54 protein-coding genes and 2 pseudogenes (2 of these 56 only partly in view) are annotated in these 55183 nt (G+C 67.6%); 33 read left to right on the top strand and 23 right to left on the bottom strand.

The features are described from left to right. The 5 genes from phnC to Q7J39_RS20765 all read left to right on the top strand — a co-directional run. A protein-coding gene (gene phnC, locus Q7J39_RS20785; protein WP_304830091.1) for a phosphonate ABC transporter ATP-binding protein crosses the window boundary here: on the top strand, positions 1 to 88 show its final stretch. 707 nt of this gene lie to the left of the window's left edge; 88 of the gene's 795 nt are visible here — the last part of the coding sequence; its start codon lies off the left edge, out of view; the stop codon is at positions 86 to 88. Further along, on the top strand, positions 85 to 1086 hold the full coding sequence (gene phnD / locus Q7J39_RS20780; RefSeq protein ID WP_304830088.1) for a phosphate/phosphite/phosphonate ABC transporter substrate-binding protein: 1002 nt from the start codon (positions 85 to 87) through the stop codon (positions 1084 to 1086). The genes phnC and phnD overlap by 4 nt, the downstream gene beginning before the upstream one ends. After that, on the top strand, positions 1086 to 1898 hold the full coding sequence (gene phnE / locus Q7J39_RS20775; RefSeq protein WP_304830085.1) for a phosphonate ABC transporter, permease protein PhnE: 813 nt from the start codon (positions 1086 to 1088) through the stop codon (positions 1896 to 1898). Before phnD ends, phnE begins: the two co-directional genes overlap by 1 nt. Before the next feature lie 161 nt (positions 1899 to 2059). Beyond that, complete coding sequence (locus tag Q7J39_RS20770) at positions 2060 to 3274, top strand: OprO/OprP family phosphate-selective porin (protein ID WP_304830083.1); 1215 nt, start codon at positions 2060 to 2062, stop codon at positions 3272 to 3274. Positions 3275 to 3346: 72 nt separating this feature from the next. Further along, the gene (locus Q7J39_RS20765; protein ID WP_304830079.1) at positions 3347 to 4390 is read left to right on the top strand and encodes a substrate-binding domain-containing protein; all 1044 of its coding nucleotides are present in this window, start codon (positions 3347 to 3349) and stop codon (positions 4388 to 4390) included. Positions 4391 to 4457: 67 nt separating this feature from the next. Here the strand turns inward: Q7J39_RS20765 and Q7J39_RS20760 are convergent, their stop codons facing one another. From Q7J39_RS20760 to Q7J39_RS20750, 3 genes and pseudogenes are all read right to left on the bottom strand, one after another. Further along, positions 4458 to 5555: a glycosyltransferase family 1 protein gene (locus Q7J39_RS20760; protein WP_304830131.1), complete on the bottom strand. Its 1098-nt coding sequence runs from the start codon at positions 5553 to 5555 to the stop codon at positions 4458 to 4460. A gap of 111 nt (positions 5556 to 5666) precedes the next feature. Continuing rightward, positions 5667 to 5855 (bottom strand): annotated as a pseudogene (locus tag Q7J39_RS20755) (TetR/AcrR family transcriptional regulator); the annotation flags it as partial. Positions 5856 to 5908: 53 nt separating this feature from the next. Continuing rightward, a complete protein-coding gene (locus Q7J39_RS20750) occupies positions 5909 to 6730 on the bottom strand; it encodes a UDP-2,3-diacylglucosamine diphosphatase (RefSeq protein ID WP_370690130.1) in 822 nt (273 codons plus the stop codon). A 149-nt stretch (positions 6731 to 6879) separates the two neighbouring features. Here Q7J39_RS20750 and Q7J39_RS20745 point away from each other — a divergent pair, with 149 nt between their 5' ends. Further along, complete coding sequence (locus Q7J39_RS20745; RefSeq protein ID WP_304830072.1) at positions 6880 to 7515, top strand: TetR/AcrR family transcriptional regulator; 636 nt, start codon at positions 6880 to 6882, stop codon at positions 7513 to 7515. Between the two features lie 142 nt (positions 7516 to 7657). Here Q7J39_RS20745 and Q7J39_RS20740 read toward each other — a convergent pair whose 3' ends face one another. Then, complete coding sequence (locus Q7J39_RS20740) at positions 7658 to 7804, bottom strand: hypothetical protein (RefSeq protein ID WP_304830069.1); 147 nt, start codon at positions 7802 to 7804, stop codon at positions 7658 to 7660. Between the two features lie 127 nt (positions 7805 to 7931). After that, a complete protein-coding gene (locus tag Q7J39_RS20735; protein ID WP_304830066.1) occupies positions 7932 to 9677 on the bottom strand; it encodes a DUF885 family protein in 1746 nt (581 codons plus the stop codon). Between the two features lie 118 nt (positions 9678 to 9795). Between Q7J39_RS20735 and Q7J39_RS20730 the strand changes: the two genes are divergently transcribed. Then, a complete protein-coding gene (locus Q7J39_RS20730) occupies positions 9796 to 11205 on the top strand; it encodes an amino acid permease (RefSeq protein ID WP_304830063.1) in 1410 nt (469 codons plus the stop codon). A gap of 53 nt (positions 11206 to 11258) precedes the next feature. On the opposite strand, the gene rfbA is transcribed toward Q7J39_RS20730, so the two are convergent. From rfbA to rfbB, 3 genes are read right to left on the bottom strand one after another with little or no spacing between them, the layout of a single operon-like run. Next, positions 11259 to 12155: a glucose-1-phosphate thymidylyltransferase RfbA gene (rfbA, locus tag Q7J39_RS20725; protein ID WP_304830059.1), complete on the bottom strand. Its 897-nt coding sequence runs from the start codon at positions 12153 to 12155 to the stop codon at positions 11259 to 11261. Beyond that, positions 12152 to 13051: a dTDP-4-dehydrorhamnose reductase gene (rfbD, locus tag Q7J39_RS20720; protein ID WP_304830055.1), complete on the bottom strand. Its 900-nt coding sequence runs from the start codon at positions 13049 to 13051 to the stop codon at positions 12152 to 12154. Before rfbD ends, rfbA begins: the two co-directional genes overlap by 4 nt. Then, on the bottom strand, positions 13048 to 14097 hold the full coding sequence (rfbB, locus tag Q7J39_RS20715) for a dTDP-glucose 4,6-dehydratase (protein ID WP_304830051.1): 1050 nt from the start codon (positions 14095 to 14097) through the stop codon (positions 13048 to 13050). Before rfbB ends, rfbD begins: the two co-directional genes overlap by 4 nt. A gap of 256 nt (positions 14098 to 14353) precedes the next feature. Here rfbB and Q7J39_RS20710 point away from each other — a divergent pair, with 256 nt between their 5' ends. After that, positions 14354 to 15928: an MATE family efflux transporter gene (locus tag Q7J39_RS20710; RefSeq protein ID WP_304830048.1), complete on the top strand. Its 1575-nt coding sequence runs from the start codon at positions 14354 to 14356 to the stop codon at positions 15926 to 15928. Here Q7J39_RS20710 and Q7J39_RS20705 read toward each other — a convergent pair. Further along, positions 15925 to 17142 carry a serine hydrolase gene (locus Q7J39_RS20705; protein ID WP_304830045.1) on the bottom strand — a complete coding sequence of 406 codons (1218 nt, stop codon included), beginning with the start codon at positions 17140 to 17142 and terminating at the stop codon, positions 15925 to 15927. The two genes, Q7J39_RS20710 and Q7J39_RS20705, sit on opposite strands and share 4 nt — an antisense overlap. Positions 17143 to 17429: 287 nt before the next feature. Here Q7J39_RS20705 and Q7J39_RS20700 point away from each other — a divergent pair, with 287 nt between their 5' ends. From Q7J39_RS20700 to Q7J39_RS20680, 5 genes are all read left to right on the top strand, one after another. Then, the gene (locus Q7J39_RS20700; RefSeq protein ID WP_304830043.1) at positions 17430 to 18758 is read left to right on the top strand and encodes an acyl-CoA dehydrogenase family protein; all 1329 of its coding nucleotides are present in this window, start codon (positions 17430 to 17432) and stop codon (positions 18756 to 18758) included. A 130-nt stretch (positions 18759 to 18888) separates the two neighbouring features. After that, positions 18889 to 20628 carry a class I adenylate-forming enzyme family protein gene (locus tag Q7J39_RS20695; protein WP_304830040.1) on the top strand — a complete coding sequence of 580 codons (1740 nt, stop codon included), beginning with the start codon at positions 18889 to 18891 and terminating at the stop codon, positions 20626 to 20628. Positions 20629 to 20630: 2 nt separating this feature from the next. After that, entirely contained in the window at positions 20631 to 21212 is a 582-nt protein-coding gene (locus tag Q7J39_RS20690; protein ID WP_304830037.1) for an NADPH-dependent FMN reductase, read from the top strand. Then, positions 21209 to 22384 (top strand): 3,4-dihydroxy-2-butanone-4-phosphate synthase, encoded by a 1176-nt coding sequence (gene ribB, locus Q7J39_RS20685; protein WP_304830033.1) that lies wholly within the window; start codon positions 21209 to 21211, stop codon positions 22382 to 22384. Before Q7J39_RS20690 ends, ribB begins: the two co-directional genes overlap by 4 nt. A gap of 186 nt (positions 22385 to 22570) precedes the next feature. Beyond that, entirely contained in the window at positions 22571 to 23332 is a 762-nt protein-coding gene (locus tag Q7J39_RS20680) for a GNAT family N-acetyltransferase (RefSeq protein WP_304830028.1), read from the top strand. 195 nt (positions 23333 to 23527) lie between these two features. On the opposite strand, the gene Q7J39_RS20675 is transcribed toward Q7J39_RS20680, so the two are convergent. Further along, positions 23528 to 24637, bottom strand: coding sequence for an alpha/beta fold hydrolase (locus Q7J39_RS20675; RefSeq protein ID WP_304830025.1), 1110 nt, complete (start codon positions 24635 to 24637; stop codon positions 23528 to 23530). A 214-nt stretch (positions 24638 to 24851) separates the two neighbouring features. Continuing rightward, positions 24852 to 25328, bottom strand: coding sequence for a hypothetical protein (locus Q7J39_RS20670; protein WP_304830021.1), 477 nt, complete (start codon positions 25326 to 25328; stop codon positions 24852 to 24854). Between the two features lie 637 nt (positions 25329 to 25965). Here Q7J39_RS20670 and Q7J39_RS20665 point away from each other — a divergent pair. Next, entirely contained in the window at positions 25966 to 26646 is a 681-nt protein-coding gene (locus Q7J39_RS20665) for a DUF1013 domain-containing protein (RefSeq protein ID WP_304830018.1), read from the top strand. Between the two features lie 74 nt (positions 26647 to 26720). Here the strand turns inward: Q7J39_RS20665 and Q7J39_RS20660 are convergent, their stop codons facing one another. Further along, positions 26721 to 26894, bottom strand: coding sequence for a DUF465 domain-containing protein (locus Q7J39_RS20660; protein WP_304830015.1), 174 nt, complete (start codon positions 26892 to 26894; stop codon positions 26721 to 26723). A gap of 131 nt (positions 26895 to 27025) precedes the next feature. Between Q7J39_RS20660 and Q7J39_RS20655 the strand changes: the two genes are divergently transcribed. Genes Q7J39_RS20655 through Q7J39_RS20645 form a run of 3 tightly spaced genes read left to right on the top strand, consistent with a single transcriptional unit; the run spans position 27026 to position 28344 of the window. Continuing rightward, positions 27026 to 27625, top strand: coding sequence for a UbiX family flavin prenyltransferase (locus tag Q7J39_RS20655; protein ID WP_304830012.1), 600 nt, complete (start codon positions 27026 to 27028; stop codon positions 27623 to 27625). Continuing rightward, entirely contained in the window at positions 27625 to 28071 is a 447-nt protein-coding gene (locus tag Q7J39_RS20650; RefSeq protein ID WP_304830009.1) for a TIGR02444 family protein, read from the top strand. Before Q7J39_RS20655 ends, Q7J39_RS20650 begins: the two co-directional genes overlap by 1 nt. A gap of 15 nt (positions 28072 to 28086) precedes the next feature. Further along, on the top strand, positions 28087 to 28344 hold the full coding sequence (locus Q7J39_RS20645) for a YdcH family protein (protein ID WP_370690126.1): 258 nt from the start codon (positions 28087 to 28089) through the stop codon (positions 28342 to 28344). Between the two features lie 70 nt (positions 28345 to 28414). Here the strand turns inward: Q7J39_RS20645 and Q7J39_RS20640 are convergent, their stop codons facing one another. After that, positions 28415 to 29164, bottom strand: coding sequence for a GGDEF domain-containing protein (locus Q7J39_RS20640; protein ID WP_304830006.1), 750 nt, complete (start codon positions 29162 to 29164; stop codon positions 28415 to 28417). A 135-nt stretch (positions 29165 to 29299) separates the two neighbouring features. Between Q7J39_RS20640 and purE the strand changes: the two genes are divergently transcribed. Next, entirely contained in the window at positions 29300 to 29791 is a 492-nt protein-coding gene (gene purE, locus Q7J39_RS20635) for a 5-(carboxyamino)imidazole ribonucleotide mutase (protein WP_304830003.1), read from the top strand. Positions 29792 to 29797: 6 nt separating this feature from the next. Beyond that, positions 29798 to 30892, top strand: coding sequence for a 5-(carboxyamino)imidazole ribonucleotide synthase (locus tag Q7J39_RS20630; protein ID WP_304830000.1), 1095 nt, complete (start codon positions 29798 to 29800; stop codon positions 30890 to 30892). 9 nt (positions 30893 to 30901) lie between these two features. On the opposite strand, the gene motA is transcribed toward Q7J39_RS20630, so the two are convergent. After that, on the bottom strand, positions 30902 to 31771 hold the full coding sequence (gene motA / locus Q7J39_RS20625) for a flagellar motor stator protein MotA (RefSeq protein ID WP_304829997.1): 870 nt from the start codon (positions 31769 to 31771) through the stop codon (positions 30902 to 30904). Positions 31772 to 31879: 108 nt separating this feature from the next. Here motA and Q7J39_RS20620 point away from each other — a divergent pair, with 108 nt between their 5' ends. Beyond that, complete coding sequence (locus Q7J39_RS20620) at positions 31880 to 33205, top strand: MFS transporter (protein ID WP_304829995.1); 1326 nt, start codon at positions 31880 to 31882, stop codon at positions 33203 to 33205. A 21-nt stretch (positions 33206 to 33226) separates the two neighbouring features. Here Q7J39_RS20620 and Q7J39_RS20615 read toward each other — a convergent pair whose 3' ends face one another. Both Q7J39_RS20615 and Q7J39_RS20610 read right to left on the bottom strand, forming a co-directional pair. Continuing rightward, positions 33227 to 34504, bottom strand: coding sequence for a lytic murein transglycosylase (locus Q7J39_RS20615; RefSeq protein ID WP_304829992.1), 1278 nt, complete (start codon positions 34502 to 34504; stop codon positions 33227 to 33229). Positions 34505 to 34578: 74 nt separating this feature from the next. Further along, positions 34579 to 35205: a TetR/AcrR family transcriptional regulator gene (locus tag Q7J39_RS20610; RefSeq protein ID WP_304829989.1), complete on the bottom strand. Its 627-nt coding sequence runs from the start codon at positions 35203 to 35205 to the stop codon at positions 34579 to 34581. Between the two features lie 87 nt (positions 35206 to 35292). On the opposite strand from Q7J39_RS20610, the gene Q7J39_RS20605 reads away from it, so the two are divergent. The 4 genes from Q7J39_RS20605 (at position 35293) to Q7J39_RS20590 (ending at position 37776) form a co-directional block, all read left to right on the top strand. Beyond that, a complete protein-coding gene (locus Q7J39_RS20605) occupies positions 35293 to 36567 on the top strand; it encodes a cytochrome P450 (protein ID WP_304829986.1) in 1275 nt (424 codons plus the stop codon). Positions 36568 to 36576: 9 nt separating this feature from the next. Then, positions 36577 to 36753 (top strand): rubredoxin, encoded by a 177-nt coding sequence (locus Q7J39_RS20600; protein WP_304829983.1) that lies wholly within the window; start codon positions 36577 to 36579, stop codon positions 36751 to 36753. 278 nt (positions 36754 to 37031) lie between these two features. Then, positions 37032 to 37157 (top strand): type B 50S ribosomal protein L36, encoded by a 126-nt coding sequence (gene ykgO, locus Q7J39_RS20595; protein WP_111456358.1) that lies wholly within the window; start codon positions 37032 to 37034, stop codon positions 37155 to 37157. 16 nt (positions 37158 to 37173) lie between these two features. Continuing rightward, the gene (locus Q7J39_RS20590) at positions 37174 to 37776 is read left to right on the top strand and encodes an HAD family phosphatase (RefSeq protein ID WP_304829980.1); all 603 of its coding nucleotides are present in this window, start codon (positions 37174 to 37176) and stop codon (positions 37774 to 37776) included. Positions 37777 to 37832: 56 nt separating this feature from the next. On the opposite strand, the pseudogene Q7J39_RS20940 reads toward Q7J39_RS20590, so the two are convergent. Continuing rightward, positions 37833 to 37921 (bottom strand): annotated as a pseudogene (locus Q7J39_RS20940) (hypothetical protein); the annotation flags it as partial. A 216-nt stretch (positions 37922 to 38137) separates the two neighbouring features. Between Q7J39_RS20940 and Q7J39_RS20585 the strand changes: the two are divergent. Genes Q7J39_RS20585 through Q7J39_RS20575 form a run of 3 tightly spaced genes read left to right on the top strand, consistent with a single transcriptional unit; the run spans position 38138 to position 39104 of the window. Next, positions 38138 to 38404, top strand: a complete 267-nt coding sequence (locus Q7J39_RS20585; RefSeq protein WP_215338304.1) for a DUF2312 domain-containing protein — start codon at positions 38138 to 38140, stop codon at positions 38402 to 38404. Continuing rightward, positions 38401 to 38727 carry a hypothetical protein gene (locus Q7J39_RS20580; RefSeq protein WP_304829977.1) on the top strand — a complete coding sequence of 109 codons (327 nt, stop codon included), beginning with the start codon at positions 38401 to 38403 and terminating at the stop codon, positions 38725 to 38727. The genes Q7J39_RS20585 and Q7J39_RS20580 overlap by 4 nt, the downstream gene beginning before the upstream one ends. Continuing rightward, positions 38724 to 39104 carry a hypothetical protein gene (locus Q7J39_RS20575; protein ID WP_304829974.1) on the top strand — a complete coding sequence of 127 codons (381 nt, stop codon included), beginning with the start codon at positions 38724 to 38726 and terminating at the stop codon, positions 39102 to 39104. The genes Q7J39_RS20580 and Q7J39_RS20575 overlap by 4 nt, the downstream gene beginning before the upstream one ends. A gap of 242 nt (positions 39105 to 39346) precedes the next feature. On the opposite strand, the gene Q7J39_RS20570 is transcribed toward Q7J39_RS20575, so the two are convergent. Beyond that, positions 39347 to 40843 (bottom strand): sigma-54 dependent transcriptional regulator, encoded by a 1497-nt coding sequence (locus Q7J39_RS20570; protein WP_304829972.1) that lies wholly within the window; start codon positions 40841 to 40843, stop codon positions 39347 to 39349. Positions 40844 to 41072: 229 nt separating this feature from the next. Here Q7J39_RS20570 and Q7J39_RS20565 point away from each other — a divergent pair, with 229 nt between their 5' ends. From Q7J39_RS20565 to Q7J39_RS20545, 5 genes are all read left to right on the top strand, one after another. After that, complete coding sequence (locus Q7J39_RS20565; RefSeq protein ID WP_304829969.1) at positions 41073 to 43187, top strand: PQQ-dependent dehydrogenase, methanol/ethanol family; 2115 nt, start codon at positions 41073 to 41075, stop codon at positions 43185 to 43187. 133 nt (positions 43188 to 43320) lie between these two features. Continuing rightward, the gene (locus Q7J39_RS20560; RefSeq protein ID WP_304829966.1) at positions 43321 to 43896 is read left to right on the top strand and encodes a hypothetical protein; all 576 of its coding nucleotides are present in this window, start codon (positions 43321 to 43323) and stop codon (positions 43894 to 43896) included. A 293-nt stretch (positions 43897 to 44189) separates the two neighbouring features. Beyond that, on the top strand, positions 44190 to 44591 hold the full coding sequence (locus Q7J39_RS20555) for a GFA family protein (RefSeq protein WP_304829963.1): 402 nt from the start codon (positions 44190 to 44192) through the stop codon (positions 44589 to 44591). A 33-nt stretch (positions 44592 to 44624) separates the two neighbouring features. Then, positions 44625 to 46415, top strand: a complete 1791-nt coding sequence (locus Q7J39_RS20550) for a M3 family oligoendopeptidase (RefSeq protein ID WP_304829959.1) — start codon at positions 44625 to 44627, stop codon at positions 46413 to 46415. 31 nt (positions 46416 to 46446) lie between these two features. Continuing rightward, the gene (locus Q7J39_RS20545; RefSeq protein ID WP_304829956.1) at positions 46447 to 47157 is read left to right on the top strand and encodes a phosphatase PAP2 family protein; all 711 of its coding nucleotides are present in this window, start codon (positions 46447 to 46449) and stop codon (positions 47155 to 47157) included. Here the strand turns inward: Q7J39_RS20545 and Q7J39_RS20540 are convergent. The 3 genes from Q7J39_RS20540 to Q7J39_RS20530 form a co-directional block, all read right to left on the bottom strand. Then, the gene (locus Q7J39_RS20540) at positions 47138 to 48079 is read right to left on the bottom strand and encodes a hypothetical protein (protein ID WP_304829953.1); all 942 of its coding nucleotides are present in this window, start codon (positions 48077 to 48079) and stop codon (positions 47138 to 47140) included. The genes Q7J39_RS20545 and Q7J39_RS20540 overlap by 20 nt on opposite strands. 91 nt (positions 48080 to 48170) lie before the next feature. Next, the gene (locus Q7J39_RS20535) at positions 48171 to 49388 is read right to left on the bottom strand and encodes an acyl-CoA dehydrogenase family protein (RefSeq protein ID WP_304829950.1); all 1218 of its coding nucleotides are present in this window, start codon (positions 49386 to 49388) and stop codon (positions 48171 to 48173) included. Between the two features lie 56 nt (positions 49389 to 49444). Further along, the gene (locus tag Q7J39_RS20530; RefSeq protein ID WP_304829947.1) at positions 49445 to 50089 is read right to left on the bottom strand and encodes a TetR/AcrR family transcriptional regulator; all 645 of its coding nucleotides are present in this window, start codon (positions 50087 to 50089) and stop codon (positions 49445 to 49447) included. A 68-nt stretch (positions 50090 to 50157) separates the two neighbouring features. On the opposite strand from Q7J39_RS20530, the gene Q7J39_RS20525 reads away from it, so the two are divergent. Then, the gene (locus Q7J39_RS20525) at positions 50158 to 52326 is read left to right on the top strand and encodes a beta-glucosidase (protein WP_304829944.1); all 2169 of its coding nucleotides are present in this window, start codon (positions 50158 to 50160) and stop codon (positions 52324 to 52326) included. Here Q7J39_RS20525 and Q7J39_RS20520 read toward each other — a convergent pair. Both Q7J39_RS20520 and Q7J39_RS20515 read right to left on the bottom strand, forming a co-directional pair. Then, the gene (locus Q7J39_RS20520) at positions 52301 to 53716 is read right to left on the bottom strand and encodes a PepSY domain-containing protein (protein ID WP_304829941.1); all 1416 of its coding nucleotides are present in this window, start codon (positions 53714 to 53716) and stop codon (positions 52301 to 52303) included. The genes Q7J39_RS20525 and Q7J39_RS20520 overlap by 26 nt on opposite strands. 10 nt (positions 53717 to 53726) lie before the next feature. Then, positions 53727 to 55183, bottom strand: the 3' portion of a protein-coding gene (locus Q7J39_RS20515) for a TonB-dependent receptor (RefSeq protein ID WP_304829938.1). The gene runs 820 nt beyond the window's last position; 1457 of the gene's 2277 nt are visible here — the last part of the coding sequence; its start codon lies beyond the right edge, outside the window; its stop codon occupies positions 53727 to 53729.

Below are 55183 nucleotides of genomic sequence, written 5' to 3'. Positions count from 1 at the left end.
CCCCATCGACGGTCTGGGCCGTGAGCGGCTGATCGACATCTACGGTCCCGAATTCGAAGACGCCTTCTGGGAAGGAGCGCCGAAATGATCCGTCGCCAAGTTCTAACCGCCCTGGCCGCCGCCCTGGCTCTGGCCGCCTGTGGCCAGAAGCCTGTCGAAAAGGCCGCCCCCCCCACCGAACTGACCTTCTCGATCCTGTCGGCCGAGAACCAGGCCTCGATGCAGCCCCTGTGGCAGCCGCTCCTGGACGACATGTCGGCCCAGATCGGCGTCAAGGTGAAGCCCTATTTCGCCACCAACTACACGTCCCTGATCGAGGCCATGCGCTTCAACCAGGTGCAGGTGGGCTGGTTCTCCGCCCTGCCGGCCCTGGAGGCTGTGCGCCGCGCCGATGGCGAGGTGCTGGGCCGGGTGATCGACGCCGGAGGCGCCGATTCCTACACCTCGGTGCTGATCGTGAAGAAGGGCAGCGGCATCACGCTGGAGGACGTGCTGAAGTGCGACAAGCGCTACTCCTTCGGGATCGGCGACGCCAAGTCCACCTCGGGCACGCTGGCCCCCATGACCTACCTGTTCACCCCGCGTGGGATCGAACCCGGCGCCTGTTTCAAGGGGGTGCGCTCGGCCAGCCACCAAACCAACGTCTTCTCCGTCGCCAACGGCGTGCTGGACGTGGCCACGAACAATTCCGTGGGCCTGGTGTTCGCGGCCCGCGAGAACCCCGAGGTCGCCGCCAAGATCGAGGTGATCTGGAATTCGCCGCCGCTGCCGGAATCCTCCATCGTCGCCCGCAAGGATCTCGATCCGGCGATCCGTGAGAAAATACGCCAGTTCTTCCTCACCTATGGGACCGGCACGGGACCGCGCGCCGACAAACAGCGCGAAGTGCTCAAGGGCCTGGCCTATGGCGGCTTCCGCGCGGCCGACGACAGCTATCTCGACCCGATCCGCGAGATGGAGGCTTCCGAGGCTCTGGCCACCGCCAAGCGCGGCGGCGACGCCGCCAAGATCGCCAAGGCCCAGACCGCTTTCGACGAAATCCGCGCCAAGGCCGCACAGCGCCGCGCGGTCAATCCGGACGTCTGATGACCCTTATCGATCCCAAGATGGCGCGCGGTCCCCGGCCTCCGAGCCGCACCCTGGCGGAGCGGGCTCCCGACGTCCTGGTCTGGGGCGGAGTGATCCTGTTCCTGGCCATCAGCTTCGGCCCGGTGGAGATCAACCGCCTGCCCATGCTGTTCTCCAACTCCGAGAACATGCAGCAGTTCGGCCGCGAACTGCTGCGCCCCGACTTCACCAACTGGAAGCTCTACGTCGCTCAGATGTGGCTGACGGTGCAGATCGCGCTGTGGGGCACCTGCCTGGCGGTGTTCCTGGCCATCCCCTTCGGCCTGGTCTGCGCGCGCAACATCTCGCCGGTGTGGCTGCAGCAGCCGATGCGCCTGGCCATGAACCTGCTGCGCTCGGTCCCCGATCTGGTTCTGGGCCTGCTGTTCATCGTGGCCGTCGGCCTGGGGCCTTTCGCCGGCGTCATGGCCCTGGCGCTGAACACCGGCGGCGTCCTGGCCAAGCTGTTCTCCGAGGCCGTGGAATCCATCGATCGCGGTCCCGTCGAGGGCGTGCGTGCCACAGGCGCCACACCCCTGCAGGAAGTGGTCTGGGGGGTCATCCCCCAGGTCGCGCCCCTGTGGAGCTCCTATGCGCTCTACCGGTTTGAATCCAATTCCCGGTCTGCCACGGTGCTGGGCCTGATCGGCGCCGGCGGGATCGGCCAGACACTTTTCGAATCCTTGAATGGATTCAACTATTCCCAGGTCGCGGCCATCGCCATCGTCATCGTCGTGGCGGTCACCCTGATCGACATGCTCAGCCAGACGATCCGCGCTCGCCTCCTGTAGAACGATCCGTCTACAGATCGAGTGTCGCATATCGTCAATCTGAATGTCATCGTTCCGAAGTCTGAGCGTCACATAAGCTTGGCCGGAGCGTCATAGGACCTCGGTAAGCCGCCCCTAGCCTGAAAAGGGCACGGGGATAAGCTCCACAAGGATCCGAAGATATGACGTTCAAGACCTCGCTATGCGCAGGTGTGGCGCTCAGCGTCGCCATGCTGGCGGCCGGCGCCGCCAGCGCTCAGGACACCACGACCGCCTGGAAGGGCGCGCCGCAGTGGACCAACGACACCCTGACCTTCAAGGTCCGCGGCCGCGTCTATGAAGACTTCGTGTCGCAGTCGGTCGACCGCCAGACCGGCGCCGACTTCGACGCCAACGTGACCCGCCTGCGCACCGCCCGCCTGGGCGTCGAGGGCACCTGGAACGCCAACTGGGCCTACAAGGCCGAGGCCACGCTTTCCTCCACCGGCGGCACGACCCAGTGGGAGGACCTGATCCTCGAATACAAGCCCACCGACACGCTCTCGATCATGGCCGGTAACTTCAAGACCGTCGCCCTCGAGAACATCTCCTCCTCGCGCTACATCACCTTCATGGAACGCGGCCCCTATAACGACGTGCTCGACGTCGGGCGGGTCATGAACGTCCAGGTCAAGGCCAATGGCGAAAACTGGACCGCCGCCGTCGCCGTCTCCGGCGACTCGGTGAACAGCGCCGATCCCACCGCCACCGCCACCGGTGGCTCGGAAGTCCTGGGCGTCAACGGCCGGGTGACCTTCACCCCGATCAACGACGACACCCAGAAGCTGCACCTCGGCGCCTGGGCGCGCTATCGCGACCGCCAGGACCAGGCCAACTTCAACTACCAGGCCCGCAACAACACCAACTACGGCGCGCGCTACGTCTCCACCGGCGCGGTGGGCGTCTCCGACCGCATGATCGGGGTCGAGGGCCTCTACATCCACGGGCCGTTCTCGATCCAAGCCGAGTACGCCAAGGCCGATGTCGACCGCCTTGCCGGCGTCTCCAGCGACTTCAGCACCTACTATGTCGCGGGTTCGTTCTTCGTCACCGGCGACATGCGCAACCTGGACGTCAAGAAGGGTGAATTGGGCCGCACCAAGATCCTGAACCCCGTCACCAGCGGCGGCTTCGGCGCTCTGGAACTGGCCGTGCGTTACGACAACGTCGACCTGACCAACTTCAAGATCCCAGCCACGGCTGGCGAGTACACCGCCTGGACCGTGGGCGCCAACTGGTACCCCCACCCCTACGTCCGCTTCATGGCCAACTACAGCAAGTCCAAGAACGACAACGTCGCCCTCGGCGCCGATGTCGACGTGGACACCCTGCAGTTCCGGGCTCAGTTCGACTTCTAAGGCATCCCCTCGCGGGGCGGCCCCAGGGTCGCCCCGCATCCCCATTCGGAGATATCTCCCGTGAAGATCACCATGGCTAAGAAAGCCCTCCTGGCCTGCGCCGCCGCCTCCGCGACGCTGGCCTTCGGCGCCCCGGCCTTTGCCGCGCGCGACTATGTCTGGGCGGCCGGTTCCTCCACCGTCTTCCCCTTCTCCACCCGCGTGGCGGAGAACTACGCCAAGAAGACCGGCAAGAAGTCCCCCAAGATCGAGAGCCTCGGCACCGGCGGCGGCATCAAGCTGTTCTGCGGCGGCGTGGGCGACGCCTTCCCTGACATCGCCAACGCCTCGCGTCCGATGAAGAAGTCTGAGTTCGACGCCTGCGCCGCCAAGGGCGTCAAGGACATCGTCCAGATCAAGATCGGCTTCGACGGAATCGTTGTGGCCACCGACAAGGACGGCGCCGACTACAACTTCAAGACCGAGCACCTCTATCTTGGCCTCGCGGCCAACGTGCTGCGCCAGGGCAAGTTCGTGAAGAACCCCTACACGACCTGGGACGAGATCGGCGCCGGCCTGCCCGGCAACCGCATCCAGGTCTACGGCCCGCCGCCCACCTCCGGCACCCGGGACGCCTGGGTCGAGCTGGCCATCGAAGCCGGCGCGCGCAAGTATCCCACCGCCGACGAACTGCGCTCGAACAACGAGAAGAAGTTCAAGGAACTCGTCGATCCGATGCGCAAGGACGGCTGGATCGACGCCGGTGAAAACGACAACGCCATCGTCGGCACCCTGACCAAGACGCCGGGTTCCCTGGGCGTGTTCGGCTGGTCCTATCTCGAAGAGAACATGGACAAGATCAAGGGCGCCAGCGTCAACGGCGTGAAACCCTCGGCCGGCTCGATCTCCGACGGCTCCTATCCCCTGGCCCGCTCGCTCTACATCTATGTGAAGAAGTCGCACATCGGGGTGACGCAGGGTCTCCAGGATTACCTCAACGAGTTCGTCTCCGACGCCGCCACCGGGCGCGGCGGCTACCTGCAGAGCCGCGGCCTGATCCCGCTGCCCGCCGGCCAGCACGACGGCCAGAAGGCTGCCGCCCAGAAGCTGACTCCCATGGCGCGCCCGGCCTCCTGAGCCCCCTCAAGCCGGCACGCCTAAGAGCGCCGCGGTCCTCTCCGGACCGCGGCGTTTTCTATTGGGATCAGGCCGCCTCGGGCCTGCGCCGCCGCACCCGCGCCAACCTCCGCAGCCGGCGCCAGAACCTCGTCTTCTCAGGCTCGGGATAGGGCTGCAGATTGCGGACGAAATCCTCTGCGCAGGCGCGCCACGAAAAGCCTTCAGCAAAGGCGCGGACCTGCTTGCGGTCCAGCTTCAGGGCCTCCAGGCAGGCTTCACGCAGGCCCTCGGTGGCGCTGCCCGCCAGGACGCCGGCATTGCTGCCCGGGATGATGTCGATGGGGCCGGGCGCCGGATAGGCCGCCACCGGCGTGCCTGTTGCCATGGCCTCCAGGATCACCAGGCCGAAGGTGTCGGTGAGCGAGGGGAAGACGAAGACGTCGGCGCAGGCGAAGTGGGCGGCCAATTCGTCGCCCATCCTGAAGCCGCGGAACACCACCTCCGGGTACTTGGCCTTCAGCTCCTCGGTCTGGGGGCCGTCGCCCACCACCACCTTGGTGCCGGGCAGATCAAGGCCCAGGAAGGCCTCGATGTTCTTCTCCACCGCCACCCGGCCCACCGACAGGAAGACCGGTCGCGCCAGGCCCTCATAGACGTCGCACTCCTCTGGCGTCCGGGGGCGGAAGGCCTCGGTGTCGACGCCGCGGGACCAGGCGGTGATGTTGCGGAAGCCGTGATGCTCCAGTTCGTCGCGCATGGTCGGCGTGGCCACCATCAGACGGCCTGACGGCTTGTGGAACCACTTCATGTAGGCGTAGCCGGCGGCGAGCGGCAGCGGCAGGCGGGCCGAGACATATTCGGGGAAGCGGGTGTGATAGCTGGTGGTGAAGGGCAGCTTCCACTCCACGCAGATGCGCCGCGCCGCCAGGCCGAGCGGGCCTTCTGTGGCGATATGGATGGCCTCGGGCTCGAAGGCCTTGAACCGCTCCTGAACCGGCTCGTAGGTGCCGACCGCCACCTTGATCTCGGCATAGGTCGGCAGGGGGAAGGTCTTGAACTGGTCGGGGCTGATAACCTCGACCGAGTGGCCCATCTCCCGCATCTCCTTGATGACGCGGGTGAGGGTGCGGACCACGCCGTTGACCTGGGGCTCCCAGGCGTCGGTCACCACCATGATGCGCATGGGTTTGAGGCTGTCGCGCGGGGCGATGATGGCGTCGCGGACTCGGGTTCGGGAGGGCCGGGCCGGTGTCAACGCCTGAGTCTGCAGCCAGGCCCAGAAGGCGCCCATCAGGGCTTCGCGGGTGGGGAAGTGGCGATAGACCGTGCGTTCGCCCACCTTCGCCTCAGCGGCGATCTCGGCGAAGCTCAGCTCCTCCAAGCCGCCGGACTCCAGGCGCGTGGCCACGGCGCGCAGGATCTGGTCGTGGGTCTCGGCCTTCTGGCGATCGCGCAGGTTGGAGACGTATCGCGTGGGGGGCATGGTCATGACAGCGGCACTGTCGTCAGTTCGGTGAGGCTGTCAAGAAAACGCGGTTACGCGGCGACCGCGGGCGCGGGCGCGGGCACGAGCACGGGCATTTTCCGATCAATGGCCGACCAGGAGCGGATCTTGGCCCACTCCAGAATTTCCAGGCGCCCGTCGCTATGTTCCACGAGGGCGGTGCAGCTCTCCACCCAGTCGCCGTCGTTGATATAGGCGATCCCATCGATGTCGCGCATCTCGGCCTTGTGGATGTGGCCGCAGATCACGCCGTCCACCCCGCGCCGCCGGGCCTCATCGGCGACGGCGGCCTCGAAGTTCTCCACGAACTGCAGGGCGTTCTTCACGCGGGTCTTCACGTAGGCCGAGAGGCTCCAATAGCCGAAGCCCATACGACGGCGGGCGCGGTTGAACAGGGTGTTGAGGGCGATCAGCGCCCGATAGGCATAGTCGCCGACGAAGGCCAGCCAGCGGGCATGCTGCACCACGCCGTCGAACTCATCGCCGTGCGTCACGAGGAAGCGCGGGCCGTCGGCGGTCTCATGGATCACGTCCCGCGCCACCACCACACCGCCGAAGTGGACGCCGATGAATTCCCGGGCGCCCTCGTCATGATTGCCGGGGACATAGGTGACGTTCACGCCCTTGCGGGCCATGCGCAAAACCTTCTGAACCACGTCGTTGTGGCTCTGGGGCCAGTGCCAGCCCGAGCGTAGCTTCCAGCCGTCGATGATGTCGCCCACCAGGAAGAGGTTGTCGCATTCCACGTGGCGGATGAAATCGAGCAGCAGCTCCGCCTGACACCCCTTGGTCCCGAGGTGGACATCGGAAATGAACACTGTGCGATAACGTCGGATTCCGAATTCGGACATCAGGGGCCTCTTGGCGAGCAACCAACGCCTGCCGGTTAGGCTGATTGCATGTCATTCTCATGAAACCGATCGTGCCCCTTTCGAAGCGGGGCCTTTCGGGGTAAGGGATTCCCAGGCCGACCCTCCCCAGGTCACCCCAAAATCAGGTCCCGATGGACGCCCGTACCTATCCTGCGAAGGAGACGCCGAAGTCTCGGCGCACCCGAGCACGCATCCTCGACGCCGCCATGCGGCTGTTCGCCGACGTCGGCTATCACGCCGCCACGAACGCCATGATCGCGGACGCCGCGAACCTGACGCGTGGCGCGATGCTCTACCATTTTGCCAGCCGGGAAGAGTTGGTGGAGGCCGCCGTCACCTACATCGAGGTGGAGCGCGCCAGGCTTTTCGAACAGGCCGCCTCGGCGCCCGCCGCCCCCGGAATCGACGCCTCAGAACACGCCATCGACGCCTACTGGGCGTTGCTGCACGAAATACCGTTCGTGGCCTTCGCCGAGTTGGAGACCGCCGCCCGTACCGAGTCCATGCTGCGGATTCGGCTGGCCGCCGCCCAAAGCGCCTTCGACCGCGCCCAGGTGGGCGATCGGTTCCTGGCCCTGGCCCAGGCCGGAGAAGATCCCCGGTTCCAGACCAGCCGTGACCTTGGTCGCTTCCTGCTGGAGGGCCTGGCCAAGGGGGCGATGACCTATGACGAGCCGGCCCGCAAGGAGCGGCTGCTCACCGTGGTCAAGCGCGCCGTGCGGGTGTTGAACCGCAAGGGTGATGTTCAGGAACTGTGGCCCGACTAGAGCATGATCGTTTTAGACGGAACCGCGTAGCGGTCCCGGCTGAAGCGTGAATCATGCTGTCGCATATATCTGGAGCCTGACTCACCGCATCGGTGGAACCGCCAAGCGGTTCCTCCTCAACGGATCAGGCTCTAGACGAAGGCTAAAGGGTCGCGAGCAGGCCCACAAAGGCGATCACCTTGATCGCCAGGTACCAAAAGACGGCGTTCAGGCCCAGGAAGCCCGCGATCAGGGCTATCCTATAGAGACTCGGTCGCCGGCCCATGGGGCCCAGGGAGGCTGCGGCCATTTTCGTTTCCTCTGCTGCTGCCTTTGGTTCGGGGGGAGGCAGCTTGGCTTGAGTGTTGCACCGATTCATTGAAGACGAACCGGTGACGAAGTGTCGCCCCTTCAACGCAGGTTCGAAACAAAAAGTTTCACTTGGCCCTGGTGGTCGCCACCCAGAGATCGATGCGGTTGTCCAGCAGGTCGAGGGGCAGGGGCCCCGCCAGCAGGACAGCGTCGTGGAAGCTGCGGATGTCGAACCGATCACCGAGTTTGGCCTGGGCGCGGGTCCTCAACTGGACGATCTTCATCTCGCCCACCTTGTAGGCCAGTGCCTGGCCCGGCCAGGACACGTAGCGGGCCAGCTCCACCTCGATGTTGAGCGGCGACAGCGCGGTGTTGTCGGTGAAGCAGGCCCGCGCTTCATCCAGGCTCCAGCCCTTCCAATGGATACCGGTGTCGGCCACCAGCCGGCAGGCGCGCCACATCTCGTAGGACAGCCGGCCGAACCGCTCATAGGGGTCCTGGTAGACGCCCATCTCACCCCCCAGCTTCTCGGCATAGAGGCCCCAGCCCTCGGTGAAGGCGGTGACCCCTGCGTTGCGGCGGAAGGCAGGCACGCCCTGCAGTTCCTGGGATAGCGCGATCTGCAGATGATGGCCCGGGACCGCCTCGTGCAGGGTGAGCGCCGGCAGTTCGTAGAGCGGCCGCTGGTCCAGCTTGGCGGTGTTGACCATGTAGCCGCCGGCGACGCCCTGGGCCGGGCTGCCGGAGAAGTAGCGGCCGGTGGTGTAGTTGGCCTCGACGTCGGTGGGCACGGGGCGAACGCCATAGGTCAGGCGGGGCAGGGTGGCGAACCAGCCGGGCAGCTTGTCGTCGATCCGCTTGGCGATTCGCGAAGCCTTCTCCAGCAGGTCCTCCCGCGAGGTCGCATAGAACCTGGGATCGGACCTCAGCATGGCGAGGAAGGCCCTGAAGTCACCCTTGAAGCCGGTCTCCGCGATCACCCCGGCCATCTCCGCCCGAATGCGCGCCACCTCGGCCAGGCCCGCGGCGTGGATCTCGTCGGGCGTCAGCGTCGTGGTCGTGTGGTCCGACGCCAGCCAGCCATAATAGCGCTCTCCGTCCGGCAGGCTGCGGGCCGCCAGGGATTTGCGGCTGGCAGGCAGGTATTCCGTCTCCAGGAAGGCCACGAAGTCGCGCTGCGCCGGCCGCACCCTGTCCCGCACGATCGCTGCGGCCTGCGCCCGTAGCGCGGCTTGCTCCGAGGCGGGGATCGACGCTGGCAGAGCCTGGAGCGGGTTCAGCAGGACGTCGGTCTCCACCGGCGCGGCGAGCATCTCCTTCGCGCGGGCCAGGACCTGATCGTTGGTGCTGCGGGGTTGGGTGAAGCCCGATGTCACCCCGCGCCGGGCGTTGGCGATGTTGGCGGCGTAATAGGCCGGGATGGTGTTCAGCCGGTCGATCCAGGCCCGCGCATCGGCCGCCGAGCGGACCGGCGTGGTGGCGGCCAGGTAGCCCAGGGTCGCGTGGAAGCCGCCGTCGGAATTGAACGGCATGCGGGCCTCGTCGAAGGCCAGGCTGCGCATCTGCCGGTCGAGGGTCCAGGCCAGGAAGGCGCGGTTCAATCGGGCGTCCTCCGACAGGCCGGTGACGTCGATGGTCGCCAGCCGCGCCTGGAACGTCTTCAGGGCCTTGGTCCGCGCCGCGTCTGCGGTCGGCGACACGTCGGGCAGACGCGACAGGGCCGCGCGGTCGCCTTCGCCGCCGGCGGTGATCGGATCGTCGGCCAGGGCATAGGCTTCGTAGTCGGCCACCAGGGTGTTCAGCGGCTTGTCATCGGCCAGGGCAGGCCCTGCGAACAGCAGCAGGGCCAGGGCAAGCAGCAGGCGGCGCATGGGGATCATCCTTCCGACAGGCGGCCAAGCTGGCGCCAGGGGCTGCGCCTGCCAAGCCCTTGCCGCACGCCCGCGATCCGCGTCATGGTCGAGGCGCTGTTCAGGTCAGGGGACCCTCATGAGCTTCGTTACGCGCCGAAAGGCGATCGCCCCGGAACGGCATGCCGATGACGGCCATCACCGTCTGAAGGCCACCTTGAGCTGGCCCCATCTGATGGCGCTGGGGATCGGGGCCATCATTGGCACCGGCATCTACACCCTGACGGGGGTGGCGGCGGGCCTCGCCGGCCCGGCGGTGATCCTGTCTTTCGCGGTGGCCGGCGCCGTCTGCGCCTGCGCGGCGCTCTGCTACGCCGAGATGGCCAGCCTCATGCCGCATGCGGGCAGCGCCTATGCCTATTCCTACACGACCCTGGGCGAAGGCGTGGCCTGGGTGATCGGCTGGAGCCTGATCCTGGAATACACCCTGGTCTGCAGCGCGGTGGCCGTCGGCTGGTCGGGATATGCCGCCGGCCTCATCGAACAGGCCAACTGGGCGATCCCCAAGGCCCTGCTGGAAGGCCCCGAGACCGGCGGGCTGGTGAACCTGCCGGCGGTCCTCATCACCCTGGTGGTCACCGCGATGCTGCTGGTGGGCACCCGCGAGAGCGCCACGGTGAACTTCGTCCTGGTCTGCGTGAAGCTCGTGGCGCTGGCGGTCTTCGTGGCCCTGACCCTGCCGCACTTCGACGCCAGCCACTTCACCCCCTTCGCCCCCTTCGGCTACGGGGGTGAGGAGATCGACGGCAAGAAGTTCGGGGTGATGGGCGCAGCCGCCATCATCTTCTTCGCATTCTACGGCTTCGACGCCATCTCGACGGCGGCGGAGGAGGCCAAGAACCCGGGCCGCGACCTGACCATCGGCATCGTCGGATCCATGCTGATCTGCACCCTGATCTACATGGTGGTTGCCGCCGCCGCCCTGGGCGCCTCGCCCTATGACGTCTTCTCCAAGGATCCGGCCCCGCTGGCCTTCGTGCTGAAGGAGATCGGCCAGGGTCAGGCCGCCGCCTGGGTGGCGGGGGCGGCGGTGATCGCCATGCCGACGGTGATCATGGTCTTCATGTTCGGCCAGAGCCGGGTGTTCTTCGCCATGGCCCGCGACGGTCTGCTGCCCCGCTGGCTGGCGACGGTGACCCCGCGCGGGGTGCCCAACCGCGTGACCATCCTGACCGGGGTGATCGCCGCGGTGATCGCCGGCGTCATGCCGCTGTCGGAGATCGCGTCCCTGGCCAATGCCGGGACGCTCGCGGCGTTCATCGCCACGATCATCGCGGTCCTGGTGCTGCGCCGATCGGCCCCGGCCCTGGCGCGGACCTTCAGGACCCCGCTGGTCTGGTTGATCGGTCCGGCCGGGGTGCTGGGCTGCGTCTATCTGTTCACCAGCCTGTCGGCCAAGACCATGGTCTTCTTCGCCGTCTGGAATGTGATCGGCGTCCTGGCCTATCTGCTGTACGGGCGGGTGAAGAGCCGCTTGGCGCAAGCGTGACAGCCGAAAGTGGACGCCGGTTTCGGCGCCCGTCACGCGCCAAGATATAGAGTCTATTCAGCGGGCTCGTCGAAGCCCTGCGGCCGGTCGGCGAGTTGGCGCAGGTACTGGCCGTATTCGCTCTTGGCCAGCCGGTCCGCGAGCTTCAGGAGCTGGGGCCGGTCGATCCAGCCCTGGTGGAAGGCGATCTCCTCCAGGCAGCCGATGCGCAGGCCCTGGCGCTGCTCGAAGGTGCGGATCAGTTCGCCGGCCTGGATCAGGCTGTCGTGGGTGCCCGCGTCTTCCCAGGCAAAGCCCCGACCCAGCAGCTCGACGTGCAGGTCGCCCTCATCGAGATAGATCTGGTTGAGGGCGGTGATCTCCAGCTCGCCGCGTGCTGACCGCTCCAGCGTCTTGGCGAAGGTCGAGGCGCGGCCGTCATAGAAGTAGAGGCCGGTGACCGCATAGTTGGACTTCGGATGGGTGGGCTTCTCCTCGATGCCCAGGGCCCGTCCGTCGGGGCCCAGCTCCACCACGCCGTAGCGCTCGGGGTCCTGCACCGTGTAGCCAAATACCGTGGCGCCCTGGGTGCGGGCGTCGGCGGAGCGCAGCATCTGGCTGAAGTTCTGGCCGAAGAAGATGTTGTCGCCCAGGATCATCACGCTGGGCTCGCCGCCCACGAAGTCCTCGCCCAGGATATAGGCCTCGGCCAGGCCGCCCGGGGTGGGCTGGACGACGTATTCGAACCGAACCCCGATCTGTGAGCCGTCGCCGAGCAGGCGCTGGAAGCCGGCCTGGTCCTCGGGCGTGGTGATGATCAGGATTTCGCGCACGCCGGCCAGCAGCAGGACCGACAGCGGATAATAGATCATCGGCTTGTCGTAGACCGGCAGCAGCTGCTTGGAGACCGCGAGCGTCAGCGGGTGCAGACGCGTGCCCGAGCCGCCGGCCAGGATGATGCCGCGTCTCATGCTTGCACCGAGGCTGTGTTCAGATCTTCGATGGTGTCCTCCAGCGCCTCGCGCCACGGCCGCAGGGTCAGACCAAAGACGCCCTGGAGCTTCACCGTGTCCAGTTCGCAATTCAACGCCCGCCGCGCCGGGGTCGGGAAGGCGCTGGTGGGCACCGGCTGCATGGCCGGCAGGGGTTGGCCGGGACGGGCCAGTTCGAAGATCGCCTGGGCCATCTCGAAACGGGTGGCGACCCCGTCATTGACCAGGTGCAGCAGGCCCCATTCCGGCGCGCCGGCCGGCAGGCGCGACAGGCGCTGGGCCTGGCTGAGCATGAAGCCCGCCACGTCGCCGCTGGCGGTGGGCCGGGCGCGCTGGTCGTCCACCACCTTCAGCAGGGGCTGGGTTTCGGCCAGTTTCAGCATCATCTGCAGGAAATTCTGACCGAACGCCGAGAACAGCCAGGAAACCCTCGCCACCAGGGCGCGGTCGCAGTGCTCCAGCACCGCCTGCTCGCCCGCCAGCTTGGAGGCGCCATAGACGTGCAGCGGGTTGGTGGCGTCGGTCTCGACATAGGCGCCGGCCTTCTCGCCGTCGAACACCATGTCGGTGGAGATGTGGATCAGCGGCACGCCGCGCGCCTGGCAGGCCCGGGCCATGGCCTCGGGACCCCTGGCGTTCACGGCATAGGCCAGGTCGGCTTCGCTCTCGGCCCTATCCACGGCGGCATAGGCCGTGGCATTGAACACCAGGTCGATATCGGCCGTCTCGCCAATGGCGCGGGCCACGGCGTCGGCGTCGGTGACATCGACCTCGGCGCGCGACAGCGCCTTGATCGCCACGCCGCCGCTGGAACGGAGCAGCATCTCCCGGGCCAGCTGCCCGGTGGCGCCGAACTGCAGGATCGTCGTGGTCATGCCTTGGCAAGACCCAGGCGCTCGGACTCAAAGCCGCGCTCGCGGATGGCTTCCCACCAGGCGCGGTTCTCGACGTACCAGCGGACGGTGTCCTCCAGGCCGGCGGCGAGATCGGTCTTCGGCGTCCAGCCCAGTTCCGCTGACAGTTTCGAGGCGTCGATGGAGTAGCGGAAGTCGTGGCCAGGGCGATCGGCGACGAAGCTGATCCGCTCGGCATGCGGGACATTGGCCGGGGCCAGCTTGTCCAGGTGGGCGCAAAGGATCTTGATGACTTCGAGATTGCGCAGGTTCGAGTCGCCGCCCACGCAGTAGGTCTCTCCCAGACGGCCCTTCTGCAGCACGGTCAGCAGGGCGTCGGCATGGTCGTCCACGTGCAGCCAGTCGCGCACCTGGCGGCCGTCGCCATAGACCGGGATGGTCTTGCCCTCCATGGCGCGCAGCACCACGGTGGGGATCAGCTTTTCCGGAAACTGGAAGGGTCCGTAGTTGTTGGCGCAGTTGGTGATCACCACCGGCAGGCCGAAGGTGCGGCTCCAGGCGCGTACCAGATGGTCGGCGCCGGCCTTGCTGGCCGAATAGGGCGAGTTCGGATCGTAGGGTGTTTCTTCGGTGAAGGCGCCGCTTTCCCCCAGGGCCCCGAACACCTCGTCGGTGGAGACGTGGTGGAACCGGAACGCAGCCTTCCTGTCCGGGGCCAGGCTCAGCCAATAGGCTCGGGCGGCCTCCAACAGGACAGCGGTGCCCATGACATTCGTCCGCACGAAGTCCAGCGGTCCGTCGATGGCGCGGTCGTTATGGCTCTCGGCGGCCAGGTGCATCACCGCGTCGGGCTGGTGTTTGGCGAAGATCGCCTTCACGGCCGGGGCGTCGCAGATGTCGGCCTCTTCGAAGGCATAGAGCGGCGAGGCCGAGACCTCGGCCACGTTCTCCAGATTGGCCGAGTAGGCCAGGACGTCGAGGTTGACCACCTCATGGCCGTCAGCCACGGCCCGTCTCACGACCGCCGACCCGATGAACCCGGCGCCGCCCGTAACAAGGATTTTCATGGAGTCTTTCGTAAGCGATGGCGGCGGTCTTGCCACGTCAATTCCCGCAGAGATTGCCTCTAGCAGGAGATCGCGTCCGGCTCAATTCGTGTGACCCGTGGCGCTTTTTCACAAGGGCCGCGCTTGAGGCGCCGAGTTGTGGCGCCTACAGTCCCTCCAACTCGCTCCCTCGCATTTTCGGGGATCACGCCGCGCCCCCGCATTTTCGGGGACCAGTCGAAGGCGGGCGGCGCGTCTCGCGCCATTGGGGATGGCTGTGGTTTCGAGTTCAGACGATGGGCCGGTTGCGGCCCCCACCGGAGGGCCTCGGCCCGGCTTTCCGCCTCGCGGCCCGGGTGGCCCGGGCGGGCGCTTCGGCGGCCGGGACCTGACCACCGGCCCCATCGGCCCGACCCTGATCGCCTTCGCCCTGCCGGTGATGGGCTCAAATATCCTGCAGTCCCTGAACGGCACGGCCAACGCCATCTGGGTCAGCCACGTCCTGGGAGAGGCGGCACTGACCGCCACCTCCAACGCCAACATCATCTTCTTCCTGATGCTGGGGGCGGCCTTCGGGGTCAGCATGTCGGCCAACCTGCTGATCGGCCAGTCGGTGGGCGCCGGCGACCTGCCGATGGTCAAGCGGGTGATCGGCACCGCCGTCACCTTCTTCCTCGTGCTGTCGATCGGGGTGGGGGTGAGCGGCTACGTCTTCACCCCGGCCATCCTGCACGCCATGGGCACCCCGGCGGACGCCGTCCAGGACGCGATCACCTATCTGCGGGTGATCTTCCTGGCCATGCCGTTCATGTACTTCTTCTCCTTCGTCATGATGGCGCAGCGCGGGGCGGGCGACAGCCGCACGCCCTTCTATTTCTCGCTGCTCGCGGTCGGGATGGACGTCATCCTCAACCCCATCCTGATCACCGGCTTCGGACCCGCGCCCCGCATGGGGATCGCCGGATCGGCCATGGCCACCCTGACCAGCCAGACCATCACCCTGGGGATTATCCTAGTCTATCTCTACCGCACCAACTCGGTGCTGGTGCTGCGCCGTGACGAGTGGAAGCTGCTCAAGCCCGAATGGGAGATCCTCAAGACCATCGTGGTCAAGGGCATGCCCATGGCCTTCCAGATGCTGGTGATCTCGGGCTCGGCGGTGCTGATGATCAGCATGGTCAACACCTATGGCTCCAGCACGGCCGCGGCCTATGGGGCGGCGACCCAGCTCTGGACCTATGTGCAGATGCCGGCCATGGCGCTCGGCGCCGCGGTCTCCTCCATGGCCGCCCAGAACGTCGGCGCGGGCAGAATGGACCGGGTGGACAAGATCGCCGGTATCGGCTCGCTCTACGCCGCCTTGCTCAGCGCCGGCCCGGTGGTGGTGATCTACCTGATCGAGCCGGTCATCCTGCACCTGTTCCTCCCGATGGGCAGCCCGTCACACCCCATCGCCATGCGTATCAACATGTTCGCCCTCTGGGGTTTCATTCCCTTCGGCGTGTCCTTCGTGCTGTCGGGGATCGTGCGGGCCACGGGATCGGTCTGGCCGCCCCTGTTCGCCATGATCATCTCGATGTGGATCGTCCGCGTGCCCTTCGCCCACCTGCTGATGCCCTATATCGGCGCCGACGCCATCTGGTGGAGCTTCCCCATGGGCAGCATCACCTCCTGCATCCTGGCCGCGGCCTGGTTCCGCTGGGGTCCGTGGCGCAACGCCCGCCTGATGAAGTTCAGCCCGCACGGCGATGCGCCCTCCACCGGCCTCAGCCCGCCCGGAGGGCTGGAGGAGAGCGAGGCCTCCGAAGCGGTGGCCGAGGCCGGCCAGCCGCTCGCCCCCTCGAAGGCTTAGGGTTCGACCAGAGCCGAATAGACCAGGGTCCGCAATTCGCGGCGGATCGGGTAGGCGCTGGAGGGCAGGACCTGGGTCATGAACACCACCTGGATGTCCTCCACCGGATCGACCCAGAAGGCCGTCGAGGCCGCGCCGCCCCAATAGTACTCGCCGGGGCTGGAGGTCAGCATGGCCTTCACCGGATCGAAGGTGACCGCGAACCCGAGGCCAAAGCCGACCCCGGCGTTGGTGGCCTCCGAGAACAGCGAGCGCGACAGGTCGGTCAGGTCCTGGCCGCCAGGCAGGTGGTTGGACGCCATCAGCTTCAGGGTCTTGGGCGCCAGCAGCCGCTGGCCGTCCAGCACCCCGCCGTTCGCGAGCATCCGACAAAACGCCATGTAGTCCTTGGCCGTCGACACCAGGCCGCCGCCGCCGGAGTGGAAGCTAGGGGTGGTGAGGTAGGGGCTGGTGTCCGGATCGTCCTGTAGCGCCAGGCCGCCGGTGGGCGTGGCGTTGTAGCAGGCGGCGAAGCGAGGCTTCTGGTCCTCGCGCACCTGGAAGCCGGTGTCGGTCATCTTCAGCGGATCGAAGATGCGGGTCTGCAGGAAGGTCTGAAATGGCAGGCCGGAGATGCGCTCCACCAGGACGCCCAGGACGTCCGTGGCGATCGAATAGTTCCAGGCCTCGCCCGGCGAAAACTCCAGGGGCAGCTTGGCCAGTTCGGCGACGAAGCCGTCGAAGTCCGGACCATGGGTGTCGGCGATCTTCAGCTTGCGATAGGCGGCGTCCACATTGCCGCGGTTCTGGAAGCCGTAGGTCAGGCCCGAGGTGTGGCGCAGCAGGTCCACCATCTGCATCGGGCGTGTCGGCGGGGTGGTCATGAACTGCGGTGTGATCCCGGCGGCGAAGACGCCCAGGTTCTTCCATTCCGGAATGAACCGGCTGACCGGATCGTCCAGGGCCACCAGGCCTTCCTCCACCAGCATCATGAAGGCGACACTCGTGACCGGCTTGGTCATGGAATAGATGCGGAACAGGGTGTCGGTGGCCACCGCCTTGCCGCGCTCGCGGTCGGCCTGGCCCAGCAGGGTTTCGTGCACCAGTTCGCCGCGGCGGCTGATCTGCACCTGGGCGCAGGGGAGGCGGCCCGGCTCGATGTAGCGGGCCTGCAGGAAGGCGTCGAGCTTGCCGAGGCGTTCGCTGGAGAAGCCGAGTTTTTCGGGCCGGGTCATGGGCGGGTCCTTTATGCGGGGTGCGTACGCACCGTGCGCGAAGCGGCGGCTGGGTTTCAACAGCAAGTTCGCCGAACCTCGCCATCAGACCAGGAGGGCGCCGCCAAGAATTTCGTGTGTTTGACGCAAAGGCGACGTTGCGTAAGCCGAACAGGCGTTTGATAATGGGAACCAGACCGGAGGCCTAAGGGCCTGTCGCGTCGCGGATTTTTGGTTTGGCGTCGCTCTACGCCATACCGGATTTAGGAAAAACAGCCCGCACTCAGCGGCGCCATGGGAGGCCATAGATGGCTTGGGATTTTGAAACCGACCCGGAGTTCCAGAAGAAGCTGGACTGGATTGAGGACTTCATGCGCGAGGAGGTCGAACCTCTGAGCCACCTGGGCATGGCCGCCCACGGCCCGCTGGGCCGCGAGAAGTTCATCAAGCCGCTGCAGCAGAAGGTGAAGGACCAGGGCCTGTGGGCCTGTCACCTGGGTCCGGAACTGGGCGGTCAGGGCTTCGGTCAACTGAAGCTCGGCCTGATGAACGAGAAGCTCGGCCGCAACGGCCTGGCCCCCACGGTCTTCGGCTGCCAGGCGCCTGACACCGGTAACGCCGAGATCATCGCCCACTACGGCACCGACAAGCAGAAGGAGCAGTATCTCTGGCCGCTCCTGAACGGCGACATCCGCTCGGCCTTCTCGATGTCCGAGCCCACCGGCGGTTCCGACCCCCTGACCTTCAAGACCCGCGCGGTCCTCGACGGCAATGAGTGGGTGATCAACGGCGAGAAGTGGTTCTCCACCAACGCCCGCTATTCCAAGGTCCTGGTGCTGTACGCGGTCACCGATCCGGACGCGAAGGACCCCTATCGCCGCACCTCGATCTTCCTGGTGCCCACCGACACCCCCGGCGTCGAGATCGTTCGTAATGTCGGCGTCGGCGGCGGCGGCGAGATCGGCGGCGGCACCGAGGGCTATGTCCGCTACACCGACGTCCGCGTCCCCTATGACGCCCTGCTGGGCGAGCGCGGCGCGGCCTTCGTCATCGCCCAGGTCCGCCTGGGCGGCGGTCGCGTCCACCACGCCATGCGCACGGTGGGCTCCTGCAAGCACGCGCTGGATCTGATGTGCCAACGCGCCGCCTCGCGCAACACCCGCGACGGCAAGCTGGCTGACCTGCAGATGGTGCAGGCCGACATCGCCGACAGCTGGATCGCCCTGGAAAGCTTCCGCCTGCTGGTGCTGCGCACCGCCTGGCTGATCGACAAGCACAAGGACTACAACATGGTCCGCAAGGACATCGCGGCCATCAAGGTCCTGATGCCCAAGGTCTATAACGACATCGCCACCAAGGCCGCCCACCTGCACGGCGCGCTCGGCGTCTCCAACGAAATGCCCTTCATGCACATGGTCACCAGCTCGCTGGTGATGGGCATCGCCGACGGTCCCACCGAGGTTCACAAGGTGACCTTGGCCAAGCAGGTTCTGAAGGACTACCGGCCCGACAACGACCTGTTCCCGAAGTACCACATCCCGCGCCTCCGTGAGGAAGCCCAGGAGAAGTATGCCGACGAGCTGGCCGATCTGAAGAAGGGCTACGAAGCCCTGCGCGCGGCCAAGGAAACCGCTTAGGGTTTCCGGGTTCCAGGCCTTCCCGCCGACGGGAAGGCGCGACAATGTGGGGGCGGTTCCTTAGCGGGGACCGCCCTTCGCATGTCCCGACATTTCAAACCTCTCCATTTCCAAGACCTCGAGGCTTTCCATGACCGACGCTCCCGCCTGGCCCGTGATGTCCATCGAAGAGGCCCACGCCCAGCTGACGGCGCCCGGCCAGAGGTTCGAGATGGAGGAGACGGTCATCGGCGGGGTTGTGACCCGCACCTGGAAGAACGCGCCGCCCACCCTGCGCGACGTCTTCCTCAACGGCCGCGCCTTCGGCGAGCGGGAGTTCCTGATCAACGACGATGAGCGGGTGACCTACGAGGCCTATGCCCGAGCCACGATCACGCTTGCCCACCGGCTGGCCGCCGACGGGGTGAAGAAGGGCGACCGGGTCGCCCTCATCATGCGCAACCTGCCGGAGTGGCCCGTCGTCTTCTGGGCGGGCATCCTGCTGGGGGCCATCGTCACCCCGTTGAACGCCTGGTGGACCGGCGCGGAGCTCGAATACGGCCTGGCCGATTCCGGGGCCAAGGTGGCCTTCGTCGATGACGAACGGCTGGAGCGCCTGGCCGACCACCTGAAGGCCCTGCCCGACCTGGAGCGCGTCTATGTCTCTCGCCTGCACGAGGCCCGGGGCGACGCGCGGGTCCGCCGGCTGGAGGCGGTGATCGGCAAGCCCAACGACTGGGCGGCGCTGGCCGACCTGCCCCTGCCCGAGGTGGCGATCGACCCCGAGGACGACGCCACCATCCTCTACACCTCCGGCACCACGGGAAAGCCGAAGGGGGCGCTGGGCACGCACCGCAACATGACCTCCAACATCATGGCCAGCGGGATCGCGGCGGCCCGCAACTTCCTGCGGGCGGGCAATCCGCTGCCGGAGAGTGACCCGCACAAGCTGCCGCAGAGGGTGTCCCTGCTCGTGGTGCCGATGTTCCACGCCACCGGGCTGTCGGCCAATCTCAGCCCCAGCATGAACGCCGGCGGCAAGATCGTGATGATGCGCCGCTGGGAGCCCGAGGCGGCGATGAAGCTGATCGAGGCCGAGCGCGTCTCCTCCACGGGCGGGGTCCCCACCATCGCCTGGCAGCTCATCGAGCATCCGGCCCGGTCCAAGTACGACCTGTCGTCCCTGGTGGCGGTCTCCTACGGCGGCGCGCCCTCGGCGCCGGAACTGGTGCGCAAGATCGTCGAGGTGTTCCCCGCCTCACAGCCCGGCAATGGCTGGGGCATGACCGAGACCACCGCCACCTTCACCAGCCACCTGGGCAAGGACTATTCGGTGCGTCCCGACAGCGCCGGCCCCGCCGCCCCGGTCGGCGAGATGCAGATCCGAGATCCGGCCGACGGGGTCACCGTCCTGGCGCAAGGTGCGGTCGGCGAGCTTTGGGCCAAGGGCCCGCAGGTGGTGAAGCTCTACTGGAACAAACCGGAGGCGACGGCCGAGACCTTCGTCGACGGCTGGCTGCGAACCGGCGACCTGGCGCGCATCGACGAGGAGGGCTTTCTGTTCATCATCGACCGCGCCAAGGACATGCTCATCCGCGGCGGCGAAAACATCTACTGTGTCGAAGTCGAAAATGTTTTGTATGACCATTCCGACGTGATGGACGCGGCCCTGGTCGGCGTCCCGCACAAGACGCTCGGTGAGGAACCGGCGGCCATCGTGCATCTGAAACCTGGCGGGACGGCGACCGAAGCCGAGCTGCGGGCCTGGGTGCGGGAACGGCTGGCGGGGTTCAAGGTCCCGGTGAAGGTCGTGTTCTGGCCCGAAACCCTGCCCCGGAACGCCAACGGCAAGATCCTCAAGACCGAGCTGAAGAAGGTGTTTGAGGAGTAGGCATGAGTTCTCTGGCGCGAAAGCCGCTGATCGTCGGGATCGGCGGCACCATCCGCTCGAATTCCTCCACCGAGAAGGCGCTCAAGGTGGCGCTGGCGGCGGTCGAGGCGGGCGGGGGCGAGACGCGCCTGCTGGGCGGCGAGTTCCTGGCCAGCCTGCCGATCTACAACCCCCAACCGGGCGGTCCGAGCTCCGAGCAGAAGGCGCTGACCGACGCAGTGCGGGAGGCCGACGGCGTGATCGTCGCCAGCCCCGGCTATCACGGCTCGATCTCCGGGGTGGTGAAGAACGCTCTGGACACCCTGGAGGGCCTGCGCGATGACGCCCGCCCCTACTTCACCGGCCGCGCCGTGGGCTGCGTCATCACCGCCGAGGGCTGGCAGGCCGCCGGCACGACATTGACCACGCTGCGATCGATCATACATGCCTTGAGGGGCTGGCCGACACCGTTCGGCGCGGCCCTGAACGCCAATTCCGGCTCCTTCGACGCCGACGGAGCCTGCGTGGACCCGAAAGACGCCTGGCAGCTCGCCACGGTGGGAGAACAGGTCCTGGAATTCGCCCTGCTGAAAGCCGCCCGATGAAGCGCCCCTATCTCGTCCAGCCCGGTTCTTCCTCCTCCACCTCCGACGGCGGCGGCGGCGGCAATGAAGAGGCCCACGAATCCGCGATCTCGCCCATCGAGGACATCATCGAGGACGCCCGCAACGGCCGCCCCTATATCCTGGTGGACGCCGAGGATCGCGAGAACGAGGGGGATGTCATCATCCCGGCCCAGTTCGCAACGCCGGACCAGATCAACTTCATGGCCAAGCACGCGCGCGGCCTGATCTGCCTGTCGATCACCAGCGACCGCGCGCGCCAACTTCGCCTGCCGCCCATGGCCGCGGAAAACCGCGAGGGCATGGGCACCGCTTTCACCGTGTCCATCGAGGCCGCCGAGGGGGTCACCACCGGCATCTCGGCCCATGACCGCGCCCATACCGTGGCCGTGGCCATCGACCCCACCAAGGGCATGGACGACATCGTCTCGCCCGGCCACGTCTTCCCGCTGGTGGCCCGCGACGGCGGGGTCCTGGTCCGCGCCGGCCACACCGAGGCGGCGGTCGACATCTCGCGCATGGCGGGCCTGAACCCGGCCGGGGTGATCTGCGAGATCATGAAGGACGACGGGTCGATGGCGCGCCTGCCCGACCTGGTGGGTTTCGCGCAACTGCACGGCCTGAAGATCGGCACCATCGCCGACCTCATCGCCTACCGCCGCCGCACCGAGCGGCAGGTGGAGCGGGTGCTGGAGACGCCCTTCGACTCAGCCTACGGCGGCCGCTTCCGGATGGTGATCTACCGCAACATCCTGGACGCCACCGAGCACGTGGTGCTGACCAAGGGCAAGATCGATCCGGACAAGCCGACCCTGGTGCGCATGCACCGCGTCGACTTCGCCGCCGACATGCTCGGGCACACCGAGGCCCGCCGGGACTATGTGCCGCGCGCCCTGCAGGCCATCGCCGACTATGAGGGGGCCGGCGTCGCGGTGTTCATCCGCGACTCCAACCCGGCCTGGCTGTCGGAACGCTACGGCGCCGAGCCCGGGACCGATCACGGGGCCAACGTCCTGCGCGACTACGGGGTCGGCGCCCAGATCCTGCTGGATCTCGGCGTGCGCGACATGACCCTGCTGTCGAACTCCGCCACCGTGCTGCCGGGTTCCGGCGGCTATGGCCTGCGCATCGTCGGCCGCAAGCCGCTGGACTAGGGCGTGCACGCCTGATTTCGGACAGGGTCCGCCTTCGGCGCCGAAGCCAACGCCGGCCTTCGACCCGTTGCGGTCGTTCGACAGGTCGGCTTCTGGGACAGAAAAATTCGCAGCTCAGGCGATTGGAGAATGGCTACGGCCCCTCGTGCATCTCGCCAGGCCAATGATCCTGCGCCAAGGTTGGCTATGGACGTCAACGCCGTGCTCTCTCTCTACGACACCAACGTGCGGGCTAACCCAGCGCCGCGGCCCGGCCGAACCGTCGTGCGGGAGGACGATGTCCTCTGGTTGGCTGGCGACTCTAACTTTGTGACCTGGTGGGACTTCCCGGCGTCTGCCGCAGAGGCGGTTGTTGCGCGCTGCGCGAATAGCTTCAGCGCCAAGGGCGAAGCGCTGATCTGGCGGGTGCATGATCACGACCAGCCCAGCGTGTTGCCCAACTTGCTGGCGGCAGCCGGATTCCGCGCTAATCCGCCCGGGACTTTGATGTTCCTCGACTTGGAGCGGCAACTTCCGCCCTCCACATTGCCGGGAGCAGAGGTGCGCCGCATTGCCGACCTTGCCGGGCTTGACGACTTCGTCGCAGCGGCGAACAAGGCGTTTAGCGACACTCAGGCCTCGGACCGTCGGGACGCCTACGCGGCTCATCTCGATCGTCACGACGTAGCCCTGTTCGTGGCCTACGTGGCGGGTGAACCAGTGGCCTCGGCGCGGCTGGAGACGGCTCGCGGCCAAGTCTTCGGCCAGTTGTACGGCGGGGGGGTCGCCCCGTCTCACCGCGGGCTGGGCGCTTATCGTGCCCTTGTCGCGGCCCGGGTCTCAGCTGCGCGCGCTCAAGGTCTTAGATTTCTCAGCACTGAAGCTCGGGAGACCAGCCGGCCAATCTTACAGCACCTTGGGTTCATTCCGGCTGTGGGCGAAACCACTTGGGTCTTTAGCCCCGATTGACCCGTCGTGACTAACCCGCACATGTCGAGCTCGTGCTGCTGATGTGGGGGCGCTCCATGCGCCCGCACCCGGGTGTTGGAGCAGAGTCCGCTTTCCACCCATCTCTCCCATCGGGGATGACCGGTGTCGGGTCGGAACGCTCCGGCCTGGCCAATGGCGAGTTTCGGCGCAGAGGTCGCCGGCCGTTTGCGACCCCTACGGCACGGTGTGCACACCCAATATAGGAGGACGGTCACGACATCGGGGCGCGCCACGTACGACCGTGGGGCGCACATGGACGACGAGTTCGTGCAGAAAGGCGTCCGGCTCGGTGAGCACGGCGTTGTGGGCGCCGTCCTTGAGCACCACGAACTGCTTCTCCGGCGCGTGAACTCCGTCGAAGAAGGTCTTGGCCAGGTCTGTGGGCGTGTTCTGATCCTCAGCGCCATTGATGATGAAAATCGGCGCTCCATAGTCCGCGCCCAGCTGGCGGGCGTCGTAGGAATCGTTGGCGTGGAATGTCGCGTCCTGCGAGGCCTGAAACCCCTGTTGCCACTGATAGATGTCCCACAGCGACCAGCCGGGCGCAAACAAGACCACCGGAGTCATGGTCTTGGAGAAGTCGCGCTCGGGGGCGATGTCGTAACTCGCCAGCAAGGCTCGCACGGTCAGAAGGTCGCTCGCCGATCGATAAGGCGGCGGTCCGATGGCTTTGATTCTGGCGAGACCGGCTAGATTATGCGCCGCCTGCAGCTTCGCCACCGTGCGCGCATATAGGATCGCCTCACCCTCGGGAATGGACACGACTTGCCCCGTGCCGACGTAGGCTGAAAACAGCTCCGGCCGCTCGTGCACCATCCGAAGGCCCACCATGGATCCCCAGGAATGCCCAAGCGCGATGATCTTGCGCTGCTGCAGATGCCGCTGCAGAAATTGCGTTAGCTCGATCCCGTCCTGGGCCACTCGGGCCAGTGAAAGGTCTCCGACCATTCCACTACGGGCGAAGGTCTTGCCGGCGCCCCGCTGGTCCCACATCACGACGGTGAACTGCTTCTCCCAGGCGCTAAGGCGCGCGGACATCGGGGTCTCCGACGACCCTGGGCCACCGTGAATGAACAACAGGATCGGGTTGCACCGGTCTTCACCGCGAATCTGAACCCACTGATCGACTCCGCCCAGGCGGACATAGAACGCCTCTTGCACCCCGTTCGGGGTCCGGATGGCGAGAGCGTCCTCGATTTGGTGCTGGCGCCATGTGCGATAGCCGAGCGCGCTCGCCGTCGCGACCGAAAGCACAAGAAGCATCACCAAGAGGCCGAACCGCACCCTTCTGATCACAACTGATAGCTCCCCTCAGGCGACCGGGAGTTTCGGTAGACGGCGCCGTCGCCTGGTTTTGTTCAGGCGCTCTTGTGGCGCAAGAGAGAGGACGACATCGCGGAGCGGGTCCGCTCGCCACCCATCTCTGACATTCCCAGGTTCAGCTTGTCGGTCGTCGCCGCCGGCTGCGTCGCCGGCCTTCATCTTGTGACGACACGCATTAGGCCGCGACGTGCTGAGCGGCGGCTTCGCCGGTCCAGGCGTCCGGGCGCACCTTCAGGCGCCAGTGGCCGCGCTCCAGCACCACGGTGTTGGCGGCCGACAGGCGGCGCAGCTCTTCCACCACCCGCGACTCCTGGAAGCTGCGGTTCCAGCGGCGCTCCAGGGATTCCAGGATCGACCCGGTGTCGGCGCCCTCGTCGTGGGCGCGCAGGGCGGCCAGGATCATGTCCTGCAGGCTGCGCTTGATGCGGCCGCGGCTCAGGCCGCTCTTGCGGATGGGCTCGGCCTTCGGCGCGGTGGCTGGCGACTCGTCCGGCTCAGCCTCGATGAGAGGCGCCCCGTCGAGGGCCGCCAGCGCGATGTCCACCGCGCGCAGTTCCCGCTCGAAGGGCTCGGCGGCCTTGGCTCGGGCGGCGACCATCTGAGCCTGGACTTCGGATCGGTGCTGCAGGAGCAGTTTTCGGATGACGTTCATAGGTTGTTTTCGGCGCGCCCGGGGGGCAGTAGCGACGCGGCGCCTCGTTGGCTGGGTTTGCGACAGATCGTCTCATGTAAGCTAGGTTTATGGCCTCCAAATTCTTTCAGAAACCGTACTTTTTCAACCCGTATTGGGGTTTTTATAGTTAACCAAACTTAACACTTCGGCGCTGTTGCTGAAGGCCTACTGTTTGGCGCCTCGGCGGGGCGCGCATCAAGTCGCTGATTTCATTTCAGAAGTCGGCGTTCTTCGAAGCCCGCGGCCCGCTCAGGAAGCGCCATGGCGGGCCCCTGAACGCCAAACCGCGCCAGAAAAAGCCACCCCCAGGCCGGGAGCCGCCAATCCCGCGACAAAACCGCTCAATCGGGCCCCGGACCACCCCAGAATGAGTTCATGCACGCTTAGGCTGCAAGGGTCTATCGCGCGCCGAGCGAGGCGCCGTCGCGCAGGCCGGCGGGAGTCCCGAGCGGCGTGTCGCCGCGGGGATCCGCGAAGGTCCTGATTCAAAAGGAAGTCGGGCGCGTCCAAGCTCGCGATTGTCGTTTTCTTGGGCGAGGAACACGCCTATATGACGCTCTGCTACTTATGCACCGCCCGGCCGAAAGGCCGGGCGCCGTCATTTTCGGAGTCCGTCATGACCGACATTCTGATGCCGAAGGCGACCGCCGTCTGGCTGGTCGACAACACCTCGCTCACCTTCGAACAGATCGCCGATTTCTGCGGCCTTCACCCGCTGGAAGTGAAGGGCATCGCCGACGGCGAAGTGGCGCGCGACATACGCGGCGCCGACCCGATCGCCAATGGCCAGCTTTCCCGTGAACAGCTCGACGCCGCCCAGGCCAGCGACAAGTACCGCATGGTCGCGCAGAAGAGCCGCCACGCCGAACTGCTGAAGCCGGTGAAGAAGGCTCCGCGCTACACCCCGGTGTCGCGCCGCCAGGACCGCCCCGACGCCATCGCCTGGTTCATCCGCAATCACCCCGAAGTGGCCGACAGCCAGATCGCCCGCCTGCTGGGCACGACGAAGGCCACCATCGATCAGGTGCGTAACCGTCAACATTGGAACGCCGCCAACATCAAGCCGGTGGACCCGGTGACGCTCGGCCTCTCGACCCAGCTTGAGCTGGACGCGGTGGTGCGCAAGGCGGCCGACAAGAAGGCCAAGGACGACGCCAAGCGCGGCATCGTCGAGCCGGACGGCGCGACCCTCGAGCCGGCCTCAGTCACGGGGGCCGCCCAGATCACGGGCGCCGACCAGGTCGAGGATGTGGCCGACGACGCCAGCTACGAAGACGACGACGACGCCGAGGATTGATCAGGACGGAGCCCTGGACGGGCGCAAGCGACCGCCCAGGGCCTCCCCCTCCAGAAGGCTCGCGACCTCAGGCTCTAGTGAGGCTGGGCGCGCAGGGCCTCCATCTCTTCCTTCAGCTTGAGCTTCTTGCGCTTGAGTTCCTTGAGGCGGGCCTCGTCTGATGCTGGTCGGTTTAGCTCGTCCTGGATCGCCTTATCGAGAGAGTGATGGCGGGATCCGAGTTCACGGATGCGGGCTTCAACGGCCATGACGGGTCGTCTCCTTGTGTTGGAACGATGCCAACACTGAACACCCGCTGGTCTGGTCTGTCAGATCACATATGTTTGCACGTGAGCGGACGGAACAGGCGCCTTGAAATCGGGCGCGGGGGCCCAGTGGCATGACAAAAACCGATCGTCCGCGCCTCGTGGTGGGTATTTCGGGAGCCAGCGGTGTCGCCTATGGCCTGCGGATGCTGGACGCCTGCCGCGAGCTCGGTGTCGAGAGCCACCTGATCCTCAGTCGCGCCGCGGCCCTGACCATCGCCCAGGAGACCGAACTGTCGGTCACCGACGTCCAGGCGCGGGCCGATGTGGCCCACAAGGTCGGCGATGTAGGCGCCTCGATCGCGTCCGGCTCCTACCCGACCCTGGGCATGATCGTCGCCCCCTGCTCGGTGCGCACCATGAGCGAGGTGGCCACCGGCGTGACCTCGTCCCTGCTCACCCGCGCCGCCGACGTGACCCTTAAGGAGCGCCGCCCCCTGGTGCTGATGGTGCGAGAGACGCCCCTGCACCTGGGACATCTGCGCACCATGGTGAAGCTGGCCGAGATGGGGGCGGTGATCGCCCCGCCGCTGCCGGCCTTCTATGCCAAGCCCGCCAGCCTGGAGGAGATGGTCGATCAGTCGGTCGGCCGGGTTCTGGATCTGTTTGGCCTCTCCTGGAGGCCGGTGAAGCGTTGGGGCCAGGATGTCGGTCCGCTCTCGGGAGATGCGTGATGTCGCTCTGGGATTGGACTCTGGAAGCCTACGGCCTGGCCGATGTGCCGGAGGCGACGCTGACCCTGCAGGACGCGCACGGCCAGAACACCGCCTTCCTGCTCTGGGCGGTCTGGGCCGAGGGCCCGACGCCTGAGGCCCTCGCCCAGGCGGTGGCCGTGGCCAAGGCGTGGGACGCCACCGTGGTGGTCCCGATCCGCGACGTGCGGCGCGCGCTGAAGCTGAGCCAGCCGCCGGTGGATGACGGCGCGCGCCAGGGCCTGAGGGAGGACATCAAGGCTGTCGAGCTGCGGGCCGAGCGGGTGCTGATGGAGACCCTGGAAGGCCTCGCCGGCGCCTCCAGCGGCGGGCATGGAGCCCTGGCCTCCCTGCAGGCCGCCTCGGCCGCCTGGGGCAAGCCCGCGCCCGACGACGCCCTGGCGGTTCTGGCGCGCGCGTTAAGCTAGACGTGAGCCGCGCCCATGCGCATCATCGTCGCCAATGGGTGGGGCGTGCGTATGAACGATCATGAAGGCGAAGACCCGGAAGAGGAGGGCGTGCGCGCCCGCCTGGCCTTGGTCAGCCTGGACCACTCCGACCTGGACGCCGCGATTCAAGCCCTGATGCTCTCACCCCTGCCCGACATGATGGTGATCAGCCGGCTGAAGCGGAAGAAGCTGCTGCTGAAGGACGAGATCGAGCGCCTGCGCGATCAGCTGACGCCGGACATCATCGCCTAGAGCGCGTCAGGGTTAAGTGGAAACCGGGTAACCCGTCCGACGCGCTCTATCTCTATCTCTTTGGATGAGGTCAGCCGGCCGTTCCGCCGGTGGCGATGGGCGGCGCGGCGGTCCGCGCCCGCTTGGCGGCGAACATGGACGCGTCGGCCTCGGCCACCAGGGTCTCGGGCTCGATATCGGCGGTGATCTCGCGCACCCCGTAGGAGATGTGCAGCGGGGCCGACCAGTCGCCGAACTCGATGGGGGAGGCCTCGATCGCCTGGGCCAGTGATTCGGCCTTGGCCCGCGCCGTGGCCTCATCGGCCTGGACCAGGATCACCCCGAACTCGTCACCGCCCATGCGCCCGATGATGTCGCTGTCGCGGACATTGGCCGCCAGCCGTTCGGCCACCGCGCGCAGGGCCGCGTCGCCGGCCGCGTGGCCGAAACGGTCATTGACGCTCTTGAAGCCGTCGAGGTCGAAATAGACCACGCTGGCCGGAGATCCGTAGCGCTGGGCGAAGGTGCGGATGCGGCCGAGCTCACGAATGAAGGCCCGACGGTTCAGCAGGGGCGTCAAAGGGTCGCGGTCGGCCAGGGTCTCAGCCTCCGAAAGCTTCGACTTCAGGCGCGAGACTTCGCCCCGCAGGTCGTCGATTTCGGTGAGCAGGGTCTTCACGGCGTTCTGGACGGCGGGCGTCAGATCGGCCTCGGTCAGGCCTAGAAACGCGGTCTTGTCCGCCGGCGGCGCCGCTCCGGCCGTGAAATGGGCCCCGGCCTGGGCCAAGGCGCGCTTGCGGATGGCCGAAAACGGCTCGTTGCGGGCGCCAGTGACCTTCATGTGGTTTTCAACGGACTTTCAGAGAACTCGAATCGTCGAGGTCTTGTCGACGTTAAGAATCCTAAACGTCCTTGGTTGCGGGCGCAAAGGCGGCGCCTATACTCCGCGCCTTCTCTTCGCAGGGGCCTTTGCTTCATGAGCGCCACGTCAGCGCCCGTCGCCATCATCATGGGCAGCCGTTCGGACTGGCCGACAATGAAAGGCGCGGCCGAAATCCTGGACGCGCTCGGCGTGGCCTACGAGGCCAAGGTGATCTCCGCCCACCGCACGCCGGGGCGGATGTACGAGTTCGCCAAGGGGGCCAAGGCCTCCGGGTTCAAGGTGATCATCGCCGGGGCGGGCGGGGCGGCGCACCTGCCGGGCATGACCGCCTCCATGACCGAGCTGCCGGTGCTGGGGGTGCCGGTGCAGTCGAAGGCCCTGAGCGGCCTCGACAGCCTGCTCTCCATCGTCCAGATGCCGGCCGGCGTTGCGGTGGGGACCATGGCCATCGGCGAGGCGGGCGCCAAGAACGCGGGCCTGATGGCCGCCCAGATCCTGGCCCTGTCCGAACCCGCCCTGGCCCAACGCCTGGCCGACCACCGCGCTCGCCACACCCAGGCCGTTTCCGAAACCGTCGAGGACTAGTTTCCCATGGCCACCCTCCCCCTGGCTCCGGGCGAAACCATCGGGATTCTCGGCGGCGGACAGCTGGGCCGGATGCTGGCCCAGGCCGCCTCCCGGCTGGGCTTTGACGTGGCCATCCTGGAGCCGGCGCCGGACGCGCCGGCCGGCCGGGTCGCGGCTCACACCGTCCGCGGCGCCTATGATGATCCCCGCGCCCTGGAGGCCCTGGCCGCCGTGGCCAGCCTGGTGACCTTCGAGTTCGAGAATGTGCCCGCCGGCGCGGTCGCCCACCTGACCGCCCAGGACGTGGAAGTGGCCCCCAACGCCCGGTCTCTGGCCATCGCCCAGGACCGGGTCGAGGAGAAGAGCTTCCTCAACTCCATCGGCGTGCCCACCGTCGCCTTCGCCGCCGCCGACAGTCCGCAGAGCGCCGAGGCCGCCATGGCCCTGATCGGCGCGCCAGCCCTGATGAAGACGCGCCGCGAGGGCTATGACGGCAAGGGCCAGCGCTGGGTCGAGCACGCCGCCGAGGCCGCCGCCGTCTTCGAATCGCTGGGGGGCAAGCCGGTGATCCTCGAGGCGCCCGCTGATTTCGTCCGCGAACTGTCGGTGATCGCCGCCCGTGGCCGTGACGGGGAGCTGGCCATCTATCCCATGGCCGAGAACCATCATGAGAACGGGGTGCTGCGCCGCTCCGTGGCGCCGGCGGCCGTCACCCCGGCGCTCGCCGAACAGGCCGAGCGGATCGCGGCCCAGGTGCTGACCGGCCTGGACTATGTCGGCGTGATCGGGATCGAACTCTTCGAGCTGTCCGACGGCCGGCTGCTGGTCAACGAGATCGCGCCGCGGGTCCACAACACCGGTCACTGGACCATGGACGGCTGCGAGGTCGATCAGTTCGAACAGCACATCCGCGCCATCGCCGGTTGGCCGCTGGGCCCCACGGCGGCCATCCTGCGGGTCGAGATGCTGAACCTGCTGGGGGACGAGGCCGATGGCTGGCTGAAATATGCCGGCGAGCCGGAGACCCGCCTACACCTCTATGGCAAGCGCGACGCCAAGCCCGGCCGCAAGATGGGTCACGTGAACCGGATGAGCCCGCTCCTGCCGGAGCGGCGCTAGAGCTTGGCTCTAAGCTTCGTTCGGGATCGCCGAGAGGGCTTCTTCCAGTTCCAGGAAGCTGGGCTGGGCGCCGGAGGGGACGCTGCCGCGGCCGATTTCCACCGAGATCTGAGCGGCGTTGCCGTGCAGGTGAGCCACCAGCACTGACTGAATGATGCGGTAGTACGAGCCCTCTTCCTCGATGATCTCCTTCAGGCGGGCCGCGAAGGGACCCACCAGGCCATAGGCCAGGAACACCCCGAGGAAGGTGCCCACCAGGGCGCCGCCGATCATCGTGCCCAGGACTTCCGGCGGCTCGGTGATCGAGCCCATGGTCTTGATGACGCCGAGCACGGCGGCGACGATGCCCAGGGCGGGGAGGGCGTCGGCCAGGGCCTGCAGGGCGCCGGCGGGGGCCAGAGCCTCGTGGTGGTGCTTTTCGAGCTGCTTTTCCATGGCGTCCTCGACCTGGTGAGGGTCCTCGAGGTTCATGGTCATCATCCGCAGGGTGTCGCAGATGAAGTCGACGGCGAAGTGGTCCTTGGTCACCTTCGGGAAGCGCGAGAAGATCGAGGAGTCCTTGGGATTCTCGATGTGGCTTTCCAGGGCGATGACGCCCTTGGACTTCATGGTCTTGGTCAGCAGGAACAGCAGGGACAGGAGGTCGCGGTAGTCCGAGGCCTTCCACTTGGGGCCGGCAAACACCTTGGCCAGGCCGCCCCCCGTTCCCTTCACCACCGTCATCGAATTGGAGACCAGGAAGGCGGCGATCCCCGAACCGCCGATGGCCAGCATCTCGTGGGGGAGGGCGTGCATAATGACGGCCATGTTGCCGCCAGACCACAGGTAGCTGCCGAACACCGTGGCGAAGAGCAGCACAATGCCGATGATCTGAAACATGCGAGATGGGTCCTAGGACGAATTGTCGGGAGCATCTCCGTTAATGCTTAATGCCCGGTGAGGATTTATGGGGTTTCACCCTCCGGCGGCGCGGCGTAACAGCCGGCCATGCCCAAGTCCGCGCCTGTCGCCGTGAGCCTGCCCAAGTCGTCATTCGCGATCATTTTCGGGGTCTCCCTGGTGACCGCCATGGGCAATACCGGAATGATCTCGGTATTGCCGGCGATCGGCCGTTCCATCGGTATTCCCGACTTCCTGGTGGCCGGCGTGTTCTCGCTCTCCGCGCTGCTGTGGGCTGGGTCGTCGCCGTTCTGGGCGCGCGCTTCCGATCGGCACGGACGTAAGCCCCTGATGATCATCGGCCTGATCGGGTTCGCCGTCTCCATGGCGGCCTGCGCCGTGGTCGTCGGCGCCGGGCTGAACCACATGGCCCACTGGATGGTGATCTTCGTCCTCTTCCTGCTGGCTCGCGCCCTGTTTGGCCTGTTTGGCGCGGCGTCAAACCCGGCGACGCAAGCCTATGTCGCCGAGCACACGCCGCCCGCCGAGCGCACCACGGCGATGTCTAGCCTGGCCGGGGCGTTTGGCCTGGGCACCGTGATCGGCCCGTTCCTGGCGCCGCTGTTCATCCTGCCGTTCATCGGCCTGGCCGGACCCATGGCGATGTTCTCGGTGATCGCCCTGTCCATGCTGTTTGTGGTCTGGAAATACCTGCCCGAGAGCGCTCACATGCCGGTCCAGCCGGTGAAGATGGCGCCCACCATGGACGCCAAGGCCGACGCCGCGGGCAAGGAGACGCCGATGTGGCGGGACCCGCGCCTGAAGCCGTTCCTGATCTACGGCTTCATCGTCGCGGTCTGCCAGACCGCCCAGGGCCAGACCCTGGGATTCCTGATCATCGACAAGCTCGGCAAGTCGCCGACCGAGGCGCAGGGCTTCATCGCCATCGCCATGATGTTCGGCGCCATGGCCGGCCTGCTCTCCCAGTGGGGCATCATCCGCATGTTCGAGATGAACCCGCGCCAGCTGCTGCGCTGGGGCGTGGCCGTCGCCGCCCTAGGCAACCTGATCGTCGCCTTCCAACCCAGCTACGCCGCCGTGGTGGCGGGCTACGCCATTTCAAGTCTGGGCTTCGGCCTGGCGCGCCCCGGCTTCACGGCGGGCTCTTCGCTCGCGGTGGGCATGCACGAGCAGGCCCGGGCCGCCGGCGCCATCGCGGCGGTCAACGGCGTCAATGTGGTCCTGGCCCCGCTGTTCGTGCTGCTCTACCAGCAGGTTCACGCCGCGCCCTTCGTGCTGAACATGATCCTGATGCTGGCCATGCTCGTCTACGCCTTCAAGAACCCGCAGCTGGCCAACGCCGATCCCAAGCCCGCCACTCAGGCCGATTCGGCCATGGCGACCCTGGAGAAGAGCGACGAGGGATCGCTCTAACCCCGACCCCCGGACGCCGGGTCAGAGAATATTGGCCTCGGTCTTCAGGCGCGCGACCATGTCCAGGGACAGATAGCCGTCGGCGGTGATCCCCCGCGACTTCTGCCAGCTCCGCAGGGCGTTGCGGGTATTGACCCCCACAACCCCGTCCGGCGGGCCCGGATCGAAGCCGAGCTGGGCCAGGGCCCGCTGGGTGACGATGCGGTCGCCGATGGAAAGCGCGCTCTCATAGGGCCAGGGCTTGATCACCCCGCCCATGCCGCCGAACCGGTCGGCCAGCAGGCCGACGCCGAGCGCGTAGGTGGTGGCGTTGTTGTACTTGCGGATCACGAAGTGGTTGGGGAACAGCAGGAAGGCCGGGCCCTGCGCGCCGGTCGGCGTGATCAACATGGCCTTGGCGTCCGCATCGGCGCTGTTCCAGGGCAGGCCGTCGGTGCGGCGCACGCCGCGCTGGGCCCACCAGTCGGGAATCTCGCGCGGCCCCTCGGTCAGGCTGTAGTCGAAACCGTCGGGCACGGTGACCTCGCGGGCCCAGCTCTGGCCCCGCTGCCAGCCGCCCTTGGCGAGCAGGTTGGCCGCCGAGGCCAGGGCGTCGGGCGTGGAGCCCCAGACGTCGCGCCGGCCGTCCCCGTCGCCGTCCACCGCGGTGGCGAGGAAGCTGGTGGGGATGAACTGGGTCTGGCCCATCGCCCCGGCCCAGGAGCCGCGCAGTTGGCTGCGGAGGAACTCTCCGGACCCGATGATCCTTAGAGCGGCCATCAGTTGGTCCTCGGCGAACTGGCGGCGGCGTCCCTGGGCCGCCAGGGTCGCCATGGAGCGGATGACGTCGAAGTCGCCCATCACCGAGCCGAAGCCGGTCTCCATGGCCCAGATGGCCATCAGGATGTCGCCCGGCACGCCGTAGCGGGCCTCGATGCCGGAAAGGGTCTCGGCGATCGCCGGCTTGCGGCGGGCCGCGATGGCCACCCGGTCCTCGCTGACCACGCCCTTGATATAGTCGCCGAAGGGCTTGGCGAATTCCGGTTGGCGGGTGTCGAGGCTGTTGACCCGCGGATCGGGGATCAACCCGGCCATCTCGCGATCCAGCAGGCTGGCGGGCAGGCCCGCCTTGACCGCGCGGGTGTAGAAGTCCCGCGACCAGGCGTCGAAACTCATGTCTCCCGAGACGGTGGGCGGCGCCACCGGCGCCGGAGCCTGGGGGGTGGGGGCCGGCGGGGCGGGCGTCACCGTCGGCACAAGATTGGCCGAAGGGTCGGCGCAGCCGGCCAGGAGCAAGACGAGGAAGACGCGACGATCCATGGCCCCAACTTAGCGGTCGAAGCCGCCGTTCTCAATCACAAGCCCGTCAAGGGCGAGCGGAGGCCGGGGCCAGTTCACGCCGCGAAGCTGAGCCTGAGCGTCATGAGGCTGGTGTCCCGCAGCGGCGTCAGGTCCATGTCGGGATCCAGCAGGAGCTGCATGGACAGGCCAAACAGCAGGGCGCCGGTGATCAGGGCCGCGGCGTCGGCGTCGATGCCCGCCCGGACCACGCCCTCGGCCTGGCCTCGCAGGAAGAACGCCTCCAGCGCCTGCTCCACCTGCTTGTGGGCCGCGGCGAAGGGCGCCCGCAATTCCGAGACGTCGGCCACGGCCGCGGCCAGCACGACGAAATAGGCCCGCAGCTCGCCGTCGCGGTCGAGGGCGGACAGGAAGACCTCGACATAGGTCAGGACCGCGTCCAGGCCGTTGAGTTCTTCGATCCGGCGGTCTTCCAGCAGTCCGCCCAGGCGGCCCTGGAGCTGGTGGATGAGGGCCTCGATCAGGCCGCGCTTGGAGCCGAACCTCTGGGTGACCAGGCCGCGGCTGTACCCGGCTCGGGCGCCGATCTTCTCGAAGGTCGCCGCCCCCATGCCGTGTTCAACCACCAGCTCGGCGGCCGCCGCCAGCAACCGGCGCTCGGATTCGTCGCGGCGGGCCGCTTGGCTTCGGCGGGGTTTGATCTGCGTCAATGTCGGGACCATGTTGCGAATTCTAGAAAGTTGTTGAACAACTAACAAGTGAGCTGCGCGCGAACGACGCGGCTCCGCAAACCGGGCCTGGAAACGCGCATGACCATTCCTTCCGACATCGCTCAGACCATCATCGATCCCCGCGCCTATGCCGACGGCAAGCAGGTGGACGACGCCTTCGCCTGGCTGCGGCGAGAGGCCCCCCTGGAGCAGGCCCAGCCCGAGGGCTTCGATCCGTTCTGGGTGGTGACCCGCCATGCCGACATCCTGGAGGTCGAGCGCCAGAACGAACTGTTCCACAACGGCGACCGCTCCACCGTGCTCACCACCATCGAGGCCGACAAGAAGGTCCGCGAGATGATGGGGGGCAGCCCGCACCTGGTCCGCTCCCTGGTGCAGATGGACAACCCCGACCACATGGCCTACCGGCGCCTGACCCAGGGCTCCTTCGTGCCGCAGAACCTGCGGCCCCTGGAGGCGCGGATCCGCGAGATCGCCCGGGGCTTCATCGATCGGATGGCCGCCCATGGCGACCGCTGCGACTTCGCCCGCGACGTGGCCTTCCTCTATCCGCTGCACGTGATCATGGAGGTGATCGGGGTGCCGGAGTCCGACGAGCCGCGGATGCTGAAACTCACCCAGGAACTGTTCGGCAGCGCCGATCCGGAGTTGAGCCGCAGCGGCGGGGCGGCCCAGACCACTGACCAGGGCGTCGACTCCATCCAGTCGGTGGTGATGGACTTCATGCTGTATTTCAACGCCATCACCGAGGACCGCCGCGTGAGCCCGCGCAATGACCTGGCCAGCGTGATCGCCAACGGGACCGTCAACGGCCAGCCGCTCGGCCACCTGGAGGCGATGAGCTACTACATCATCGCCGCCACCGCTGGCCACGACACCACCTCTTCGACCACGGCCGGCGCCCTGTGGGCGCTGGCCGAGAACCCCGAGCAGTTCGCCAAGGTCAAGGCCGACCCGAGCCTGATCCCCGGCCTGATCGAGGAGTCGATCCGCTGGGTGACCCCGGTGAAGCACTTCATGCGCACGGCCACCGCCGACGCCGAGCTGGCCGGCAAGAAGATCGCCAAGGGCGACTGGATGATGCTGTCCTATCCCTCCGGAAACCGCGACGAGGCGGTGTTCGCCGACCCCTTCAAGTTTGACGTCGAGCGCAGCCCCAACAAGCACGTGGCCTTCGGATACGGCGCCCATGTCTGCCTGGGCCAGCACCTGGCGCGGATGGAGATGCGGGTGCTGTGGGAGGAGCTGTTCGCGCGCCTGGAGTCGGTTGAACTGGACGGCGCCCCACGCAACATGGCGGCCAGCTTCGTCTGCGGACCGAAGTCGGTTCCGATCCGCTTCAAGATGCATTGAGGACGCCGCGTGCCCGAGCCGTTCAAGACCTGGCAATGCCGCACTTGCGGCTACATCTATGAGGAAGAGTTCGGCGACCCCGGCGAGGGTCTGGCGCCTGGGACCCGCTGGTCGGACATCCCCGACAGCTGGATCTGCCCCCTGTGCGGGACCGCCAAGGCCGAGTTCGACATGATCGAGCTGTAGGGCGGTCGATGACCCATCCGATAAATTCCGCGTCCTCCCGGGCGACCCGCAGGGGAGACCCGGGACCCAGGGGGATTGATCGCGGCCCCTGGGTCCCGGCTCTCCGCTTCGCTGCGGCCGGGATGACGGGTCATGGTTCTGAGAGCCGAGCGCGGGCTTCATCGGCCGCGACGCTTGGATATGCCGCCCGACGTTGACTCAAGCCGAGCCGCCTCGTATATGCGCCGGCTCTTGTAGACACCCCCGGGCGAAAGCCTGGTCTTTAAGAAGATACGGTCATGAAGGTTCGAAGCTCGCTCAAGTCGCTCAAGACGCGTCACCGCGACTGCAAGCTCGTGCGCCGCAAGGGCGTCGTCTACATCATCAACAAGACCAACCCGCGCTTCAAAGCCAAGCAAGGCTAAGGCGCCGGGGTCCCGGATGCCGAAGGCGGTCGTCTGGGACGTTGGTAATGTGGTCGTGCGCTGGAATCCGCGCACGCTCTACGCTCAGATCTTTCCAGAGCCGGCCGCTTGCGACCGGTTTTTGTCGTCGGTCTGCACGATGATCTGGCACGTGAACCACGACCTGGGCGTCACCTTCGCCGAGAATCGCAAGCCGCTGATCTCCCAGTTCCCGGAATACCGCGAGCAGATCGAGGCCTGGGAGACCCGCTGGTGGGAGATGTTCTCCGGGACCATCCCTGAGACCGAGGCCGCCATCGAGGCCCTGCATGAGGCCGGCGTCCCGCAGTATGGCCTCACCAACATGTCCGACGAAACCTTCGAGGGCACCATGGCCATGAGCCCGGCCTTCGGGCGGCTGCGCGACATCGTGGTCTCCGGCCGCGAGGGCATGATCAAGCCCGACCCGCGCATCTATGCGCTCACCTGCGAACGCTTCGGCCTGGCGCCGGAGGACATCTTCTTCGTCGACGACAGCCTGGCCAATGTCACCAGCGCGCGCGCCTTCGGCATCGACACCCACCACTTCACCGATCCGGCTGAGCTGCGGCCGGCGCTGGAGGCGCGGGGCCTGCTTTAGGGTTTCGTCCTTCTCCCCCTGCGGCGGTGCGCTCCGCTCTCAGAACAATAATCTCCGTCATCCCGGACGGCCGTTAGGCCGAGCCGGGACCTAGGTGACTGGGCTGGGCTCCTGGATCCCGGCTCTCCGCTTCGCTGCGGCCGGGACGACGTGATGGGTTTGCAGGCTAGCCCATTCGATGAGGGTGCGGACGGCGGCCTCGGCCCCGGCCTGGCTCGGGCGCTTGGGGGATGTGGTCATTGGGGGAACTCCGCGGCGTTCCGCCTCAACGGATCGCCCCGGTGAAGGTTCAGAGCGGATGACAGGGGGCAGGCGCAACGCTAGTGTCCGCCGCTTTCCCGCCTCCCATACGCGAGCTCCCATGGCCGACGACGCTTCCCACGCCGACATCCTGAACCAGACGGCCCAGGGCCAGCTGAAGAGCATCATCGAGCGCATCGAGCGCCTCGAGCAGGAGAAGTCGGAGATCGCCGAGCAGATCAAGGAGGTCTTCGCCGAGGCCAAGGGCAACGGCTTCGACGTCAAGATACTGCGCAAGGTGATCCGCATCCGCAAACAGGACGCCGCCAAGCGTCAGGAAGAAGACGCCATCCTGGATCTATACCTCTCCGCGCTCGGAGTGATTTGAAGAACAGCCCGCCAGATCGGAAGGCGCAGGCCCAGCGGGCCGCGCTGAACGCTTTGCGCCGCGCCCAGCGCGCGGCCGACAAGGCGGGCGTCAAGCTCTCCGACTGGGAGGGCGAATTCCTGGAGTCCGTCACCGAGCGGGTGAAAACCTACGGCCGCGCCTTCGCCGATCCCGAAAAGGGCGGCGCGGGCGAGGCCTTCTCGGTGATGCAGCACATCAAGCTGAAAGAGATCGTCGCCAAGGCCAAGGGCGAGCCCCGATTCCCGCCCAAGCGCGGCGGCGGCTTCAAGCGGCGCGGCAAGCCTGAACCCGAAGCTGAATGACGTCGGTGATCGACGAGGACTCCCTGCCGGCCCTGGTGGCCCGGGCGCGCCGCGCGGCCCTGACCCTGAAGGCTGTGACCCACCGGCAGGGGCGGGCCAGGCACGCCCTCTATGTGGCGCTGCTGGAGGACCGCCGCCGGTCTCCGCCCTGGGGGTTTTATGTCGGCGAGACCTCCCGCGATCCCGACCTCCGCTTTGACCAGCACAAGACCGGCTACAAGGCGAGCCGCCACGTGACCCGCTTCGGCGTGCGCCTGCTCCCCGACGTGGTGGAGCACCTCAACCCGCTGCGGCGCTGGGAGGCCAAGGAGCTGGAAGCCGCCCTGGCCGAGGCGTTCCGGGACGCCGGCCTGCCCTGGGTCGAGGGCGGCCACTAGGGTCCAATAGATGCGCCCCCTCTGGGGGAGCTGGCGCGAAGCGCCTGAGGGGGACTTTGACTCTTGTTTGTGGGCGGCAGGTTTCGACTACGTCGATCCCCCTCCGTCACGGACCTGCGGTCCGCGCCACCTCCCCCCCAATCGCGCTGGCGCGCTGGGGGAGGATCTAAAGCGGCTTGGCCGCCGCCAGTGTCGCAACTCGCCGCGCCGCGATCTTGGCGGCGCGCATCAGCTCGCGGAGTTCACGCGGCTGCGGTGGCAGAATCATCGCCCTCGCCCTTGTCCAGAATCCCCTCCAGGCCCTGTTCGCGGACCTTGCGGTAGAGGGTCGAGCGGCCGATGCCGAGGCGGCGGGCCACCTCGCTCATGTGGCCGGCATAGATCTCGATGGCCAGCTGGATGAGGTCGCGCTCGATCTCCTCCAGGGTGCGCAGGTGGCCGCGGCCGTCGAGGATGCGCACCGGCGCGTCCGTCGGCATCTCGGCCATCAGCTGCTGGGCGGTGGGCAGGGTCGGCGGGGCGGCCATCAGCGCGGCCGGCGACACCGCTTCCGGCGGCGGCGCGGCGACGCCCGAGATGGCCGGGAAGTCGTAGGGCTGCAGGTAGGGGGCGTCGGCCAGGACGATGGCGCGATAGACCGCGTTCTCCAGCTGGCGGACATTGCCCGGCCAGTCGAAGGCCGTCAGGAAGGCCAGGGTCTCGGCCGAGGCGCCGGTGACCGACTTGCCCTCCTCGATATTGAAGCGGCGGATGAAGTGCTCCACCAGGGCCGGGATGTCCTCGCGACGCTCGCGCAGGGCCGGGGCCTCGATGGGGAAGACGTTCAGCCGGTAGAACAGGTCCTCGCGGAACTGGCCGTCCTTCACCGCCTGGGCGGGATCGCGGTTGGTGGCCGAGACGATGCGGACATCGACCTTCAGCGAGCGCTTGGAGCCGATGGCGTCGACCTCGCCCTCCTGCAGCACCCGCAGCAGCTTGACCTGCATGTCGAGGGGAAGCTCGCCCACCTCGTCCAGGAACAGGGTGCCGCCATTGGCCTCCTGGAACTTGCCCAGGTGCTTGTCGGTGGCGCCGGTGAAACTGCCCTTCTCGTGACCGAACAGGATGCTCTCGATCAGGTTCTCCGGGATGGCTCCGCAGTTCACCGCCACGATGGGCTTGCCGGCGCGGTCGGATGACCCGTGCACGGCGCGCGCGAGCCCTTCCTTGCCGACCCCGCTCTCGCCGGTGATCAGGATGGGAATGGAGGACTTCGCCGCCCGTTCGCCCAGCCGTTTGACCATGGTCATGGCCGGCGAATTGCCCACCATGTCGGCGAAGCTGGCGCGGCCGGTGGCGTGCTTCTTCAGCCGCTCGACCTCGCTCTTCAGCGAGCCCAGATTCAGGGCGTTGCGGATCGAGACGATGATCCGTTCCGGCGAGGCGGGCTTGACGAAGAAGTCGCAGGCGCCGGCCTGCATGGCGGCCACCACGGTGTCGATGCCGCCGGTCGCCGTAATGACGATGACGGGCTGGTTGTGACCCCGGGCCCGCATCTCTTTCAACGTATCCTGGCCGGTGATGCCGGGCATCACCAGGTCCAGCAGCACCAGGTCGGTCGCGGCCCCCGACTGCAGCCGGGCGATCGCCTGGTCGCCGTTCTCGGCGTGGACCGCGACAAAGCCCTCCCGCTCCAGGACCGCCTGGATCAGCCTGCGCTGTGTCGGGTCGTCATCGACGACTAGGACCGTCTTGGTCATTTGAAAACACCCACCAGAACCGGGCGCCGCCACATGGACGAGGCCTCTTGTTGACCCGGATTGATACAGGCCTTGGGTAAAGGACGCGTTTCGGAGTCCTGAGTCGGGGGTTAACGGCGGGGCTTTTCGGGCGGCGGGGGAATCGATCTGACGTCACGTCACCGGTTGCGGTGACAAACACCACGCGCATAGTGACGCCAGGGCCGGAAGACACGGTCGGGAGGACATCATGAAGCTTTCCAAGCTCGCCATCATCCTGGCGTTCGCCGCCACCGTCGCCGCCTGCGGGCAGAGCAAGCCGGGCAATGTGGACGCCAAGCGTCTGACCGCGGCGTCGAGCAACGGCGACTGGATGTCCATCGGCCGGACCTATGACGAGCAGCGCTTCAGCCCGCTCACCAGGATCGACACCAAGAACGTCGGGACGCTCGGCCTGGCCTGGTACCACGAGTTCGACACCGACCGTGGCCAGGAGGCGACGCCGGTGGTGGTGGACGGGGTCATGTACACCACGACCGCCTGGTCCAAGGTCTATGCCTTCGACGCCAAGACCGGGAAGCCGAAGTGGGCCTTCGATCCCAAGGTGGACGGGTCCAAGGGCTTCGACGCTTGCTGCGACGTGGTCAACCGGGGTGTCGCGGTCTGGAAGGGCCGGGTCTATTTCGGCACTCTCGACGGCCGCCTGATCGCCCTGGACGCGGCCACCGGCAAGCCGGTCTGGAGCACCCAGACCACCGACAATTCGCAGCCCTACACGATCACCGGCGCCCCTCGGATCATCAAGGACAAGGTGATGATCGGCAACGGCGGGGCCGAGTACGGCGTGCGCGGCTACCTCTCGGCCTACGATGCCGAGACGGGGAAAATGGCCTGGCGCTTCTACACCACCCCCAACGCCAAGGGTCAGCCCGATGGCGCGGCCAGCGACAAGATCATGAAGGAGAAGGCCGGGGCCACCTGGTTCGGCGACGGCTGGAAGGCCACCGGCGGCGGCGGCACGGTCTGGGATTCCATGGCCTATGACCCCGACCTGGACATCCTCTATGTCGGGGTCGGCAACGGCTCGCCCTGGAACCGGGTCAAGCGGTCGGACGACAAGGGCGACAACCTCTTCCTGTCCTCGATCCTGGCGCTCAAGCCCGACACCGGGGACTATGTCTGGCACTACCAGACGACGCCCGGCGAGAGCTGGGACTACACCGCCACCCAGCACTTGATCCTGGCCGACCTCACCGTCGGCGGCGCGCCGCGCAAGGTGATCATGCAGGCGCCGAAGAACGGCTTCTTCTACGTGCTGGACCGCGCCGACGGAAAGCTGATCTCCGCCAAGCCCTATGTGCCGATCACCTGGGCCACCGAGGTGGACCTCAAGACCGGCCGCCCCGTCGAGACCCCCGGCGCGCGCTATCAGAAGGCGCCGGCCCTGCAGTTCCCCGGGCCCCTGGGCGGCCATAACTGGCACCCGATGAGCTACAGCCCGCAGGCCGGCCTGGTCTATATCCCCGCCCAGCTCGACCCCTTCGCCTACACCAACGAGACCAACTACCAGCACCGCCAGGGCGCCTGGAACCTGGGCACAGACTTCCTGGCCAACGCCTTCCCGTCGGACAAGGCGGCGCTGGCCGGCCTGAAGTCGATGTTCAAGGGCCAGCTGATCGCCTGGGACCCGGTGGCCCAGAAGGCCCGCTGGACGGTGCAGCATCCCTATTTCTGGAACGGAGGCATCATGTCGACGGCGGGGGGCCTGGTCTTCCAGGGCGACGGTCTGGGCGAGTTCGTCGCCTATGACGCCGCCACCGGCAAGAAGCTGTGGAGCTACAAGACCGAGAACGGCGTCGTCGCGGCGCCCTCCACCTATGAGATCGATGGCGAGCAGTATGTGGCCCTGATGGTGGGCTACGGCGGCGGCGCGCCGGTCTCGGCCTCGGCGGTGCTGCGCGAGCGGCCGCGGCTGGCGGGGCGGCTGATGGTCTTCAAGCTGGGCGGCAAGGTCCAGGCCAAGCCCTACGACATCCCGGTGGTCCCTGATCTCGACCTCACCGCCGTCAGCTCGGCTGGCGACGCGAAGGCGGGCTTCGCCCTCTTCCACAACAACTGCCAAGTCTGCCACGGCCCCAGCGCCTCGGGCGCCTACCTGCCCGACCTGAAGAAGTCGCAGATGCTGCTGGCCGCCGAGAGCTGGAAGTCGGTGGTGATCGACGGCGCCCTGAAGGACCGGGGGATGGCCAGCTTCGCCCGCTTCCTGAGCCCCAAGGACGCCGAGGACATCCGCGCCTACGTCATCCTGGAGGCCCGCAACGCCCAGGCCGGCGCCGCGCCGGCCAAGGTGCAGGGGGCCAGATAAACCCCCAGGGCGCGGGATCGCCATGGCTGCGGTCCCGCGCCAGCCTGCACGCCCTGGCGGCCCATGCCTAACGCGCTCTTAGGGGCGTTCCTTCACGCGGAATTCAGCGCGGGCGGGGCATTGCGAAGGCGCCATGCAGATCGCCAGCACCCTGGCGGGCCCGTCGCCCGCCCTGCCCGACTCGGTCGCCGCCGCGGCCCTGGTGCTGCACGACCGCAGCGGCGCGCAGAGCCTCGACCAGCAGCTCGGCGCCTATCAGGACCTGGCCAGCCGCTGGCGCGCGGCGCCCGCGGGCGAGCGGCTGGGCCTGGCCAAGGCGCTCACCGAATCCCCCTTCGGCCAGCGGGTGCAGTCGACCCTCAACGCCTTCACCCGCGCCGCCTGGGCCGGGCCGCACGCCGTCCCGCCCGAGCCGCAGGCCAAGCTGCTCGGCGCCTTCGACGGGCTGTCGGCCGACGACCAGAAGATCGTCGCGGGTCTGCAGGTCGATAGCGCCGGCGCGCCCTCCTATGGCTCTCCGGCCGAATACCGCCAGCGCCTGCAGGCCGACCTCGACGCCGCCCAGCCTCGCAAGACCGACAGCGTCAGCCTGTCGCCCGAAGCCCGTGCGCATCTGGCTGGGGCCGCGTCGCCCGTGCCGCCCGCGGAGCCCGAAATCTCACCGGCCCGCGCCGCGGCGATGGCCGCCTATACCCGACTCTCGCGCTAACCTCCCAACCCCGTCGTCATCCCCGGGCTTGTCCCGGGGACCCATGATCTCCGACTTGCCGCAGGCTGTGGGGCCAATGCCGGGGATGCTTGCTGAACAACGGAGATCATGGGTGGCCGGGACAAGCCCGGCCATGACGACCGCAGGAGGGGGCTGTGGCGTTAAGCCGAGGCGGGTTCGTTCTCGCGGAAGGTCTGGAGCTGGTCCTCCAGGGCATTGGACAGCAAAGGCGCCCCTACTGACGCACCCTGTCAGCAGCCTGTGGGAGAACAGCGAGGACGAGGGAGACGACCATGATCCAGGGAAGCTGCTGCTGTGGCGCGGTGCGGTTCGAACTGACCGCTCCGCCCACCATGATGGGAACCTGCCACTGCACGCGGTGCCGCAAGGTGGGGCTCAGCACATTCGTCTTTGTCGACCGAGCGTCGTTCCACTGGGTGGCGGGCGAAGACATGGTGGCGGTCTACGCGCCCGACCCGCCCTACCAGTTTTCCCGCTGCTTCTGCCGCCGCTGCGGCACGGCCCTGGGCGAGCCGCTCTCGCCCGCGGACTCCTTCCCCATCGCCGCCAACTGCCTGGACAGCGACCCCGGCGTCAGCAACCGCTTCCATGAGTTCGTCGCCGAGAAGCCCGCCTGGTACGAGATCTGCGACGGCGCCAAGCAGTTCGAGGGCCATCCGGTTCGGGCGCCCTAGTCCCGCCTCACCCCCCGCGCTAAACCCTTGCCCATGAACGCGCCCGTGAAACTTGACGCCCTGCCCGAGTGGCAGCTCTCCGACCTCTATGCCGGGCGCGGCGACCCGAAGATCGAGGCCGACCTGGTGGCGGCCAAGGCGGCCAATGATGAGCTGGTCAAGCTGAAGGGCCGGTTCGTGCAATTGCGCTCCGATCCGCTGCACCTGGGCGAGCTGCTGGACCATGGGATCGGGCTCTATGAGAGCGCGGTGAACGGGCTGTGGGCCGTGGGCGCCTATGCGGGCCTGGCCAGTTCGGTGGCCAAGGACGACCCGGCCTGGGCCAAGTTCGAGGGCGACCTGCGCACACGGTCCTCGCAGATCGGGGCCGAGAGCCTGTTCTTCACCCTGGAGCTCAACCAGCTCGAGGACAACGAGATCGAGATGGCCTTCAAGGCCCATCCGCCGGCCGCCCGTTGGCGCTCCTGGATGCGCCGCGTGCGGCTGTCGCGGCCGCACGAGCTGTCGCCCGACCTGGAGCGTCTGCTGATCGACCGTTCGCCGGCGGTGGCCAACTGGGTGCGGCTGTATGACGAGAGCCTGGCCCGGCTGACCGCCAAGGTGGGCAAGGAGAGCCTGAGCCTGCCCGAGGTCTTGAACCGCCTGTCGGACCCCGACGTGGCGCGGCGCAAGGCGGCCGCGCAAGGGTTGGCCAAGGCCCTGGAGGAGCGCACGCCCGAGCTGGCGCTGTCCATGAACACGCTCGCCTTCGAGAAACAGGTGGAGGACCGCTGGCGGAAATATCCGACCCCGGCCGCCAGCCGCCACATCGCCAATGAGGTGGACGCCGACGCCGTCGAGGCCCTGGAGGCCGCGGTGGTGGAGGCCTATCCGCGGGTCAGCCACCGCTACTACGCGCTGAAGGCCAAGCTGATGGGCCGCAAGACGCTGGACTACTGGGACCGCAACGCGCCCCTCGATACGGCCAAGCCGCGGGCCTATGACTGGAAACAGGCCCAGGGCATGGTGCTGGAGAGCTTCTCCGACCTGGCGCCCAAGTTCGCCGACACCGCCAAGACCTTCTTCGACCAGCCCTGGATCGACGCCCGCCCCCGGGCCGGCAAGCAGTCGGGCGCCTTCAGCCATCCGGTGACCGCCGACCGCCACCCCTACGTCTTCATGAACTATATGGGCGAGCGCCGCGACGTCCTGACCCTGGCCCACGAGCTGGGCCATGCCGTCCACCAGACCCTGTGCCAGCCCCTGGGCACCCTGCTGGCCGACACGCCCCTGACGCTCGCCGAGACCGCCTCGATCTTCGGTGAGGGCCTGGTGTTCGAGCGGCTGCTGGCCGGAGCCTCCAAGGCCGAGCGGCTGGGCCTGCTGGCCGGCCAGATCGAGGACGGCATCAACACCGTGGTCCGGCAGATCGCCTTCCACCGGTTTGAAACCCAGTTCCACGCGGCGCGGGTCGAGGGCGAGCTTTCCGCCGAGCAGATCGGCGCCATCTGGCTGGAGACCATGGGCGAGAGCCTGGGGCCGGCCATCAAGCTGAACAAGGGCTACGAACACTACTGGGCCTATGTCAGCCACTTCGCCCACGCGCCGTTCTACGTCTATGCCTACGCCTTCGGGGATCTGCTGGTGCGCGGCCTGATGGAGAAGCGCCGCGAGGACCCCGCGGCCTTCGCCCCGCTCTATGAAGACCTGCTCTCGGCCGGGGGCACCCGGACCTATGTCGAGGCCCTGCGCCCCTTCGGTCTCAACCCGCGGGAAAAGGCCTTCTGGACCGCCGGCATGACCCAGATGGAGCGGCTGGTGGACGCCTTCGAGGAGCTGGTCTGATCCAACGACGAAGCTGTGCGTTCATGCGCACATGACCACGCCTGTCGTCCCGCCCGTGTCTGTCGCCCGACGGATTGAGACCCGAGCCCTGCTGATCTGGCTGGCCTGCGCCGCAGCGATCTGGGGCTTCTTCAACATCGCCAGCGAGGTGATGGAGGGCGACGCTGACATCGTCGATCAGCAGCTGCTGCTGATGCTGCGACAGCCGAGCGACCTCAGCGATCCCATCGGCCCGCGCTGGGTCGAGGAGGCGATGCGCGACATCACCGCGCTCGGCGGCTTCACCTTCCTGACCATCGCCACCATCGTCGCCGTTCTGCTGTTCAGCTTCCACGGCAAGCGCCGGCAGGCCTGGATTCTCACCGGCACGGTGCTAGCCGCCCAGGTCTCCAGCGAGGTGCTGAAGACCTTCTACGACCGGCCGCGGCCGACCCTCGTGCCGCACGGCAGCTTCGTCTACACCCAGAGCTTCCCGAGCGGCCATTCGGCCCTGTCGGCGGCGGTGTTCCTGACGCTGGCCACCCTGATCGCCAGCGTCGAGAAGCGGCCGAGTTCGAAGATCCTGATCTATGTCCTGGCGGTGCTGGTGACCGTCGGCGTCGGGTTCAGCCGGGTCTATCTGGGGGTGCACTGGCCCAGCGACGTGCTGGCGGGCTGGAGCCTGGGCGCGACCTGGGCCTTCGGCGCCTGGATCGTGCTGGAATGGATGCGCTCGCGCGACGTCAGCCGGGAGCGGGGTTAGGCCTATAGGCGATCCCCGCCCGGGCCAGGTCGGCCAGGAAGGTCTCGGTGAGCGCCACCAGGTGCAGGATGCCCGCCACCACCTCGGGCCGGTTGATCACATCGACCGGGACCGTCAGGCCTCCGCGGTCCTTCCGCACCAGGCCGCGCTGTTCCAACCGCAGCACCGCCCGGCGGGCGGTCTCGTAGGGCATGAGCAGGAACCTTCCGATCGAATAGACGCTGACCGCCTGCCGCTCCCCGTCCGGAAGCTCCCTCTCCAGGCCGGCATAGGCGACGGCGAGCGTGGGGTCATGGGTCACGTGGCTGACATTGGCCATATTGATGGTCCGCAGCACCAGGACGGCGACGACATCCAGGTCCATGACCTTGGCGCTGTGACAGGTGGCGTCGAGGAAGTAGTTCATCGCCAGGCGGATGACCTGCCGGGGCAGGCCGGGTGCGGGCGGCTGATAGTGCTCGGCGGCGGAGACGCCGAAGCGGCCGACCTCGGCGACGAAGCTCTCCGTCGCGGTCTGGGTTTCGGCGATCATGTCCAGGTTGCTCTGACGGACCACCGTCGCGCCGGGGATCACCACCCCGCCGTCGACGGTGGTGCAGACCCCGGCGTCCAGCAGCTTCTTCACCCGGCGGCGTACGTTCTCGTAGGGCAGGCCCAGGTCCTTGGCCACGGCGTAGACGCTGACGGGGATGCGCAGGGCGTCGGCGGGCACCCCCGCGACTCCGTCATAGGTATGGGCCACCGGCTCGGATGAAGCGGTGATCTCGCGCACATTGGCCCGGGTGATGGCCAGGATGGTCATGTCCGTGACGATGTCGCGGCTCATGAAGGCCGTGGCGCGACGGGCGGTGTTCACATGGTAATCACCCGCCAGACGGGAGAGCAGGCGCCGGCGGTCTGCTGTTTCAATCTTTTCGCTCATGCCGCCTCCTTTTCCACCGCCCCCGGCGGCGCCCGCAAGGTGCGCTGATTTGGTGAATTCTTCAACGGTTTTGATAACGAAGATACGCGACCTAGAGTCCTAGAACCGCCTTGGCCATGATGTTGCGCTGGATCTCGTTGGTGCCGGCATAGATCGAACCGGCCCGGTCGTTCAGGTACTTGGCCGCCACCGTCAGGCTGTGGTCGGGGCCGACGTGGCCCTGGTCGGCCGGTGGGGTGAACAGCGGCGTCGGGCCGCCCGGCGCGGTGGCGTGGGGCTGATAGGGCGCGCCATAGGCGCCGGCCGCTTCCAGAGCCAGTTCGGTGAGTTTCTGGCTGAGCTCGGTCCCAACGGTCTTCATCATCGAGGACTTGGCGCCGGGCGCGTCGCCCGAGGTGAGGTTGGCCAGGATCTGCAGCTCGACCGCCTCCAGGGCGTCGATCTCGATGGATGCGGCGGCCAGGCGCATCGCGAAGCTTCGGGTGTCGGCGAGGTGGTCCTCGGCCGCCGCCAGCTTGCGGATGCGCGCCAGGCGCGCCTTCAGGCCCGGCGCGCTGACGCCGCCGCCGCGCTCGAACTCCATCAGGTACTTGGCCACCGTCCAGCCCTCGCCGACCTTTCCCACCACGTTGGCCTTGGGCACGCGGACGTCGGTGAAGAAGACGTCGTTCTGGATGTGTTCCCCCGACAGCATCAGGATGGGGCGGACCTCGACGCCCGGCGTCGTCATGTCGATCAGCAGGAAGGTGATCCCCTGCTGTCGGATGCCCTCGCTGGAGGTCCGCACCAGGCAGAAGATCCAGTTGGCGACATTGGCGTGGGTCGTCCACAGCTTGTGGCCGTTGCAGACGAAGTCGTCGCCATCGGCCACCGCGCTCATCTGCAGGGAGGCGAGGTCGGAGCCGGAGGCCGGCTCGGAATAGCCCTGGCACCACTGGTGCTCGCCGGACAGCATCCGGGGCAGGTAGTGGGCCTTCTGCTCAGGACTGCCGTGGCCGATCAGCACCGGGCCGCACATGCCGATGCCCATGGGCGAGAGCGGCGGGGCTCCGGCCTCCGCCAACTCGCTGGCGAAGATGTAGCGCTGGGCCGCGCTCCAGCCGCAACCGCCATACTCGACGGGCCAGGCGGGCGCCGCCCAGCCGCGCCGGTGCAGGATCGCCTGCCATTCAGTGGCCAGATCGTGGGGGGCGTAGACGCTGGTCATCAGCGCGGTGGTGCGCCGCATTTCCGGTGTCAGCTCGGCGTCGAGGAAGGCCCGCACCTCGTCGCGGAAGGCCAGATCGCTCGGGCTCCAGGTCACATGCATTGGCCGCCTCCCATGGCTCTTTGTCAGGGAGGATGCACAGGTGACGGCCCGGCAACCTAGTCGCGGATCAAGAGCGCGATCAGGGCGTCGGCGTGGCGCTCGATCTCGGCCGCCTCGGACATGTCGACGCCATAGGCGTGACGCACCTCGCCGGCCAGGGTGAAGGGGGACTGGGCGGCGGCGGAGAGCATGTAGATCAGGTTGCGGATCGGCAGGCGCGGCAGGTGGCCCTGGGTCATCAGGGTTTCCAGGACGCGGGCCATGGCGCGGTGCTGCGGTCCCACGATCTGCTCGGCGATCCAGGCGACGCGGTCGGACTCGCCCATGGCCTCCTGCACCATGATGCGGGCGTGCTCCGGGTGGCGGGCGCAGTAGCGGACATAGTCGCGCACGGTGGCCTTGAACCGGGGGAGCGGCGGCTGGCCCCGCGTGGTCGCCCAGCCAGCGGCCATGTGGGCGTTCATATCGACTATCAGCCGGGCGAGCGCCGCGCGCCACAGCGTGGCCTTGTCGGAATAGTGGTAGCGGAGCGCGCTGTGCTCGACACCCGCCAGGCTCGCGATGTCGCGCATGGCCGCGCCCTCGAACCCGCGCTCGGAGAACAGCTTCAGGGCCGCATCCAGGATGGCGCCGCGGGTCTCCTCCACCGGCCGCGCGGTGCGGGCCGGGCGGCCTCTTGGGCGGGTGGCGGCGGCGGTCATCGGATGATTATTGCCCACCTGGACTAAAATAAATAGGGTCGCGGCCAACACGCGGGAGGACGCATCGAATGACCCAGGCCTGGATGGACAAGACCCTGTCCCCCGACGCCCGCGCCAAGCTGCTGATCGCGCAGCTGACCCTGGATGAGATGATCTCCCTGGTGCATGGGCCGATGCCCGCCATGGTCAATCCGCCGCCCGCCGACGCGGCCATGGGGGCGGGCTATATCCCGGGGGTCGCGCGCCTGGGCATTCCGCCGCTGAACGAAACCGACGCCAGCCTGGGCATCGCCAACCCGCGCCAGGTGCGCAAGGGCGACGGGGCCACCGGCCTGCCGTCGGGCCTGTCCCTGGCGTCGACCTGGGATCCGGAGCTGGCCTATGCGGCCGGCGTGATGGTGGGGTCCGAGGCCCGCGACAAGGGCTTCAACGTCCTGCTGGGCGGCGGCGCCAACCTGACCCGCGAACCCCGCTGCGGGCGCAATTTCGAGTACCTGGGCGAGGACCCGCTGCTGGCCGGCGTACTGGTGGGCGAAGCCATCAAGGGCGCCCAGTCCAACGACATCGTCTGCACCCTGAAGCACTTCGCCCTCAATGATCAGGAGACCTGCCGGCACGTGGTGGACGCCCGTATCGACGAGGGCGCCCTGCGGGAGAGCGACCTTCTGGCCTTCCAGATCGCCATCGAGCGCGGCGATCCCGGCTCGGTGATGTGCGCCTACAACAAGGTCAACGGCGAGTGGGCCGGCGAGAACGACTTCCTGCTGAACCAGGTGCTGAAGCGCGACTGGGGCTATGCCGGCTGGGTGATGAGCGACTGGGGCGCGGTCCACTCCACAGTCAAGGCGGTGATGGCGGGCCTGGACCAGGAGAGCGGCGAGCAACTGGACAAGCAGGTCTATTTCGGCGCGCCCCTGAAGGAGGCCGTGGAGCAGGGGGAGGTGCCCTTCGAGCGGCTCACAGACATGGTCCATCGCATCCTGCGCAGCCTGTTCGACAAGGGGGTGTTCGATAACCCGAGCGCCAAGCGCGAGACCGACTACACCGCCAACGCCAAGATCGCCCAGGCCGCCGCCGAGGCCGGGGCCGTCCTGCTGAAAAACGACGGCGTCCTGCCGCTGTCGGCGTCCATCCGCAAGATCGCGGTGATCGGAGCCCATGCCGACAAGGGCGTGATGTCCGGCGGCGGCTCGTCCCAGGTGATCCCGGTGGGCGGCCCCGGTCACGAGATCGAGGTGGCTGGCCTGGCCGGCGCCTTCGCCAAGGTCACCTATCACCCCTCGTCGCCGGTGGCGGCGATCCGCGAGATGACCCGCAACACCGCCGTGACCTTCGTCTCCGGCGAGGACCTGGCCGAGGCCGCCGCGGCGGCCAAGGACGCCGACGTCGCCATCGTCTTCGCCGACCAGTGGGCCACCGAGGCCGAGGACCTGCCCAGCCTGTCGCTGCCGGGCGGCCAGGACGCGCTGATCGCCGCCGTCGCTGCGGCCAACGCCAAGACCGTCGTGGTGCTGGAGACCGGGACCCCGGTGCTGATGCCCTGGCTCGACGAAGTCAACGCCGTGCTGGAGGCCTGGTATCCCGGCACCCGCGGCGGCGAGGCCATCGCCAACATCCTGTTCGGCGCGGTCAACCCGTCGGGCCGCCTGCCGATGAGCTTCCCGCGCGGTGTGGAGGACCTAGTGCGCCCGGAAATCCCCGGCCAGATCTTCGGCCCGCCGGTGGAGGGCGCCACCCTGCCCACCACCCGCCCCGATGTGCAGCAGCACAAGGGCCGCTTCTCGGTGGAGCATCCGGAGGGCGCCGACGTCGGCTACCGCTGGTTCGCCAAGACCGGGGCGGCCACCCTGTTTCCCTTCGGTTTCGGGCTCTGCTACACGCACTTCGAGTACGCGAAGCTGGAGGTTTCGGGCGGCGAGACGATCACCGCCAGCTTCGACGTCAAGAACGCCGGCGCCGTGGCCGGGACCGACACCCCCCAGGTCTATGCGACGGTGACCGGCTCGGACGGCAAGCCCTCCCAGCGCCTGATCGGCTGGGCCAAGGTGGCCCTGGCGCCCGGCGAAACCCGCCGCGTCACGGTGACCGCCGACGCGAGATTGTTGGCCAATTATGACGCCACCCTGCCGGGCTGGAAGATCGCGGCGGGCGCGGTCGCGGTGAGCCTCGCGACCTCTGCGGAAGCCACTATCCTGCACGGCTTGGCCGAACTCACAGCGCGGACGATGAAGCCGTAGATTTTCCGCCCTCGCGTGCGGTGTCGCGCAGGCCCAGCCAGGACCGGACGCCGGGGAGCCGCTTGAGGACCAGGGCCTCGATGAGGGCCACTACGATCAGCGAGGCGCCCAGGACCGGCAGGAACAGGCCCAGGGCCAGGATGATCAGGCCCAGGCCGGCGGTCAGCCGACCCTCGGGCAGGGGCGGGGGCGCCCCGAGGGCGCCGTCGGGACGGCGTCGCCACCAGATCACGAAACCGCTGACGCTGAGCAGGATCAGGCCCAGGGCGGCGGCCACCCCCAGCAGCTGGTTGGCCAGTCCGAACAGTTGGCCCTCATGGGCGGCGATCCCATAGCCGATCACCTGGTCGATGGGGTGCTTGGCGGCGAAGCCCTCGCGCCCCACCACCGCGCCCGTGGCGGGGTCGAGGGTCAGGGTCACCCGCTGCGGCCGGTTGGGGGTGTCCGAACGCGCGGTCCAGGCCGGCGAACCGCGCCAGCCCTTGGCCGTGGACGGCGGGGCGATGAGCACCGGCGGCGGCAGGTCCAGGGCGCGGACGGTGGCCGCCATCCGGTCCAGAGGGGCCGCCCCGTGGGCCGCGTGTTCCATGCTCTCCATCCGGGCCATGCCATCATGCTCGGCGTGGTCGGCGGCTTTCTCCGCGGCCCGGCCCTGGCTCCAATCCGGCCTGGCCTCCAAGGTACCCGTCATCCTGCGGACTTCCTTGAACCCGCCGTTCCAGACCGTGGTCCAGGGCAGGCCGGTGAGCAGCAGGAACAGGGCCAGACCGGAAATCCAGACCCCTGTCACCGCGTGCAGGTCGCGCCAGAACAGGGTCCGGCCTCGGGCGAGGCGCGGATAGAGCACCCCGGCCAGGCCCTGGGCCTGTCTGGGCCACCACAGATAGAGGCCGGTGACGATCATCACGATGGCCCAGGAGGCCGCCAGCTCCACGAGGATGGAGCCCTTGTCCCCCAGCAGCAGCTCGCCATGGATGGTCTTGTCGATCTCCATCAGCCGCCGGGCCTCCGGCAGCACCTTGAGCACGGCGTTGGTCTCCGGGTGGACGTAGACCAACACGTTTCCGGCCGCTGTGCCGAGCGTCACCCGCGCCGCGTCGTCGGCCTCGCGGCGGACCTCGTAGGCCTTGAGCCGGGAGCGGGGCACGGCGGCCAGGGCGGCGGCGGCCTGCGCCTCCGCGCTGACCGGCCGGCCGGTGAGGGTCAGGTGATCATAGGGCCGGTCCAGCCAGGCCTCCAGCTGGGGCTTGAACAGGTAGATCGACCCGGTGATCGCCAGGACCACCACGAAGGGCACACAGAACAGCCCGGCATAGAAGTGCCAGCGCCAGATGGCCCGGTGGCCGAGGATCGAGCGGCGGGCCTGCGCCTTGGCGTATGAGGTGTTCATCCTCGCGCCCTCACCAGCCGGTCTTCAAGTCGACCACGAAGGTCCGCTGCGGCAAGGGGTGAGCGACATAGGCCTGGTCGTTGAACAGGTTGTCGATCCCGACGCTCAGTTGCGCCTTCTCGGCCACTTTCCAGGACACTCGGGCGTCGACCGTGAAGTACTCGCTCTGGAAGCCGTAGGCGTCGCCACGGGAGAGGCCGAACAGGTCGGAATTCGGCCGGGTGGCGTAGCGCCAGCCCAGCGAGGCCTTCCAGGCCGGGTTGATGGCGTAGCGGATGTTGCCGTTGGATCGCCACTCGGGAATGCGCGGGAACATCACCCCCTCGGCGGCGCGGTTGGCGCTGTTCTTCACGGTCTCGGCGCTCATCCAGGAGGCGTTGGCGTCGATGTCGAGTCCGGGCAGGAGGACGTCGGTCGCCTCCAGGATCAGTTCCAGTCCGTACTGCCGGACCTCATCGACGTTCTTGTAGGAGGAGACCACGGTCCCGAACGGGTTGAGGCCGCTGAAGCTGAAGATCGCGTCGTCGATGTTCTGGTAGAACAGGCTGGTGGTCATCCGCACCGGGCCGAAGCTACGGCGCAGGATCAGGCTGGCGTCCTTGGAGGTCTCGGGCTTCAGGTTGGGGTCGAAGCTCTGGGGATCGATCTGGCGCGTGATGTCGTCGATCCGGCCCTGGAACAGTTCGCCGACGGTGGGGAAGCGGACGGCCGAGCCGAGGCTGACCTGCATTTCCCATTCGGCGGGCAGCGGCCCCTGCAGGCTGAGCTTGGGGCTGACGGAGGTGTCCTCCCGAGTGGCGTAGCCGCTGTCGACCCGGCCGCCACCCACCAGCTTGCCGATCCCGCCGTCAAAGGCGCGCCAGCTATCGAACCGCAGGCCGCCGGTCAGCCGGTAGCCGCCGCCGAGCTGGTAGGCGTCCTCCGCGAACATCCCCCACAGGCTGGTCTTGCCGTAGGTCGAGGCTGAGAAGACCGGCGCCGTGGCGGTCTTCCACTTGGTGGTGTTGAAGGTCTCCTGGTCGGTCTCGTAGAGATTGGCGTTGAGGCCCACGGCGATCCTGTGGTCGCCGAAGCTGCGCTCCAGGGTGGCGTCGCCCGTCCACCAGCCCGGCGTGCGGCCCAGGGTCTGGGTTCCCGTGCCGTTGGCGGCGCCGGTCAGGGAGTCCCGCGAGGTGCGGGCGTCCTGCCTGGCGATCCAGTAACGCGAGAGGTTCCCCGAGGCGTCCCAGCCCGCCAGCGGACCGCCGAGCTTGACGCCGCCCAGATACTCGGTGCGGTCGGATTCCGATTGGGTGAGGCCCGTGGCGTTCCAGGTCCGGCCGCCATAGGTGACCCTGCCCTGATAAACCGGGTCGCCGGCGGCGTCCTTCAGGAAGGTCCGGCTGTCGGTGAGGTCCTGGTTGGTGAGCCAGGCGAAGGCCATGGCCTCGGCCTTCCAGCCGTTATCGGCCTCATAGCCCACCCGCA

The sequence above is a fragment of the Phenylobacterium sp. genome, assembly GCF_030651185.1.
GTDB lineage: Bacteria > Pseudomonadota > Alphaproteobacteria > Caulobacterales > Caulobacteraceae > Phenylobacterium.
Note: the sequence above shows the minus strand (reverse complement) of the source record. Positions and strands in the feature narration are given on the sequence as shown.

Coding starts and splice junctions, on each gene's coding strand:
- phnD (WP_304830088.1), top strand. CDS start 85: ATGATCCGTCGCCAAGTTCTAACCGCCCTGGCCGCCGCCCTGGCTCTG.
- phnE (WP_304830085.1), top strand. CDS start 1,086: ATGACCCTTATCGATCCCAAGATGGCGCGCGGTCCCCGGCCTCCGAGC.
- Q7J39_RS20770 (WP_304830083.1), top strand. CDS start 2,060: ATGACGTTCAAGACCTCGCTATGCGCAGGTGTGGCGCTCAGCGTCGCC.
- Q7J39_RS20765 (WP_304830079.1), top strand. CDS start 3,347: ATGGCTAAGAAAGCCCTCCTGGCCTGCGCCGCCGCCTCCGCGACGCTG.
- Q7J39_RS20760 (WP_304830131.1), bottom strand. CDS start 5,555: ATGCGCATCATGGTGGTGACCGACGCCTGGGAGCCCCAGGTCAACGGC.
- Q7J39_RS20745 (WP_304830072.1), top strand. CDS start 6,880: ATGGACGCCCGTACCTATCCTGCGAAGGAGACGCCGAAGTCTCGGCGC.
- Q7J39_RS20740 (WP_304830069.1), bottom strand. CDS start 7,804: ATGGCCGCAGCCTCCCTGGGCCCCATGGGCCGGCGACCGAGTCTCTAT.
- Q7J39_RS20735 (WP_304830066.1), bottom strand. CDS start 9,677: ATGCGCCGCCTGCTGCTTGCCCTGGCCCTGCTGCTGTTCGCAGGGCCT.
- Q7J39_RS20730 (WP_304830063.1), top strand. CDS start 9,796: ATGAGCTTCGTTACGCGCCGAAAGGCGATCGCCCCGGAACGGCATGCC.
- rfbA (WP_304830059.1), bottom strand. CDS start 12,155: ATGAGACGCGGCATCATCCTGGCCGGCGGCTCGGGCACGCGTCTGCAC.
- rfbD (WP_304830055.1), bottom strand. CDS start 13,051: ATGACCACGACGATCCTGCAGTTCGGCGCCACCGGGCAGCTGGCCCGG.
- rfbB (WP_304830051.1), bottom strand. CDS start 14,097: ATGAAAATCCTTGTTACGGGCGGCGCCGGGTTCATCGGGTCGGCGGTC.
- Q7J39_RS20705 (WP_304830045.1), bottom strand. CDS start 17,142: ATGACCCGGCCCGAAAAACTCGGCTTCTCCAGCGAACGCCTCGGCAAG.
- Q7J39_RS20700 (WP_304830043.1), top strand. CDS start 17,430: ATGGCTTGGGATTTTGAAACCGACCCGGAGTTCCAGAAGAAGCTGGAC.
- Q7J39_RS20695 (WP_304830040.1), top strand. CDS start 18,889: ATGACCGACGCTCCCGCCTGGCCCGTGATGTCCATCGAAGAGGCCCAC.
- Q7J39_RS20690 (WP_304830037.1), top strand. CDS start 20,631: ATGAGTTCTCTGGCGCGAAAGCCGCTGATCGTCGGGATCGGCGGCACC.
- ribB (WP_304830033.1), top strand. CDS start 21,209: ATGAAGCGCCCCTATCTCGTCCAGCCCGGTTCTTCCTCCTCCACCTCC.
- Q7J39_RS20680 (WP_304830028.1), top strand. CDS start 22,571: ATGGACGTCAACGCCGTGCTCTCTCTCTACGACACCAACGTGCGGGCT.
- Q7J39_RS20670 (WP_304830021.1), bottom strand. CDS start 25,328: ATGAACGTCATCCGAAAACTGCTCCTGCAGCACCGATCCGAAGTCCAG.
- Q7J39_RS20665 (WP_304830018.1), top strand. CDS start 25,966: ATGACCGACATTCTGATGCCGAAGGCGACCGCCGTCTGGCTGGTCGAC.
- Q7J39_RS20660 (WP_304830015.1), bottom strand. CDS start 26,894: ATGGCCGTTGAAGCCCGCATCCGTGAACTCGGATCCCGCCATCACTCT.
- Q7J39_RS20655 (WP_304830012.1), top strand. CDS start 27,026: ATGACAAAAACCGATCGTCCGCGCCTCGTGGTGGGTATTTCGGGAGCC.
- Q7J39_RS20650 (WP_304830009.1), top strand. CDS start 27,625: ATGTCGCTCTGGGATTGGACTCTGGAAGCCTACGGCCTGGCCGATGTG.
- Q7J39_RS20645 (WP_370690126.1), top strand. CDS start 28,087: ATGCGCATCATCGTCGCCAATGGGTGGGGCGTGCGTATGAACGATCAT.
- Q7J39_RS20640 (WP_304830006.1), bottom strand. CDS start 29,164: ATGAAGGTCACTGGCGCCCGCAACGAGCCGTTTTCGGCCATCCGCAAG.
- purE (WP_304830003.1), top strand. CDS start 29,300: ATGAGCGCCACGTCAGCGCCCGTCGCCATCATCATGGGCAGCCGTTCG.
- Q7J39_RS20630 (WP_304830000.1), top strand. CDS start 29,798: ATGGCCACCCTCCCCCTGGCTCCGGGCGAAACCATCGGGATTCTCGGC.
- motA (WP_304829997.1), bottom strand. CDS start 31,771: ATGTTTCAGATCATCGGCATTGTGCTGCTCTTCGCCACGGTGTTCGGC.
- Q7J39_RS20620 (WP_304829995.1), top strand. CDS start 31,880: ATGCCCAAGTCCGCGCCTGTCGCCGTGAGCCTGCCCAAGTCGTCATTC.
- Q7J39_RS20615 (WP_304829992.1), bottom strand. CDS start 34,504: ATGGATCGTCGCGTCTTCCTCGTCTTGCTCCTGGCCGGCTGCGCCGAC.
- Q7J39_RS20610 (WP_304829989.1), bottom strand. CDS start 35,205: ATGGTCCCGACATTGACGCAGATCAAACCCCGCCGAAGCCAAGCGGCC.
- Q7J39_RS20605 (WP_304829986.1), top strand. CDS start 35,293: ATGACCATTCCTTCCGACATCGCTCAGACCATCATCGATCCCCGCGCC.
- ykgO (WP_111456358.1), top strand. CDS start 37,032: ATGAAGGTTCGAAGCTCGCTCAAGTCGCTCAAGACGCGTCACCGCGAC.
- Q7J39_RS20590 (WP_304829980.1), top strand. CDS start 37,174: ATGCCGAAGGCGGTCGTCTGGGACGTTGGTAATGTGGTCGTGCGCTGG.
- Q7J39_RS20585 (WP_215338304.1), top strand. CDS start 38,138: ATGGCCGACGACGCTTCCCACGCCGACATCCTGAACCAGACGGCCCAG.
- Q7J39_RS20575 (WP_304829974.1), top strand. CDS start 38,724: ATGACGTCGGTGATCGACGAGGACTCCCTGCCGGCCCTGGTGGCCCGG.
- Q7J39_RS20570 (WP_304829972.1), bottom strand. CDS start 40,843: ATGACCAAGACGGTCCTAGTCGTCGATGACGACCCGACACAGCGCAGG.
- Q7J39_RS20565 (WP_304829969.1), top strand. CDS start 41,073: ATGAAGCTTTCCAAGCTCGCCATCATCCTGGCGTTCGCCGCCACCGTC.
- Q7J39_RS20560 (WP_304829966.1), top strand. CDS start 43,321: ATGCAGATCGCCAGCACCCTGGCGGGCCCGTCGCCCGCCCTGCCCGAC.
- Q7J39_RS20555 (WP_304829963.1), top strand. CDS start 44,190: ATGATCCAGGGAAGCTGCTGCTGTGGCGCGGTGCGGTTCGAACTGACC.
- Q7J39_RS20550 (WP_304829959.1), top strand. CDS start 44,625: ATGAACGCGCCCGTGAAACTTGACGCCCTGCCCGAGTGGCAGCTCTCC.
- Q7J39_RS20545 (WP_304829956.1), top strand. CDS start 46,447: ATGACCACGCCTGTCGTCCCGCCCGTGTCTGTCGCCCGACGGATTGAG.
- Q7J39_RS20540 (WP_304829953.1), bottom strand. CDS start 48,079: ATGAGCGAAAAGATTGAAACAGCAGACCGCCGGCGCCTGCTCTCCCGT.
- Q7J39_RS20535 (WP_304829950.1), bottom strand. CDS start 49,388: ATGCATGTGACCTGGAGCCCGAGCGATCTGGCCTTCCGCGACGAGGTG.
- Q7J39_RS20530 (WP_304829947.1), bottom strand. CDS start 50,089: ATGACCGCCGCCGCCACCCGCCCAAGAGGCCGCCCGGCCCGCACCGCG.
- Q7J39_RS20525 (WP_304829944.1), top strand. CDS start 50,158: ATGACCCAGGCCTGGATGGACAAGACCCTGTCCCCCGACGCCCGCGCC.
- Q7J39_RS20520 (WP_304829941.1), bottom strand. CDS start 53,716: ATGAACACCTCATACGCCAAGGCGCAGGCCCGCCGCTCGATCCTCGGC.